Annotated in this window: 55 protein-coding genes (2 of these 55 running past the window's edge); 29 read left to right on the top strand and 26 right to left on the bottom strand. The window is 42.7% G+C overall.

The genetic code is table 11. From position 1 onward, the window contains the following. Positions 1–295, top strand: the 3' end of a protein-coding gene (locus tag IEV61_RS09250; RefSeq protein WP_188415932.1) for a hypothetical protein. The gene continues 1,160 nt to the left of window position 1, outside the view; only the last 295 of its 1,455 coding nucleotides appear in the window; its start codon lies off the left edge, out of view; it ends in the stop codon at positions 293–295. A gap of 4 nt (positions 296–299) precedes the next feature. On the opposite strand, the gene IEV61_RS09245 is transcribed toward IEV61_RS09250, so the two are convergent. Continuing rightward, positions 300–1,520, bottom strand: a complete 1,221-nt coding sequence (locus IEV61_RS09245) for an ABC transporter permease (RefSeq protein ID WP_188415930.1) — start codon at positions 1,518–1,520, stop codon at positions 300–302. A gap of 98 nt (positions 1,521–1,618) precedes the next feature. Here IEV61_RS09245 and IEV61_RS09240 point away from each other — a divergent pair, with 98 nt between their 5' ends. Beyond that, positions 1,619–2,875, top strand: coding sequence for an exo-beta-N-acetylmuramidase NamZ family protein (locus tag IEV61_RS09240; RefSeq protein WP_188415928.1), 1,257 nt, complete (start codon positions 1,619–1,621; stop codon positions 2,873–2,875). A gap of 86 nt (positions 2,876–2,961) precedes the next feature. Then, positions 2,962–3,879: a methionyl-tRNA formyltransferase gene (gene fmt / locus IEV61_RS09235; RefSeq protein WP_188415926.1), complete on the top strand. Its 918-nt coding sequence runs from the start codon at positions 2,962–2,964 to the stop codon at positions 3,877–3,879. Positions 3,880–4,136: 257 nt separating this feature from the next. Here the strand turns inward: fmt and IEV61_RS09230 are convergent, their stop codons facing one another. Together IEV61_RS09230 and IEV61_RS09225 are read right to left on the bottom strand one after the other, a co-directional pair. Further along, positions 4,137–4,589, bottom strand: coding sequence for a GreA/GreB family elongation factor (locus tag IEV61_RS09230; protein ID WP_188415924.1), 453 nt, complete (start codon positions 4,587–4,589; stop codon positions 4,137–4,139). Between the two features lie 61 nt (positions 4,590–4,650). Then, entirely contained in the window at positions 4,651–6,189 is a 1,539-nt protein-coding gene (locus tag IEV61_RS09225) for an alpha-N-arabinofuranosidase (RefSeq protein WP_229747081.1), read from the bottom strand. A 302-nt stretch (positions 6,190–6,491) separates the two neighbouring features. On the opposite strand from IEV61_RS09225, the gene IEV61_RS09220 reads away from it, so the two are divergent. The 11 genes from IEV61_RS09220 (at position 6,492) to IEV61_RS09170 (ending at position 18,837) form a co-directional block, all read left to right on the top strand. Then, positions 6,492–7,229 (top strand): nucleotidyltransferase, encoded by a 738-nt coding sequence (locus IEV61_RS09220; RefSeq protein ID WP_188415922.1) that lies wholly within the window; start codon positions 6,492–6,494, stop codon positions 7,227–7,229. Positions 7,230–7,234: 5 nt separating this feature from the next. Continuing rightward, a complete protein-coding gene (locus IEV61_RS09215) occupies positions 7,235–7,975 on the top strand; it encodes a metallophosphoesterase family protein (protein WP_188415920.1) in 741 nt (246 codons plus the stop codon). A 99-nt stretch (positions 7,976–8,074) separates the two neighbouring features. Next, positions 8,075–8,392 (top strand): YMGG-like glycine zipper-containing protein, encoded by a 318-nt coding sequence (locus IEV61_RS09210; protein ID WP_188415919.1) that lies wholly within the window; start codon positions 8,075–8,077, stop codon positions 8,390–8,392. A 505-nt stretch (positions 8,393–8,897) separates the two neighbouring features. Then, positions 8,898–10,139, top strand: coding sequence for a BamA/TamA family outer membrane protein (locus tag IEV61_RS09205; RefSeq protein ID WP_188415917.1), 1,242 nt, complete (start codon positions 8,898–8,900; stop codon positions 10,137–10,139). A gap of 415 nt (positions 10,140–10,554) precedes the next feature. Further along, positions 10,555–11,640, top strand: coding sequence for an endo-1,4-beta-xylanase (locus IEV61_RS09200; protein WP_188415915.1), 1,086 nt, complete (start codon positions 10,555–10,557; stop codon positions 11,638–11,640). A gap of 83 nt (positions 11,641–11,723) precedes the next feature. Further along, entirely contained in the window at positions 11,724–14,549 is a 2,826-nt protein-coding gene (locus IEV61_RS09195; RefSeq protein WP_188415913.1) for a glycosyl hydrolase 115 family protein, read from the top strand. A gap of 216 nt (positions 14,550–14,765) precedes the next feature. Continuing rightward, the gene (gene fsa / locus IEV61_RS09190; protein ID WP_188415911.1) at positions 14,766–15,443 is read left to right on the top strand and encodes a fructose-6-phosphate aldolase; all 678 of its coding nucleotides are present in this window, start codon (positions 14,766–14,768) and stop codon (positions 15,441–15,443) included. 136 nt (positions 15,444–15,579) lie between these two features. Further along, positions 15,580–16,425: a transketolase gene (locus tag IEV61_RS09185; RefSeq protein WP_188415909.1), complete on the top strand. Its 846-nt coding sequence runs from the start codon at positions 15,580–15,582 to the stop codon at positions 16,423–16,425. A 110-nt stretch (positions 16,426–16,535) separates the two neighbouring features. Next, positions 16,536–17,492: a transketolase family protein gene (locus IEV61_RS09180; protein ID WP_188415907.1), complete on the top strand. Its 957-nt coding sequence runs from the start codon at positions 16,536–16,538 to the stop codon at positions 17,490–17,492. Positions 17,493–17,723: 231 nt separating this feature from the next. Next, positions 17,724–18,131 (top strand): hypothetical protein, encoded by a 408-nt coding sequence (locus IEV61_RS09175; protein WP_188415905.1) that lies wholly within the window; start codon positions 17,724–17,726, stop codon positions 18,129–18,131. Between the two features lie 364 nt (positions 18,132–18,495). Then, positions 18,496–18,837 carry a hypothetical protein gene (locus IEV61_RS09170; RefSeq protein WP_188415903.1) on the top strand — a complete coding sequence of 114 codons (342 nt, stop codon included), beginning with the start codon at positions 18,496–18,498 and terminating at the stop codon, positions 18,835–18,837. Between the two features lie 27 nt (positions 18,838–18,864). On the opposite strand, the gene IEV61_RS09165 is transcribed toward IEV61_RS09170, so the two are convergent. The 3 genes from IEV61_RS09165 to IEV61_RS09155 are packed head-to-tail and all read right to left on the bottom strand — an operon-like array spanning position 18,865 to position 23,062. After that, on the bottom strand, positions 18,865–20,226 hold the full coding sequence (locus IEV61_RS09165; protein WP_188415901.1) for a peptidylprolyl isomerase: 1,362 nt from the start codon (positions 20,224–20,226) through the stop codon (positions 18,865–18,867). Between the two features lie 24 nt (positions 20,227–20,250). Next, positions 20,251–21,450 carry a mannonate dehydratase gene (gene uxuA / locus IEV61_RS09160; RefSeq protein WP_308472322.1) on the bottom strand — a complete coding sequence of 400 codons (1,200 nt, stop codon included), beginning with the start codon at positions 21,448–21,450 and terminating at the stop codon, positions 20,251–20,253. 25 nt (positions 21,451–21,475) lie between these two features. Continuing rightward, on the bottom strand, positions 21,476–23,062 hold the full coding sequence (locus IEV61_RS09155) for a GH39 family glycosyl hydrolase (RefSeq protein ID WP_188415899.1): 1,587 nt from the start codon (positions 23,060–23,062) through the stop codon (positions 21,476–21,478). A gap of 289 nt (positions 23,063–23,351) precedes the next feature. Here IEV61_RS09155 and IEV61_RS09150 point away from each other — a divergent pair, with 289 nt between their 5' ends. From IEV61_RS09150 to IEV61_RS09140, 3 genes are all read left to right on the top strand, one after another. After that, positions 23,352–24,383 carry a LacI family DNA-binding transcriptional regulator gene (locus IEV61_RS09150; RefSeq protein WP_188415897.1) on the top strand — a complete coding sequence of 344 codons (1,032 nt, stop codon included), beginning with the start codon at positions 23,352–23,354 and terminating at the stop codon, positions 24,381–24,383. 3 nt (positions 24,384–24,386) lie between these two features. Beyond that, complete coding sequence (locus IEV61_RS09145) at positions 24,387–26,552, top strand: alpha-glucuronidase family glycosyl hydrolase (RefSeq protein ID WP_188415895.1); 2,166 nt, start codon at positions 24,387–24,389, stop codon at positions 26,550–26,552. 184 nt (positions 26,553–26,736) lie between these two features. Continuing rightward, on the top strand, positions 26,737–27,882 hold the full coding sequence (locus IEV61_RS09140) for an MFS transporter (RefSeq protein WP_188415893.1): 1,146 nt from the start codon (positions 26,737–26,739) through the stop codon (positions 27,880–27,882). A 126-nt stretch (positions 27,883–28,008) separates the two neighbouring features. Here the strand turns inward: IEV61_RS09140 and IEV61_RS09135 are convergent, their stop codons facing one another. Then, on the bottom strand, positions 28,009–28,362 hold the full coding sequence (locus tag IEV61_RS09135; protein WP_188415891.1) for a 4Fe-4S dicluster domain-containing protein: 354 nt from the start codon (positions 28,360–28,362) through the stop codon (positions 28,009–28,011). A 109-nt stretch (positions 28,363–28,471) separates the two neighbouring features. Between IEV61_RS09135 and IEV61_RS09130 the strand changes: the two genes are divergently transcribed. The 9 genes from IEV61_RS09130 (at position 28,472) to IEV61_RS09090 (ending at position 36,517) form a co-directional block, all read left to right on the top strand. After that, on the top strand, positions 28,472–29,494 hold the full coding sequence (locus IEV61_RS09130) for an acyl-CoA reductase (protein WP_188415889.1): 1,023 nt from the start codon (positions 28,472–28,474) through the stop codon (positions 29,492–29,494). A 21-nt stretch (positions 29,495–29,515) separates the two neighbouring features. Further along, complete coding sequence (locus IEV61_RS09125; protein WP_188415887.1) at positions 29,516–29,719, top strand: fructose-6-phosphate aldolase; 204 nt, start codon at positions 29,516–29,518, stop codon at positions 29,717–29,719. A 5-nt stretch (positions 29,720–29,724) separates the two neighbouring features. Beyond that, positions 29,725–30,408, top strand: coding sequence for a cell division ATP-binding protein FtsE (locus IEV61_RS09120; RefSeq protein ID WP_188415885.1), 684 nt, complete (start codon positions 29,725–29,727; stop codon positions 30,406–30,408). Positions 30,409–30,637: 229 nt separating this feature from the next. Next, positions 30,638–31,237, top strand: a complete 600-nt coding sequence (locus IEV61_RS09115) for a nucleotide exchange factor GrpE (protein WP_188416231.1) — start codon at positions 30,638–30,640, stop codon at positions 31,235–31,237. Between the two features lie 105 nt (positions 31,238–31,342). Further along, positions 31,343–32,518 carry a molecular chaperone DnaJ gene (dnaJ, locus tag IEV61_RS09110; protein WP_188415883.1) on the top strand — a complete coding sequence of 392 codons (1,176 nt, stop codon included), beginning with the start codon at positions 31,343–31,345 and terminating at the stop codon, positions 32,516–32,518. An 85-nt stretch (positions 32,519–32,603) separates the two neighbouring features. Beyond that, entirely contained in the window at positions 32,604–33,209 is a 606-nt protein-coding gene (locus IEV61_RS09105; RefSeq protein WP_188415881.1) for a hypothetical protein, read from the top strand. Positions 33,210–33,274: 65 nt separating this feature from the next. Continuing rightward, the gene (locus IEV61_RS09100) at positions 33,275–34,180 is read left to right on the top strand and encodes an ABC transporter ATP-binding protein (RefSeq protein WP_188415879.1); all 906 of its coding nucleotides are present in this window, start codon (positions 33,275–33,277) and stop codon (positions 34,178–34,180) included. A 3-nt stretch (positions 34,181–34,183) separates the two neighbouring features. Beyond that, positions 34,184–35,437, top strand: coding sequence for an ABC transporter permease (locus IEV61_RS09095; protein WP_188415877.1), 1,254 nt, complete (start codon positions 34,184–34,186; stop codon positions 35,435–35,437). A 108-nt stretch (positions 35,438–35,545) separates the two neighbouring features. After that, positions 35,546–36,517 carry a Ppx/GppA phosphatase family protein gene (locus IEV61_RS09090; RefSeq protein ID WP_188415875.1) on the top strand — a complete coding sequence of 324 codons (972 nt, stop codon included), beginning with the start codon at positions 35,546–35,548 and terminating at the stop codon, positions 36,515–36,517. Positions 36,518–36,640: 123 nt separating this feature from the next. Here the strand turns inward: IEV61_RS09090 and IEV61_RS09085 are convergent, their stop codons facing one another. The 7 genes from IEV61_RS09085 to IEV61_RS09055 all read right to left on the bottom strand — a co-directional run bounded on the left by IEV61_RS09085 (position 36,641) and on the right by IEV61_RS09055 (position 42,372). After that, positions 36,641–37,216 (bottom strand): Maf family protein, encoded by a 576-nt coding sequence (locus IEV61_RS09085; RefSeq protein WP_188415873.1) that lies wholly within the window; start codon positions 37,214–37,216, stop codon positions 36,641–36,643. Positions 37,217–37,354: 138 nt separating this feature from the next. Continuing rightward, a complete protein-coding gene (locus IEV61_RS09080) occupies positions 37,355–37,867 on the bottom strand; it encodes a KdsC family phosphatase (RefSeq protein ID WP_188415871.1) in 513 nt (170 codons plus the stop codon). 68 nt (positions 37,868–37,935) lie between these two features. Beyond that, positions 37,936–38,178, bottom strand: a complete 243-nt coding sequence (iscX, locus tag IEV61_RS09075; protein ID WP_188415869.1) for a Fe-S cluster assembly protein IscX — start codon at positions 38,176–38,178, stop codon at positions 37,936–37,938. Between the two features lie 99 nt (positions 38,179–38,277). Continuing rightward, positions 38,278–38,610, bottom strand: coding sequence for a 2Fe-2S iron-sulfur cluster-binding protein (locus IEV61_RS09070; protein ID WP_188415867.1), 333 nt, complete (start codon positions 38,608–38,610; stop codon positions 38,278–38,280). A gap of 19 nt (positions 38,611–38,629) precedes the next feature. Further along, positions 38,630–39,412: a Rossmann-like and DUF2520 domain-containing protein gene (locus IEV61_RS09065; RefSeq protein WP_188415865.1), complete on the bottom strand. Its 783-nt coding sequence runs from the start codon at positions 39,410–39,412 to the stop codon at positions 38,630–38,632. Between the two features lie 73 nt (positions 39,413–39,485). After that, positions 39,486–41,951, bottom strand: a complete 2,466-nt coding sequence (gene ccsA / locus IEV61_RS09060; protein WP_188415862.1) for a cytochrome c biogenesis protein CcsA — start codon at positions 41,949–41,951, stop codon at positions 39,486–39,488. Between the two features lie 4 nt (positions 41,952–41,955). Continuing rightward, on the bottom strand, positions 41,956–42,372 hold the full coding sequence (locus tag IEV61_RS09055; RefSeq protein ID WP_188415854.1) for a cytochrome c maturation protein CcmE domain-containing protein: 417 nt from the start codon (positions 42,370–42,372) through the stop codon (positions 41,956–41,958). Positions 42,373–42,538: 166 nt separating this feature from the next. Between IEV61_RS09055 and IEV61_RS09050 the strand changes: the two genes are divergently transcribed. Further along, positions 42,539–43,498: a ligand-gated ion channel gene (locus tag IEV61_RS09050; RefSeq protein WP_188415847.1), complete on the top strand. Its 960-nt coding sequence runs from the start codon at positions 42,539–42,541 to the stop codon at positions 43,496–43,498. A gap of 62 nt (positions 43,499–43,560) precedes the next feature. Here the strand turns inward: IEV61_RS09050 and IEV61_RS09045 are convergent, their stop codons facing one another. The 12 genes from IEV61_RS09045 to IEV61_RS08990 form a co-directional block, all read right to left on the bottom strand. Beyond that, the gene (locus IEV61_RS09045) at positions 43,561–44,097 is read right to left on the bottom strand and encodes a hypothetical protein (RefSeq protein WP_188415845.1); all 537 of its coding nucleotides are present in this window, start codon (positions 44,095–44,097) and stop codon (positions 43,561–43,563) included. A 64-nt stretch (positions 44,098–44,161) separates the two neighbouring features. Beyond that, positions 44,162–45,595 carry a Glu/Leu/Phe/Val family dehydrogenase gene (locus IEV61_RS09040; protein WP_188415844.1) on the bottom strand — a complete coding sequence of 478 codons (1,434 nt, stop codon included), beginning with the start codon at positions 45,593–45,595 and terminating at the stop codon, positions 44,162–44,164. 87 nt (positions 45,596–45,682) lie between these two features. Beyond that, positions 45,683–45,889: a CcmD family protein gene (locus IEV61_RS09035; protein WP_188415843.1), complete on the bottom strand. Its 207-nt coding sequence runs from the start codon at positions 45,887–45,889 to the stop codon at positions 45,683–45,685. A 4-nt stretch (positions 45,890–45,893) separates the two neighbouring features. Then, entirely contained in the window at positions 45,894–46,595 is a 702-nt protein-coding gene (ccsA, locus tag IEV61_RS09030) for a cytochrome c biogenesis protein CcsA (protein ID WP_262890598.1), read from the bottom strand. A gap of 37 nt (positions 46,596–46,632) precedes the next feature. Next, entirely contained in the window at positions 46,633–47,859 is a 1,227-nt protein-coding gene (locus IEV61_RS09025; RefSeq protein ID WP_188415838.1) for a carboxypeptidase-like regulatory domain-containing protein, read from the bottom strand. A gap of 150 nt (positions 47,860–48,009) precedes the next feature. Further along, the gene (locus IEV61_RS09020; protein ID WP_188415837.1) at positions 48,010–48,693 is read right to left on the bottom strand and encodes a heme exporter protein CcmB; all 684 of its coding nucleotides are present in this window, start codon (positions 48,691–48,693) and stop codon (positions 48,010–48,012) included. Between the two features lie 100 nt (positions 48,694–48,793). Continuing rightward, complete coding sequence (locus IEV61_RS09015; RefSeq protein WP_188415836.1) at positions 48,794–50,749, bottom strand: hybrid sensor histidine kinase/response regulator; 1,956 nt, start codon at positions 50,747–50,749, stop codon at positions 48,794–48,796. A 31-nt stretch (positions 50,750–50,780) separates the two neighbouring features. Beyond that, positions 50,781–51,350: a chemotaxis protein CheB gene (locus IEV61_RS09010; RefSeq protein ID WP_188415835.1), complete on the bottom strand. Its 570-nt coding sequence runs from the start codon at positions 51,348–51,350 to the stop codon at positions 50,781–50,783. Positions 51,351–51,357: 7 nt separating this feature from the next. Next, the gene (locus IEV61_RS09005; RefSeq protein WP_188415834.1) at positions 51,358–52,197 is read right to left on the bottom strand and encodes a CheR family methyltransferase; all 840 of its coding nucleotides are present in this window, start codon (positions 52,195–52,197) and stop codon (positions 51,358–51,360) included. A gap of 3 nt (positions 52,198–52,200) precedes the next feature. Further along, entirely contained in the window at positions 52,201–55,632 is a 3,432-nt protein-coding gene (locus IEV61_RS09000; protein WP_188415833.1) for a response regulator, read from the bottom strand. 136 nt (positions 55,633–55,768) lie between these two features. Further along, positions 55,769–56,179, bottom strand: coding sequence for a hypothetical protein (locus IEV61_RS08995; protein WP_188415832.1), 411 nt, complete (start codon positions 56,177–56,179; stop codon positions 55,769–55,771). A 34-nt stretch (positions 56,180–56,213) separates the two neighbouring features. Then, the gene (locus tag IEV61_RS08990) at positions 56,214–56,684 is read right to left on the bottom strand and encodes an Lrp/AsnC family transcriptional regulator (protein ID WP_188415831.1); all 471 of its coding nucleotides are present in this window, start codon (positions 56,682–56,684) and stop codon (positions 56,214–56,216) included. A 121-nt stretch (positions 56,685–56,805) separates the two neighbouring features. Between IEV61_RS08990 and IEV61_RS08985 the strand changes: the two genes are divergently transcribed. Together IEV61_RS08985 and IEV61_RS08980 are read left to right on the top strand one after the other, a co-directional pair. After that, positions 56,806–57,456, top strand: coding sequence for a metal-dependent transcriptional regulator (locus IEV61_RS08985; RefSeq protein ID WP_188415829.1), 651 nt, complete (start codon positions 56,806–56,808; stop codon positions 57,454–57,456). Further along, positions 57,453–57,671 carry the start of an Nramp family divalent metal transporter gene (locus IEV61_RS08980; protein WP_188415827.1) on the top strand. Its footprint extends 1,665 nt past the window's final position, so the window shows 219 of its 1,884 coding nt (coding positions 1–219); its start codon is at positions 57,453–57,455; the stop codon falls past the right edge of the window. The genes IEV61_RS08985 and IEV61_RS08980 overlap by 4 nt, the downstream gene beginning before the upstream one ends.

Below are 57,671 nucleotides of genomic sequence, written 5' to 3'. Positions count from 1 at the left end.
TTCGGGCACTTTCATTACCGAAACCTACAATTACAGTTACGATAACAGTTTGAATGCCTTGGGAGCCTCTCCCTCTATTCCTGATGCCAGCGTGAGTCGTAGCTTCACCCGCTTTGATTTTGCCCGTACACTTAACCTCTCGTTAGGTATGGGTTATCAAATTACCAAAGGCAACCGGTTAATTATTGAACCGTTCTTAAAATACCCGTTAAGCGGAATGGGCTCGCAAGATATCCGCTTTGGTTCGGGTGGTATAAACCTGCGGTTAAAGTTTCAAACGGCTAAAAAGAAGTAGTTGATTATTTGAAACGGATGGCCCTCACCGGCGAGATCTTGCTTACCAGCATAGACGGCAGCAGCAGTACCAGCAGGCAAATAATGAGCGTACCTAAATTAAGCAGCGCTACATCACTAAACGACAGTTCGATAGGTACAAACTTCATGTAATAAGATGCCTGGTCTAATTTAAAAAAGTGCGTGGTATGCTGAAACCAGCTGAACCCTAAGCCAAACAGGTTGCCCAGTAACAAGCCCATGCCTATCAGGTAAGCAGAATTGTATAAAAAAATTGATTGTATACTCCAGTTGCTTGCACCCAAGGCTTTCAACATACCGATCATGGAGGTGCGTTCCAGGATCATGATGAGCAGGGCCGATATCATATTGATCACCGCTACGATCAACATCAACACCAGCATTACCTGTGTATTTACATCCAATAACTTAAGCCATTCAAATATAGTGGGATATGTTTCATCAACAGTGTATGAACGCAGGTAAGTTGGCAGTACTTTGTTCAACTGGTCGTTAGCAGATTTGAGCTCATCAAAGTCGGTTACCTGCACTTCAAAGCCGCCAGCCTCACGGTAGGTCCAGTCGTTTAAGCGTTGAATGATAGAAAGGTTGCCTATTACAAAGGTTTTATCTACATCCTCTACCCCTACATTAAATATCCCTACGATGCTAAACTTACGGGTGCGCATAGGCTCCTGAATAAAGTACATCAGAAAATCATCGCCCACTTTTAAATTTAAACGCGCCGCGGTGTAGCTCGATATCATGATCTGTTTTTGCGCCGCAACCGAATCTGCAAAGTTTATTACTTTGCCGCTTTCCATGGTGCTTTTAAAAATGCCCCAATCATAGCTTTTATCCACACCTTTTAACACCACGCCCTCAATTTCGCCATTGGCCTTTATTATAGCCGGCTTAGTAGCATAGGGCATCACTTTTTTAATAAGCGGCTGGGCATGTGCTTTTTTTATAAATGCACTATCCACCATAAAAGGTGAGTTTTCGTACGAGAAATTATTGTCGAATTTGGTGATCTGTATATCGCCGGCAAAGCCCCTCACCTTTTCACGTATCTCTTTTTTAAAACCCTTTACAATGGCAATTGACAAGATCATTACGCCAAGGCCCAGCATTATACCTACAATGGCAATACGCACGATTAACTTAGAGAAAGTGCGCTTGCTTTGAAAAGTAAGACGTGAAGCAATAAAGGATGAAAAATTCAAGGCAAACAGTTTTTTTGTACTTTCGCAAATATGCAGATTTCGTGCCGAATGTTTACTACGGGCCGTATCTTGCATTTACATAATTTGAATTTACCCAAATGAAAAACATTGCCTGGTATACAGGGCTATTGCTGTTAAGTTTTACAGCTGCCTGCGGACAACCCCAACCAAAGCTGACCGGCAAAGCTGGTCAAAAACCGGGCGAACGCCAATATGCAGACAGCTCAGAGCCGCGCACTAATGCTACCATAGAAACGGGGGCCGACCAAACCCAACTATATCTTCCATATTTAAAGGGCCGCAAAATTGGTATGGTGGTTAACCCCACCTCGGTAATTAGCAAAAATAAAGTTACCGTGGTTGATAGCCTGCTTAAACGCGGCATCAGCATAAAAAAGATCTATGGTCCTGAGCATGGTTTCAGGGGTAACGCAAGCGATGGTGCCACCATAAACAATGATGTAGACACCCGCACGGGCATACCGGTAGTGTCTTTATATGGCAATAAGTTCAAACCCTCTGTGGCCGACCTGAAAGGTATCGATCTCATGATATTTGATATTCAGGATGTGGGAGCACGTTTCTACACTTACATATCTACCCTGCATTATGTGATGGAGGCCTGTGCCGAAAACAACATAGAGTTAATGATACTGGACCGCCCCAACCCTAACGGCTTTTATGTTGATGGCCCGGTATTGGACACTGCCTTCCGGTCATTCGTAGGTATGCACCCCATCCCGGTGGTACACGGCATGACCATTGCCGAGTATGCACAAATGATCAATGGTGAAGGCTGGTTAAAAAAGCGGGTAAAATGCAAGCTCAAGATCATTAAAGTGTCCAATTATAGCCATAACATGGCTTACACTTTACCGGTCAACCCATCGCCTAATTTAAACTCGGCACAGTCTATTTTACTTTATCCTGGCTTGTGCTTTTTTGAGGGAACAACTTTGAGCCTTGGCCGCGGCACGCAGTTCCCTTTCCAGGTGGTTGGTCACCCCGCACTGAAAGGTAAATACGAGTTTTCGTTTACCCCGGTGAGCATCCCCGGCATGAGCGATAATCCACCGCAAAAAAATACAGAATGCTTTGGTATCGATTTTCGTAAGTATGACACTAATTTATTGAGGAAGAGCAAGCAATTAAATTTAGAGTGGCTGCTTAGCTTTTATCAAAACTTTCCTGATAAATCGAAGTTTTTTAATGCCTACTTCACCAAACTTGCCGGCACCGATCAACTGCGCAAGCAAATTGAAGCAGGCTTGAAAGAAGATGAAATACGCCGAAGCTGGGAACCTGCCCTAAGCAAGTTTAAGCAAACGCGTGAAAAATATTTATTATACAAGTAGGGTTGTGAGTTGAATGTTGTGAGTTATAAGTCAATGTACTTTTGTAGCTCACAACTCACAACTCACAACTCACAACTCGAATCACTATGAAAATCATATTTATGGGTACGCCCGAGTTTGCCGTTGCTTCGTTAGAGGCTTTGTTAGAGGCAGGCTGCGAGGTAGTGGGCGTGGTAACCGCCCCCGATAAGCCGGCCGGCCGTGGACAAAAACTGACCGAATCGGCCGTGAAGCGCTACGCGGTTTCGCAAGATATTAAGGTACTGCAGCCCGAAAAACTGAAGAATACTGAATTTTTGGCCGAACTAAAAGCATTAAATGCCGACTTGCAGGTAGTAGTTGCTTTCCGTATGTTGCCCGAAGTGGTTTGGAACATGCCGCCCAAAGGTACCATTAACCTGCACGCCTCGTTGTTGCCACAATACCGTGGTGCCGCGCCTATTAACTGGGCCATTATTAACGGTGAGAAAGAAAGCGGTGTAACTACATTTTTCTTGAAACAGGAAATTGACACCGGCGATATTTTATTTGTTGAAAAGATAACGATAACCGACGACGTGACCGCAGGCGAATACCACGACCGGCTGATGAATAAAGGCGCGGGCTTACTGGTTAAAACGGTAAAAGCTATTGAAAGCGGCCGTTACACCGAGCAGCCGCAGGAGCAGCTCATTGAAGGGCAGGAACTCAAACATGCCCCCAAAATATTTAAAGACGATTGCCGCATTGACTGGAACCAGCCTACCAACGAGGTGTACAACCTCATCCGCGGACTAAGCCCTTATCCTGCCGCCTTTACCGAACTAAACGGGAAAACCTTCAAGATCTACAAGGTAACTAAGGAAATAACAGCACACCATACCGAGCCGGGCACTTACCTAACCGATAATAAGACCTATCTTAAATTTGCCTGCACCGATGGCTACATCAACGTAACAGATGCCCAGTTAGAAGGTAAGAAACGGATGGGTATTGAAGAGTTTTTGAGAGGTGTGAAGTTGTAAGTAGTTATTTCCATCGTGTCATTTCGAGTGCTAACAAGAAATCTTGTTCGTGATTATAGTTGTACACTTTGCATCTTGAACAGGATCTCTCACTATCGTTCGAGATGACATGAAGTTTTTAACAGAGAGTTGAGAGCTAAAACTTCAATACAATAGTGACACAGACCTGTCATTCTAAGCTTAGCGAAGCATTCGCCGCTTGGTTAAGTCTTCGACAAACTCGGGCTGACAAACGTTACACTGCGCAGTATAATACCTTACCAAATCTCCAGCACTTTATACCCTTTTCCATTCAAACTAAACTCATCCCCTGCCTTGCTGCCTTTCATCTTCAACCCAATGGGCGAACCCGGCGATATGGCGAAGTAGGGGTCGCCGTCTAAAGACAATGCCCCGGCGCTTATCGAAAGATAAAATTTACCATTGTTGGTTATCACCACGCTCCCGGCATCGGCAATGGATTGTTGTCCGCTGGTGCTGATCTGGTTTAACGCCACCATCAGCTTATTGGCTTCGTTAAGCTGGGTAAGGTTGCGGTTAGTTTCCTGTTGAGCCATTTCGCGGCCGGTTTCATATTTATCGCCCGCGCTGCTCTTGGTATCGTCGTTGCTTGATTGTTGCGCTTCGTTAATGGCTTGCTGGGCAGCGTTCATCCGCTCTTGCACATAGGCTATGCACAACTGGTGTAATTGCTTCTTTATTGAACTCATAGATATAATAAAGCCCTGCTTAAACAATGTTAAACAGGGCTTGCGGTAAAATTAGGTTAAATTAATTTAATTCTAACGCTACTATAGATTTTGCAGGGATGGTAACTAACAATTTGTTGCCATCGCGCTTAGCACTGTTGAAAGCTTTTGGTGCAACGGTCATTGGTTTGGCAAAGGTATTAACATCGGCCACATTGCCCGAAGTAAGAACACGGCCTGTTACCGCTTTCCATATAATATCCTTTAACTCGGTGGTCACGGTAATACTGCTTGATGCATCTAAGTTAACCAAAGTAATGTGCACTTTTCCGGCTTTATCTTGCGAGGCAGATACGTTTACTGCTGGTATTTTATTACCATCGTATTCGTAATCAGGTGTATTTAGCTTGAAAGGTAAATACTTAGCATCCTGATGCACCTTGTACATATCAAAAACATAATATGTAGGCGTTAACAGCATCTTCTCTTTATCAGTCAGGATCAAAGCCTGTAATACATTGATACATTGCGCCAGTTCAGCCATTTTTACACGGTCGCAGTGGTTGTTAAATATATTAAGGGTTGTACCGGCCACCAAAGCATCGCGTAAGCTGTTTTGCTGATATAAAAAACCCGGGTTGGTACCTGGTTCAACATCGGTCCAAACGCCCCACTCATCTACCACCAAAGCAACGCGCTTATTAGGATCGTACTTATCCATAATAGCCGAGTGCTTGGTTACCAGTTCTTCCATCACCAAACTATTCTTCAGCGTGTTGAAGTAATCTTTTTCGCCAAAGCCGGTTGCCGGGCCTTTCTTGCTCCAGTTGTTGGTAGGAAGCGTATAATAGTGTAATGATAGTCCCCACATATTGCGCGGACCTACGTTCTTCATCAGCACTTCTGTCCAGTTGTAATCGCCTGCGTTAGAGCCGCTGGCAATACGCTTTAGCTTAGCAGTTGGATAGTTACGGGCGTACGTAGCGTATCGGCGATATTCGCCTGCATAATACTCAGGTGTCATATTACCACCGCAACCCCAGCTTTCATTACCCACACCCCAAAACGAAACATTATAAGGTTTAGGGTGACCGTTAGCAGCACGCTCCTTGGTCAATGGGCTGGCACCGTCAAAGTTCAAATACTCTACCCACTTCGACATTTCCTCTACTGTGCCGCTGCCCACATTGGCTGATACGTAAGGTTCAGTTCCCAACAGGTCGCACAGCTCTAAAAATTCATGGGTACCAAAGCTATTGTCTTCTACCACGCCGCCCCAGTTGGTGTTGATCATTTTAGGGCGTTTGGCACTTGGGCCAACGCCGTCGCGCCAGTGGTACTCGTCGGCAAAGCAACCGCCCGGCCACCGCAGGTTAGGAATCTTGATCTTTTTCAGCGCGTTCACCACATCAAGGCGTATGCGGTTTTGCTTGGGCACGGGTAAAGTTTTATCTACCCAGAAACCACCATAAATACCCCGACCCAAATGTTCGGCAAACTGCCCGTAAATGTGGCGGCTAATGGTATCTTTCGAGTCGTTGCTCAGCGTAATGCTGGCCGTTTTTTGGGCATAGCTATTAAAGCTCATCCCGGCTAAAAGGACTAATAAATATTTTTTCACGGCTACAATTGGTTTAATTGTCAATATCACAATTATACGATATAGACATGATATTGCAATATCTTTTCACAAAATTTAATCGAGTGCAGAAACGAAAAAACTTCTGTCAGCTAGCTTTCCAAAGCGCTGTTCCCGCAATCTATTTAAATGAAGTTTTATGGAGTTTTTTGAAGTTTTAACAAAGAAACATGAATGAATATGTACTTATTAAAGCTACATTCCAAACAGATTTACTGCTTTAAAGTTGTTACTCTTACCATATGAAACAAACAAATTAACAGCCCTGGCATTTAAACCAAACTATGAGAATTAACGAAGATGAGGACGCCATTGCCTTTTATCAGGAGGCTCTTGACCACCTGAAAGACAGTGGAATTGAATTTATGCTGGGCGGTGCCTTTGCCATATTTCATTATAGCGGCATTTACCGCGACACTAAAGATATTGATATATACTGTAAATCAAGCGATTGCCCTAAAATTATGAAATATTTTAGCGACCGCGGCTACGAAACACAGTTTACCGATGCCCGCTGGCTGGCCAAAATATTTAAAGGAGAGTACTTTATAGACCTGATTTTTGACACTGTAAACAACATTTGTAAGGTAGACGATACTTGGTTTGAGCGCGCTGTAGATGCCAGCTTTTTCGACCGTAACCTGAAACTACTGGGACCGGAGGATCTGATCTGGAGTAAGATATATGTGCAAAACCGTGAGCGCTATGATGGTGCCGATATCAATCACCTGCTTATACAATATGGTGCCAATTTAGACTGGAAACATCTTTTATTTAGGTTAGACCAGCACTGGCAACTACTTTTATCACAGGTAGTTATATTTCAATTTGTATATCCGGCAGATTATCAGCAAATCATTCCACGTTGGTTGTATGATGAGTTATTGAGGAGAGCTGCCGAGCAATTTGATTTGCCATCGCCGGAGGTTAAAGTATGCCGCGGCCCCATGATAGACCAAACCCAATACAGCGTTGATATCAAAGATTGGAACTATAAATCGTACACCATTATAACTGTATAAGCGCTATGGAAGAGAAAAAAGTAACCCGTGTAGCAGCGGTAGGCGATATTCATGTTAAAGAAACCGATAAGGGTAAGTGGGTAGAGTATTTCAAAGAAGTTTCGGACCGTGCCGATGTACTGATTATTTGCGGCGACCTTACCGATACCGGCGATGAGGACGAGGCGCAAATATTAGCTAACGAACTGAGAGCTTGCTCTATTCCTGTAATTTGTGTACTTGGAAATCATGATTATGAAAAAGGCAGACACAAACTCATCAGACAAGCTATACAAAGTCACAACGTACATGTGCTTGATGGCGAAGCTATTGTAATTGGCGGTGTAGGTTTTGCGGGTGTTAAAGGATTTGGCGGCGGTTTTGACCGCTACCTGCTTACCATGTTTGGCGAAGATGCCAATAAAGCTTATGTGCAGGAAGCGGTTGATGAGGCATTACACTTGGAACGCGCCCTTAATAAGCTCGACGGCGAACATGAGGTGGACAAAAAGATAGCCATTTTGCATTACTCACCTATAAAAGCAACGGTTATAGGTGAGCCAGAGGAAATATTCCCATTCCTGGGTTCATCCCGCCTGGCAGAGCCGCTTATCCGGAATAATGTGATTGCCGCCTTTCATGGACATGCTCATGCCGGAACACTTGAAGGGCGCATAAATAATAGCAACATAAAAGTGTTTAACGTGGCTAAACCTGTTTTAATTAAGGCTGGTTACGACTTTCCGTTCTATATTTTAGAGGTATAAATTGTCGCGCGTACTTAGAGCTTTGCACATTATATTAAACCTTGGCGCATAATTTGCATCCTATATACCAGCAACACATACTTAGACAGAAACATACTCATGAAAAAGACCACATTGTTATTTGGATTAATATTTACCTTTTTTATAGGTGCAAGTAATATCTCTTACGCACAACAGAAAAAAGGAATGAGCTCACAAGCTAAAGGTGCCATTATTGGCGGTGGTGCTGGTGCATTAGCCGGTACCATAATTGGCCATAACGTTAAAGGAGCCTTAATTGGTGGTGCTATTGGAGCAGGCGGTGGTTACATTATTGGTAACGAAGCCCGCCGTAAAAAGGAGAAAGAAGAAAGAGCTTACTACAAAGCTCATCATACCCGTAAACAGTACTATAGAAAATATGGTACTTACAATTAATAGTTAGTTTAGTTATTCAAAGTGCTATTGTCCAACTGGATATAGCGCTTTTTCTTTTACATTAAACCTGGCCACTGCCGGGTTTATTAGGTTTATAAAATAATAATATGGATCCAATACGAATTATCAAAGCCCAGGCACTTATCAGGCCAAAGTTTGAGTTAAAAATGCCATACCTTTAAAAAGCCGGATGTCAAGGCTGAAATTTTGAACATTAAGGCCGAGATAATTTTCTTTGTGATGCTAATGTCTTAGTGCTCATATGAAACTAGGAATAGGAATTTCTGCCACATGAAAGGCGAAGAATTGAATTAATTGAAGTTTATTATGACATTGCCCACCAATTTTTAAAGGATTAAAACTTAACGACGCAAAAAATGTCATGGTATTGCAACATTGCTTTTTATTTCGTTAATTACGGATGATTTTGCGGAGAGGGATTATGTGTAGAAACCAATTTAAACATTACCGGCAAACCCGCCAGAAAATGTTGTTGCGCTAAAGGATGGTTAAAAGACTTTTACTGATATTAGGATTGACCGTTTACGCTTCAGGCATTGTGCTTGCACAAGACAGCGTCATGGTGTCAAGCTTCAGGCATTCTTCAGATAGTGTTGCGCAAAAAGACCTGATAGATATTTTCAAGTCTGTATTTAAACCCAAAACTAAGTCGGCCACGGTGGTAAGTGCAAATCCATCCAAAGTCTATTTCTCATTTTTGCCAACAGCCTCTACCCTGCCCGATGGTGGCGGCAAAATGTTTCTTACCTCCACAACGGCGGGCTTTTACCTCGGCGATAAGGAAACCACCAATTTATCGAGCGTAACCTTTACGCCATACTTCAATTTAAAAGGCCGGTTCGGATTACCTTTGCGGTCGAGCATTTGGTTTAACAATAACAATTGGTTTCTCTCGGGCGATACCCGTATGATGGTATATCCGCAGGATACCTGGGGTTTGGGTGGCAATCAGCCGGAAGAAAATCGCACCCGTGTAAATTATAAATATGTGCGGTTTTACCAGAGTCTGTTGCGCCGCATAAAACCTTATTTTTTTGCCGGAATTGGCTATGATCTCGATTACCATATGCGTATAAAAGCTGGTAACGATGATGTTGATCTGCAAGATAAATCCGGTTATATATTTGGAACGGATTACGGTCAGAATTCTTTTTCTTCGGGCATGACCTTTAACTTGCTGTACGATACCCGCAACAACTCTATCAATCCTTTACCAGGATGCTACGCTAATTTAGTTTACCGTTATAATTCACCTGTATTGGGCAGTAACCGCGTATGGCAATCTATATATGCCGATATGCGCAAGTACATATCATTAACTCCACACAATACCGTGCGCCAAAACACCCTGGCGCTGTGGACTTACTACTGGACCACCTTAGACCGCGGAACCCCCTACCTAAGCTTACCAAGTATAGGGTGGGATTTTTACAACCGTTCGGGCCGGGGCGTTGAGCAAAACCGTTACCGCGGGCAAAGCCTTTGGTATACCGAAGCGGAATACCGCCGAAGCATTACCCGTAATGGTTTGTTAGGATTCGTATTATTTGCCAACGTTACCACAGTTAACGAGCCCGACACGCGCCAATTCAATTACTTTCACCCCGCTGGCGGCGGCGGTTTACGAGTTAAAATGAATAAAAAATCGAATACGAATATTGCTATTGACTACGGGTTCAGCAAAGGTTACTCTTCTATCAGGTTAAATTTGGGTGAGGCATTTTAGCGTAACTTAAATTCACTTCAGAAGAACCATCTGACACGGTATCGGTAAGTAAATATTACCATTGTAAATGTAGTTTTCACGATCCATGTAGGTCGTAAGCTTCTACTGAGAAAAACGGCCGGTTGTCAGTATTGAAGTTCACAGCGTTTACCCTTAATAATCAAGGTAAGTTATCACTATTGCTTACACTTTCTGTATTTTCACGTATAGAGGTCTTAGAGTTTACAATAGGTATACTGATAGGCAAGTAGTTATTACGACGGTTTTCCAATCAAACTATGCTTATTACGTGCGGAAAGTAACATTAATGTTAGACAGCGGGTTTTAGCTCTTGTGTCCCTAACCTCTACTTGTGCAAATGCAAAATCATGATATATTTGCAATCGATTGCATTAATATCTAACCAATACCAATTATGAAGAAGCATTATGCCTTAACCGGGTTGCTGTGCGTGCTGTGCATTAGTTTAACAATGGCGCAAAAACCGACTTTAAATAAAGGCCTGAAAGATTACTACAAAAAGTATTTCTACATGGGTGTAGCTGTAGCCCCACGGCACCTGAGTGGTCCGCAGGCCGAACTCATACTTGAGCAATACAATAGCCTGACACCCGAAAACGCGATGAAGATGGGTCCTATCCATCCAAGGGAAGATCAATATTTTTGGCGCGACGCAGACTCAATAGTCAACTTTGCACAACATCATGGTTTACGTGTGCGCGGCCATAATTTGTGCTGGCATGAGCAAACGCCTGATTGGCTGTTTAAAGACAGTACTGGAAAACAGGTAACCAAAGAAGTGCTCCTAAAACGTTTGCACGATCACATTTTTACGGTGGTTAAGCGCTACCAGGGTAAAATATATGCGTGGGATGTAGTTAACGAAGCGATAGATGATGATCCTAAAAACTTTTTACGCAACTCTTTATGGTACCAGATATGCGGCGAAGACTTTATCGTCAAAGCATTTGAGTACGCCCACGAGGCAGATCCTAAAGCCATTCTTTTTTACAACGATTATAATACCGAACGCCCTGAAAAAATGGAGCGTGTGTACAAGCTTATGAAAAAACTGGTTGATGCCAAGGTACCTGTTAATGCAGTTGGTTTACAGGCACACTGGTCTTTAGAAGAACCCAGCGCTGCTGAGTTACGCAACACCATTCAAAAATTTGCCTCATTAGGGTTAAAGGTTCAAATTACCGAACTGGATATATCTATTTATCCATGGGAAAAAGAACGCCGCGCCCTGCGCCCCGGCGAAAAAGGTGAATACACTCCCGAACTGGAAAAAAGGCAAATAGCCAAGTATAAAGAAGTATTTGAGGTACTGCGTCAGTTTAAGGGAACAGTTACTGGGGTTACGTTTTGGAACATCTCCGATCAATATACCTGGTTAGACGAATATCCCGTACGCGGTCGTAAAAACTTCCCCTTGTTGTTCGATACCAACTTAAAGCCTAAAAATGCTTATTACGAGGTTATCAACTTTAAAAAGTAACATCATACCTTTCTATGAGAACTATTCATTCAACAATAATCTGTAAGGCTCTGTCAAAAAAGGTTCTGTTTCTCCTGGCAGCAATGTTCATTATCTACAGCAAACCTGCATTTGCTACGCAAGATTATAATTATATCAGCAGTAAAGCAAACGCCGGTTACTTTCCATTGGCTGTGGCAGGTAAAGCTGCGCCGTTGTGGGTAAGCAATACCGATTATGAAGGCGTAATAAGAGCTGCAAAAGACCTTCAAACCGACATAGGTGCTGTTTCGGCCGTTAAGCCTCAAATGCTTAATGGCACCTCCAGTGCTAAAACCATAGTTATTATTGGCACCATAGGTAAAAGCCCGGTTATAGATCAACTGATCAAAACTAAAAAACTTAATGTCGCAGGCATTACAGGTAAGTGGGAAACCTTTGTATTGCAAACTGTAAATAACCCTATGCCGGGTGTAGATAAAGCCCTGGTTATTGCCGGAAGCGATAAGCGCGGTACTATTTATGGCATTTACGACCTCTCTGCACAAATAGGCGTGTCGCCTTGGTACTGGTGGGCCGATGTTCCTGTAAAAAAGCAATCAGCACTGTATGTTGTTCCCGGCCGTTATACGCAAGGCGAACCGGCAGTTAAGTACCGTGGAATATTCATTAATGACGAAGCTCCTGCTTTTTCGGGTTGGACGAAAGAAAAATTTGGCGGCGTTAACAGTAAGATGTACGCCAAAATGTTTGAACTGATCTTGCGGATGAAAGGTAACTACCTTTGGCCGGCCATGTGGGGTAACGCCTTTAATGATGATGATCCGCTTAACCGTTCAACTGCCGATATGTATGGCATTGTGATGGGAACATCGCACCACGAGCCTATGGACCGTGCCCAGCAAGAGTGGAAACGCTACGGCAAAGGCGAGTGGGACTACAATAAGAACAGTGACGAACTACGCAATTTTTGGAAGAAAGGTATTGAGAACATGGGCAATGCCGAAACCATTGTTACCGTTGGTATGCGCGGCGATGGCGATATGGCCATGGAACAAGGCACCAATATTTCTCTGCTCGAAAAAATAGTTAAAGACCAGCGCCAGATCATTGCAGATGTGACTAAAAAGCCTGCCGAACAAACCCCGCAAATGTGGGCACTATATAAAGAGGTACAAGATTATTACGACAAGGGCATGACCGTGCCCGACGATGTTACTTTATTATTATGTGACGATAATTGGGGAAATATTCGCAAACTGCCCAAACTGGGAGAAAAACCACGTAAAGGCGGCTATGGGATCTACTACCATTATGATTATGTTGGTGGCCCGCGTAACTACAAATGGCTAAACACTAACCAAATAAGTAAAACCTGGGAACAAATGCACCTGGCTTATGAACATAATGCCCGACAGGTATGGATAGTTAATGTGGGCGATTTGAAGCCCATGGAATTTCCAATTGAGTTCTTTTTAGATTATGCCTGGAACCCTAACAAATGGCCGGCCAGCCGCTTAACCGAGTATACAAAGCTATGGGCACAAAAGCAGTTTGGCCCCCAATATGCCGATGGTATTGCGCATATTTTAAACACCTACACTAAATACAATGCACGCCGCAAACCGGAATTATTAGATGCCAATACTTACAGTTTAACCAATTACCAGGAATTTGAAAAGGTAGTAACAGATTATAACGCATTGCTTAAACAAGCCGAAGAAATTAATAACACCATCCCGGCAAATCAAAAGGATGCTTACTATCAGCTGGTATTGCACCCGGTACAGGCCTGTGCCAATTTAAATGAGATGTATTACAATGCGGCCTTAAATAAATGGTATGCTAAGCAGGGTCGGGCTGCAACTAATGATAAAGCAGAACGGGTAAAAGCATTGTTTGCCAAAGATGCCGAGATCAGCAAATATTATAACACACAGTTAGCTGGCGGCAAGTGGAACCACATGATGGATCAAACCCACATTGGCTACACCTACTGGCAACAACCACCGGTAGATAAAATTCCCGATGTTCAAGCCATAACTATCCCCTCTGCTGCGGCGATGGGTGTAAGTATTGAAGGCAGTACCGATTGGTGGCCGCAAGCAACAGCCAAAGCGGCTTTGCCTGAGTTCAACACTTTCCAAAAAGATGCGCATTATATAGAGGTGTTTAACCGCGGAAAAGAATCATTTAAATATTCAGTAAATAGTCCGGCCTGGCTAACCATCACCCCTTCTACCGGTAGTATTTCACAGCAGCAGCAGTTAACGGTAAGCGTAAACTGGACCAAGGCACCGGCAGGTAAGCAAACTGTACCTGTGGTGATCACAGGTTCGGACGGAAGCAAGGTTAGTATAGATGTTGTGGTTAATAACAACCCGTTAGATAATAAAGTAAATGGTTTTGTTCAGGCTAACGGATACATTTCTATGGAGGCAGAACATTACACTAAGGCCATTGGCTCTGCGAACGTAAAATGGATCACTGTGCCCAACTATGGTAAAACTCAGTCTGGCGTTACAACTTTTCCTGCAACGGCAGGTATGCAAACACCCGGCGGTAACAGTCCGCATTTACAATACCAGGTAAATACTGTCGACACCGGTTTGGTAGAAGTAAATGCTTACCTCTCTCCCACCATTGATTTTACCGGAAATAAGGGCCTGCAATATGCGGTATCTATTGATGATGAGAAACCACAAGTGTTCTACGTAAACGCCGAAGCTAACCCCGGGCTGTGGAACAGGTCCGTTGCCAACAGCATCAACATCCAATCCTCAAAGCACCAATTAAGCAAAGCCGGTGTGCATACCGTTAAATTTTGGATGATAAGCCCCGGCATCGTCTTACAAAAATTAGTGCTTGACTTTAATAAGAGCGTAAAACCAAGTTATTTAGGTCCGCCGGAGAGTTTTCAGGCCAAGTAGATTAAACTATAAATAATTCAAAAATATGAGCCATGTGAACTATATTATTCACATGGCTTTTCCATTATATATCAAGTGGATAACTACCTTCACAATCGATTGCAAATATATTTAGGTTAGCTCTAAAATTTATTGCATTTTTACGGCATCGAAGAAAATTTGCCAAATCAACCAAATAAGTGTTATATTGACATTTAAATACTATACAAGCACATTATGAAATTTTTCATTGACACCGCAAACCTGTCACAAATCCGCGAAGCCCATGATATGGGTATTTTAGACGGCGTAACCACTAACCCATCGCTCATGGCCAAAGAAGGTATTACCGGCCACGATAACGTAATTGCACATTACAAAGCCATTTGCGAAATTACCGATGGTGATGTTAGCGCCGAAGTTATTGCAACCACTTATGACGAAATGGTTACCGAAGGTTTAGCCCTGGCCAAACTGCATGAGCGTATTGTGGTAAAAGTACCCATGATCAAAGACGGTGTTAAAGCCATTAAATATTTTACCCAGCAAGGTATAAAAACCAACTGTACGCTGGTATTTTCTGCCGGTCAGGCTTTATTAGCAGCCAAAGCAGGTGCTACTTACGTATCTCCGTTCATTGGCCGTTTAGATGATGTATCTACCGATGGTTTACAGTTGATCGAAGATATCCGTTTAATTTACGATAACTATGGCTACGAAACTCAGATCTTGGCAGCATCAGTTCGTCATGCTATGCACATTATTAACTGTGCAAAATTAGGTTCTGATGTAATTACCGGTCCGTTATCGGCCATTACTGCTTTATTAAAGCACCCGTTAACTGATAATGGTTTAGCCCAGTTTCTGGCCGATCATGCCAAAGCTGCTGAGGCAGGTGCCGCGCAGGTGAAATAATTTTGAGAGCGGGGTATTGAAGTGCGGAGAGCGGAGTTAAGGAGGGTGTATCTTGATCCCTTTGTCCCTCGCTCTCCGCACCTTAAAACCCGCTTCTTTCAACTAATAACTCTTAACAAACAACCTAATAATTATAATGACACGAGATATTGCTGAACTTCAGCGTATTGCCTCACAGGTACGCCGTGATGTGGTGCGCATGGTGCATGGCTGCCAAAGCGGCCACCCGGGCGGCTCACTGGGCTGTACCGATTATTTAGTAGCCCTTTACTTTGCTATTATGAAACACGATCCATCCTTCAACATGGATGGAGAGGGCGAAGACCTTTTCTTTTTATCTAACGGACACATTTCGCCGGTATTTTACTCGGTGCTGTCACGTTCGGGTTATTTCGATAAAGCCGAAATGGCCACTTTCCGTAAGTTAAATACGCGCTTACAGGGTCACCCTACCACGCACGAAGGTTTACCGGGTGTGCGTATTGCTTCAGGTTCTTTGGGCCAAGGCTTATCGGTTGCCATTGGTGCCGCTTTAAGTAAAAAATTAAACGGCGACGACCGTTTGGTATTTACCCTGCATGGCGATGGCGAATTACAGGAAGGCCAGATTTGGGAAGCAGCGATGTTTGCTCCGCATAATAAGGTTGACCATTTGATTTCTTGCGTGGATGTGAACGGCCAGCAAATTGACGGACCTACCAAAGTGGTTCTATCTTTAGGTGACCTTAATGCCAAGTTTACCGCCTTTGGTTGGGAAGTTATGGAAATGAAAGGTAACGACATGGCCGCTGTGGTAGAAGGCTTACACAAAGCCATTAGCCTGAGCGGTAAAGGTAAACCGGTAATGATACTGATGCAAACCGAAATGGGTGCTGGTGTTGACTTTATGATGGGCAGCCACAAATGGCATGGCGTTGCCCCTAACGATGCACAGTTAGAGCAGGCTTTAAACCAATTAGAAGAAGCACTGGGAGACTACTAACCCCCTCCAACTCCCCCAACGGGGGAGAGATAAAAGCCATTGATATTAACAATTTACTCACCCTTAAATAGATAAAAGTCCTCTCCTTTGGAGAGGATTTAGGAGAGGTCATGACCAAGTATACATATACAGAAAAAAAAGATACCCGTTCGGGCTTTGGTGCAGGTTTGCTGGAAGCCGGTAAGCGTAACCCAAAGGTAGTGGCCTTGTGTGCCGACCTGGTGGGTTCGTTAAAAATGCAGGATTTCATTAACGAATTTCCTGAACGTTTTGTGCAGGTAGGTATTGCCGAAGCTAATATGATTGGTATTGCTGCAGGTTTAACCATTGGTGGTCATGTGCCGTTCACAGGTACATTTGCCAACTTTTCCACAGGCCGCGTTTACGATCAAATTCGCCAGTCGGTAGCTTACTCAGATAAAAACGTAAAAATTTGTGCATCTCACGCTGGTTTAACCTTAGGCGAAGATGGTGCAACTCACCAAATACTGGAAGATTTGGGCATGATGAAAATGCTGCCCGGAATGACAGTGATCAATCCTTGCGATTACAACCAAACCAAGGCTGCGACTCTGGCTATTGCCGAACACCACGGACCGGTTTACCTGCGTTTTGGAAGGCCTGTAGTGCCTATCTTCACCCCTGCCGATCAGGTTTTTGAAATTGGTAAAGCCTGGATGGTAAGCGAAGGCACCGATGTAACCATCATAGCCACCGGTCACCTGGTATGGGAAGCCATACAAGCAGGCGAACAATTAGAAGCTATGGGTATATCTGCCGAGATCATTAACATCCATACCATTAAACCATTGGATGAAGAAGCAATTCTGAAATCGGTAGCCAAAACGGGTTGCGTGGTTACGGCCGAAGAACATAACCGTTTAGGCGGATTAGGCGATTCTGTTGCACAGGTATTGATCAAGAACAAACCTGCGCCGCAAGAGTACGTGGCTGTAGATGATTCTTTCGGCGAATCGGGTACACCTGAGCAATTGATGGAAAAATACAGACTGAATGCCCCTGCTATTGTTGAGGCAGCTCAAAAAGTTATACAGCGCAGAGGTTAAATAACACATTAACCAATGAGTAAAAAAGCGATCATATTGATCGCTTTTTTTGTTGTATATTATATTTATACAAAAAAATTACAATCGATTGCATTATTAAATTAATTAACATATATTGCCATACCTAATATAACCTATTAATTTCCATTGATTTAAGTTTTTTAGCAAAAATCGCGATTACGAATAGATTGACTCCATCATACAAACAATCAATTTAACTAAAAATCAATTATGAAAACAAAAATCTTAACTATTAGTACTTTGATGCTGATGCTTGTGTGCGTAACATTTGTAAAAGCAGCTTATGCAGGATATTTTTCAAAATACCTTGAATCATATAACCGCAGCAGTAATTTAAATGATAACAATGTGTTTTGGGTTGAGCCTACTAATGGCTACATCAGTTTTTCTGCTACGGTAACCTGTACCAGTAATCCGAGTGATTACAGTTCGGCTGAGGTAGTAATGTGGGGAGACATTTCTGGCTACGATGCACATGTTCATGTACCAGAAAACGGCGCTTATTATCAAACCACTTCTAATACTATTTACCCTTCATCAGCGCAAGGTGGCTGGCTTGAAGCAAGTTTGTATGCAAACGGTTACGGCTCAACAGCCTATTCGCAAGTAAGCTGGTAGTATTTTAATATTGATGGGGTCAATCTTATTAACTGCCAGTATGCAGGCAAATTGGTAACCTGATACTCAAATAAATTCTATAGCTAAAAATTCACAGGAATGCTTAGCTATATGATATACCATAATATATTCTAAAGAACTATTAAATAAATCATTCAAGCAATCGATTGCATTAACAACTATTTAGGAGTAGACTGGTAGCGTGTTTATAACTCATTCGTTCCAATTTACTTATTAGTAAAGTCACAACAAACCTGAAATACCGACTCCACTATATTATTAAATCAATTTTAACTTAAAAATTATTACGAAAACAAAAATTTCACTTATTAGTACTCTATTTTTAGCACTTACATGTATTACTTTGTCGCAAGTTACATTTGCAGGTAATGCTTCGAAGAGGGTTACATCGAGTGGTGTAAACGATAACGTATACGATGGGCTTTCAGCATATGTAGAGCCCGTAAATGGATACATATCCTACTACACTAATTTAAGCTGCAGCAATGATCAGATTAGTTCTGCAGAAATTATATTGTGGGGAGATTTTCCCGGCTATCAGGCAGATGCTTATGTTCCGGATAACGGAAATACTTCTAAATCTACATCAGGTACAGTTTACCCTTCAAGTACGCAAGGTGGTTGGATTGAAGCTACATTTTTTCTTAAAGGTTATGCAAGCGCAGATTTAAACGTAAACTGGTAATAAACATCCATGTGGAGTCGGTCTTTATTACAAATAATTTTTATAATTAATATGATCTTGTAATTTATACTTTTTTTTCAAACTCATAATTACTTGTTCTTTTCTCAACCTTAGCCTTTCATTCCTAATTTGTTGTGTAAACAGAGGTTCAAGCTCTTTTTGCAATTTTAAACGCTGCCCCGATTCACTTTCTTTTATAGCCACTGCATAACCGTTATCTACCGGTATAGGCCTTGATACCTGTCCAATTCTAAGGCTGTACAATGCATTCTTAATTGTATCAGCAATAGCGGTATTAACAGTTATAGTGGTATGCTTATCTGCAAATTTTGCAGTAACAGGTGGTATTGATGGGGTAGTGTTTCTCCTGCTAAATGCAACTAATGCATTAAATGCATCTTTCCTGTTAGTATAATAATATAATGATGCCACTAATTTAACAGGCACAATATATTTTTCCTTTTCCTTATTATATAAGGTTTTGAACTCATTTGGTGTTATAATAGTATCATATTTAAGTTCAGCTTTCTCATAACGGTTACTAATCAATGAATTAGTATAGTTTCTTTTATTCAAAGTAAATTCGGGCTTTTTAGTGATTCCAAGTTTCTCGGCTTCCTGGTAGTCGTAATCATCTATAACCATGCCTTCAAGGTAATAACGTATTGTTTCGGCATTTTCAATTGGATATTTGGCTGGCAACATATTGTAATAATCCATGAATTGTGCAACCGTAACATTTCTTTTATCGCCGTTGAATTGATAGCTTATCAATATATCATTCAACATAGTTTTAAACTCGTCTTTGTTAAAATGGTGTACATCCTTATAATGCTTTAAATCATTAGCAAGCTTATATAAAATAATCCCATTAATCTTTTGCTCAGAGGACTTCATCACTTCCTCATTGTGTTGCATAAGTATCTTCTGCTCTTCTTCTAATTTAATTTTTTGTGCTTTTTGCTTGTCCTGAATTGTGAAATTATCATTACCTAACTTTGAAACCAGTTCCTGATACAACAGGCCTTTAGGCTGTGAGATCATGAGCCTGGTCATACTTTGAGTCCGTTCAACTACAAATTTATCTTTGTCGTACCCCTTAGCATAGGCATCGGCTAACAGGTATTGCTTATCAATAAATTCACTGATCCAGCTTTTGGTAGCAATGCTATCAGGAGTTATGCGGTGTTGTTGCCTATACATAGATTGAAAAATCTTATAATTTTTTTCAAACTCATATCGGGTCACTTCATGATTGCCGATTTTTAAAACTACCTCTTTAAAAACAGGATCTATCTCTACAACATTATTTTGTGTTGAACTTTTACACTCAATAAGACTTACACAGGCCATAATGGCAATCCCAACAAGTAAATTTGAATGTTTCATATTTATGCCTGCAAAGCAACCAAGTTACAATTCCGTTAATGTACGTTTAATTCCCATCTCCAATCCTCTTAGCTCGGCCAAACCTTTCATGCGGCCAATAACCGAATAACCCGGATAGGTGTTATAGTTAAAATCATCCAATATTTTATGGCCATGGTCAGGTCGCATAGGTATAGTAACATTTGCACTGCCGTTTGCATGGCGTTTTTTCTGTTCTAAAATGATGTTTTTCATCACCGCATACATATCAGTACTGCCTGTTAGGTGGTCGGCCTCATAAAAACTACCATCTGCCTCACGCTTTACGTTACGCAAGTGCAGGAAATGAAAATGTTCGCCTAAACGCTCAACAATGCCAGGCAAATCATTGGCAGGGTTAGCCCCCAGCGAACCGGTACAAAACGTTAGTCCGTTACTGGGCGAAGGGCAAGCGTTCACCACATCAACCAGATCTTGCTCGGTGGAAACAACGCGCGGCAGTCCTAGAATGGAAAACGGTGGATCGTCGGGATGCACACACATCTTTATACCCAGCTTCTCTGCATCGGGGATAATGGCTTTTAAAAAATAAGCCATATTTTGTTTTAGCACGGCCGAATCTATATGCTCATATTTTTTCAGATGAACCTTAAATTCATCAATAGTAAATACATCATCGGTACCGGGCAAGCCGGCCATAATGATATTGGTGAGCTGTGTAATTTCTTCGGTGCTCAGGCTATCCAGATATGCCTTTGCCTTTTGCTGCTGATCGGCGCTAAACTCCTGATAGGCTTCTGGGCGTTGCAATATGTACAGATCAAAAGCAGCGAGAGCGGGAGCATCATAACGCAAGGCCGAAGCACCGTTAGGCAAGCGATAATCGAGATTGGTACGTGTCCAGTCGAGCACGGGCATAAAATTATAGCATACCACGCTCAATCCGGCTTGCGATAGATTTTTAAGCGTACGAATGTACTTTTCAATATAGCTATCACGCTTTGGTCCGGCTATGCGAATACTCTCATGGATGTTCACACTTTCCACTACCGACCATTGCAGGCCTGCGGCTTCAATTATAGCTTTGCGCACATGTATCTCCTCCAGGCTCCACTCCTCGCCTGCGGGAATATGATGAAGGGCATTCACAACACCGGTGGCGCCGGTTTGGGAGACAGCGTGAAGTGTTACCGGGTCTGACGGGCCAAACCAGCGGAATGTTTGTTCTAAATCAGGAATCATCATATAAGACGTATTTACTAAAAGTAGACTACTTGATTTTATTGATGCTTAGAAAGTAAACATCATTACTCCGCATAGGTAACATTTTTTCCATTAATCCGGAAGACGTTACTGTAACTACGGTTGATGCTGCCGGGCTACCATTGGTCTTTTGTTTTATTTCGGCCACTTGCTGCCTATTCAATTGCGAAGGCGAGCGCATATTTAAATAAACGGCATAAGCGTCGTTAACACGGTAGCCGGTTTGATAAACATCAATTTTGTACTTTCCGGCTGTTAAGCCTTTAAGTTTTAAGGCAACTGCGGGTTTTGCCTTAGCCGGAATATCGCGTTTATAAAACACCTGGTTGTTTACCGAATCTTTGGGCTGATCTAAGGTGTAATCCCAAAATAAAGCCTGGATATTTCCATTTTTATCGGCACAAATAATAGAACTCGAATCGCTGTTTGCCAATTCTTTACTGCCAAGTTTATTGAGATATTGAAAAGCATAATATGCTGGCTTTTTAATGTCCTGATAATTCATCAATCCAAACCCGCCATGAAAAGGTGTCATACGCGGACCTGCTTCTTCAAAAATATCGGTAAAGGTCCAGTATGATAAAGAGTTGACTACGTTACCCGCCCGCTTGATAGTATTAAGAATATAGGCAGCTTCGTGGTAGCTGTCATGTATAGGATCGCTCGGCGTGTATGACGAACTCCATTCGGTATAGTGCAATTCAAGTTTAGGCATTTTTGATGTAGCAATTTGCTGCCTCGATTTGGCCATATCATCCGGTACTATGTTTTTATTTGCATTTAAAACGGTTCCGGCAGTGCCGGTTGCATCTAAAAATCCTTGTTTTACACCATAATCGTGTGTACTGATGAAATCGATAGGCGTTTTGGTTTCCAAGCAAAAGTTGATGGTTTCGGGTATCCAGGCATTACCGGCAGTGGCTGGTCCGCCAACACGGTATGTTGGCGATACCTCTTTAATGGTTTTAGCAGTTTCCTTATACAGTTTGAAATAGTCGCTTTGATCTCCAGAAAAAAACAGGTTTTTCAAATTTGGCTCGTTCCAAACCTCAAAATACCATTTGGCTACTTCAACTTTACCGTAGCGCTCGCCCCAGTGCTCTACTAAGTGTTTGATAAGGTTATTCCATTTTGCGTAATCTTTTGGCGGGGTAATATTGCCTTTCCACCAAAAAATGGTTTGTTTACCGCTTGCCAGCGCATCGGGCATGAAGCCCAACTCTACAAAAGGCTTTACATCGATACTCAGCAAATAATCGAATAACTCATCAATATACTGCCAGTTATAAATAGAGTTTCCCGCTTTATCTTCTTTATAAACCCCCATATCATCAGACAATAAGCCATGAAATCTCAGGTATCTGAAACCGCAATCGCGCTTAGCCTGGCGCAGCTGCCGTTGCCAGTCGGCCCGTAAGCCCTCATTGGCACGGCCTGCACCTACACAAAAATTATAACTGCGATTGAGTTCGCCCTTAACATTTTTAAGATCGGCAGTAATAATACGATTAGCCTGTGCTTGTATGGTTTGCGACTGCACGTTTAACGTAAAACACAACGCAGTAGCTGCAAGTGTGATTATATTTTTCAACATAAATTAGCTGGTATTTAGGTATCTTTATTGAATGGATTGTTTTATTCGACAGCCCGAAAATTTTTTAAATCTGCGAACAAATTTCCATATTTACAATCGATTGCAAGAGTAATTTATATATTTGTTTTCGCAACCAATTGTTAAACGGTCCTACATCAACACTGTGCATCAACGGCTTTTTTCTGTTCAGCACCACCATGGTATGTTGATATTCAGCATATTACACGCATAACCCAACGTATAATTAAAAAATTATAACTTTAGGCTTGTAAATACTCATACCAACACGATGGATCCGGAAAAAGAAATAACCATATACGATATAGCCAAAAAGTTAAATATCTCAGCAGCAACGGTGAGCCGTGGCTTAATGGATCATCCTTCGGTTAATATTAATACTAAGCAGAAGGTAGTGGAAGCAGCCCAGGAAATGGGTTACCGATCTAATCATTTGGCCAGTAACCTGCGCAAAAAGAAGAGTAACATTATTGGCATTATAGTGGGTAACCTCAATAGTAGCTTTATGTCTAACGTAATAGCTGGTGTCGAAAAGGTGTTGAGCGAAGCCGGTTATAACCTTATTATAAGCCAGTCGCTGGATAGTGTCGCCAAGGAAGTTAATATAGCGCAGGCCATGTACAATAACCGGGTAGATGGTTTAATGGTTTCTTTGGCCTACGAAACAGAGAATGCCGACCATTTTGAAAGCTTTGTTAAACGCGGCATCCCGCTGGTTTATTTTGACAGGGTTTGGCCCCATCCTAAATGCCCGGGTATTGAAATTGACAACGTAAAAGCATCATACCACATAACTGATCACCTGATTAAGCAAGGCTGTAAACGCATAGCCCATATTACAGCCTTCAGGCTCAGTAGCGTAGCTGCCGACAGGTATAAAGGTTACGAGCAAGCTTTGATTGACAACAACCTGCGTGTAGAAGAAGATCTGATACTGCGTACACAGCTTACCTTAAAAGCAGGTATAGAAGCAGCTCATACCATTTTAGCTATGGCCAAACGCCCCGATGGCGTATTTGTAACTAACGATGCCTGCGCGGTAAGTTGCATGCAGGAGTTAAAGCGCCACGGCATACGCATACCCGATGATATAGCTTTTGCCGGTTTTAACAACGATACCGAAGCAAGCATTATTGAGCCAAACCTTACCACCGTGAACTACAAAGGTTACGACATGGGCGAGGTGGCTGCCAAAATATTAATAAACCGGTTAAATAACAGCGAAAACGTTTCGCCTGCTGATAATAAATTGATACAGAAATCCGAACTCGTTATCAGAGATTCGTCTTTAAAGAAAAAATAAAATATGAATAAGCCAACTGCCTGTATTATACTGTTCCTGTCAATGCTTACATCTTCTTTTGTTAAAGCAGAAGACGGGTACCGTTTATGGCTGCGTTATGATAAGGTACAAAATAGCACATTGTATAACAATTACCGGCAATCGGTTAAACAAATGCAATTCAATGGTTCTTCTCCTACCCTTTTAGCCGCCAAAAGAGAACTGACCAATGCCTTACAGCAGATGCTAAATCTGCAACCGGCCTTGGTAAACAGCGTGACATCTAACGGAACACTCATTGTTGGAACGCCTAAAACATCTGCTAACGTAGCCAAATTCAGTAACGATATTGCAGCAGCAGGCGATGAAGGCTATTTTATAAAAAGCGCTAATATCAACGGTAAAAGCTGCCTGATGATAGGCGCCAATACCGATAAAGGAATATTATACGGTGTTTTCAACTTCCTTAAACTTTTACAAACAGGTCAATCTTTGCAATCGGTTGCGATCAATGAAAGCCCGAAGATTAAAATGCGGGTGTTGAACCACTGGGACAATTTGGACCGTACGGTTGAACGAGGTTATGCAGGCTCATCCATTTGGAAATGGCACAAACTGCCCGGATATATTGACCCACGTTATATTGATTACGCACGTGCTAATGCTTCTATTGGTATTAATGGTGCCGTAGTTAACAATGTGAATGCCAGCGCCATATCGCTTACCAAGGATTATTTGATTAAAGCCTCTGCCTTGGCTAATGTATTTCGCACCTATGGTATAAAGATCTATTTAACGGCACGGTTTAGTGCCCCTATTGAAATTGGCGGCCTAAAAACGGCCGACCCGTTAGATGCAGGCGTAAGGCAATGGTGGAAAGATAAAGCCGATGAGATCTATAAATATATCCCAGATTTTGGTGGCTTCATTGTGAAGGCAAACTCCGAAGGTCAGCCGGGACCACAGACTTATAACCGCAACCATGTGGACGGTGCCAATATGCTGGCCGACGCATTAAAACCACATAACGGCATTGTGATGTGGCGTGCTTTCGTATACGATGATAAGGTGCCCGATGACAGAGCGAAACAAGCCTACAACGAATTTAAGCCTTTGGATGGTCAGTTTAGTGACAATGTGATTGTGCAGGTAAAGAATGGCGCCATCGATTTCCAGCCGCGCGAGCCATTTCACCCGCTTTTTGGAGCCATGCGCAAAACGCCGCTAATGATGGAGTTCCAGATTACGCAGGAGTATTTGGGCTTTTCTACGCACTTGGTGTACTTGGCGCCTATGTTTAAAGAAACCTTAGAATCAGATACTTATGCCAAAGGAAAAGGCTCTACGGTTGCTAAAGATATTGAGGGACAGTTAGACAAGCAAACACTTAGCGGTATGGCCGGTGTGGCTAATATAGGCTCGGATGTGAACTGGACCGGTCACCCTTTTGCGCAGGCTAACTGGTATGCTTTTGGGCGCCTGGCCTGGAACCCCGCACAAAGCTCGGAGGCTATTGCGGATGACTGGCTTCGCATGACCTTTACCCAGGATAATAGCTTTATTAAGCCGGTTAAAGCATTGATGCTCAGCTCACGTGAGACCACGGTTGATTACATGACACCACTTGGTTTACACCACATTATGGGTACCGGTGCACACTACGGTCCCGGCCCTTGGGTAGGCAACTTGGCCCGACCTGACTGGAATCCAACTTATTACCACAAAGCCGATTCGGCAGGGGTTGGTTTCGACCGTACTTCTACCGGTAGTAACGCTGTAGCTCAGTACTTTCCACCGGTTCGTGATGAGTTTGAGCACATTGAAACCACACCCGAAAAGTACTTGCTTTGGTTCCATCATGTAAGCTGGAAACATACCATGCCATCGGGCAAAACGCTGTGGCAGGAAATGGTTGATCATTACTACCGCGGCGTAGACTCGGTTCGTAACATGCAGAAAACGTGGAGTTTAATGCAAGGCAAAATAGATGATGCCCGTTACAATGAAGTAAAACAACTACTGGCCATACAAGAACAGGAAGCTGTTTGGTGGCGCAATGCCTGTGTTTTGTACTTCCAAAGCTTTTCTAAAATGCCTATACCGGCAAGCTACGAAAAGCCCGACCACGATTTAAACTACTACCGTAACCAAAAATTATACTTCTTACCGGGCACTAACGGCGTTCAATAAAATGCATATTCTCATCTGAAAATTACATAAAACTTCAAAAAACTTCATTTTTCCTCATATGCATAAAAGTGGTTCCCGGAACGTACAAAAGTACTTCGGGAACCACTTTTAAACCTCTCGAAAATTTAAATCCAATTTTCCTGATTTAACTAATAGGAAATTTTAATTGTTATTTTTGCCGCACATGACAGAGGTTAAGAACAGGTCGCCCCGCGATCTTCGTATTGGGTGTGCCATTTTCTTTTTTATATCCGGTTTTGGTTATTCCTCCTGGGCATCACGCATCCCATCAATACAACAGCAGCTGCATTTGAACGAAGCTCAACTGGGTACGCTCCTGTTTGCACTGCCTATCGGTTTAATGCTAACCATGCCCGTTACCGGCCGTTTGTTAAGTCACTACACCAGCCGCAGTATTATGCTGTTTGGTGCCTTGCTGTTTAACATCGTTCTGTTCTTTTTGGGGCTGGCTACCGTAGCCTGGCAGTTCGCTATTATTCTGTTCGCTTTTGGGTCGGCACGTAATTTGCTCAACCTGTCGGTCAATGCCCAGTCGGTTGGGGTGCAGTCGTTGTATACCAAATCGGTCATCACTACTTTTCATGGTATCTGGAGCCTGGCCGGTTTTGCCGGGGCTGCCGTGGGTTACTTGATGGTGAAGCTGGGCATCGGCCTAATCTATCACCTGGGCAGCATTAGCATTTTACTGTGCGCCGTATCACTATACTTTTATTCGTATACTTTCTATCAAAAGCCTCAACCTACCGAGCGTAAGCCGTTCCTGATTTTGCCCGATAAGCACATGCTTAAATTTGCCATTATCTCATTCGCCTGCATGGCTTGTGAGAATACCATGTACGATTGGAGCGCTATCTATTTTGAAAAAGCGGTACACGCCAGCGCCTCCACGGCAACTGCAGGCTTTGTGGTTTACATGATAGCCATGACAACGGGCCGCTTCGTGGGCGACAAATTGGTACTGCGCACCGGCATCAAAACATTATTGAGATTTAGCGGCTGGTTCATCCTATCAGGATTATTGTTAGCGGTACTTCTACCCTACCCGCTTACCGCTGGGTTAGGTTTTATTTTGGTAGGCTTAGGTGTGTCGTGCGTGGTGCCGCTGGTGTTTAGCATTGCAGGTAAATCGGCTACGTTGAGCAGCGGAGCGGCCATTGCGTCAATTTCTACCATCGGTTACTTCGGCTTTTTACTGGTACCACCATTTGTGGGCTACATTGCTCAGGCTGCGAGCATCAGGTGGTCGTTTGGGGTAATTGCCATGCTTGGCGGATTAATTGTATGGATGGTGAGTAAGATTAAAGAGTAGCCCCTCCCAACCCTCCCCGGGAGGGAGGGCTTTATAGAACAGGCTTATAATACTGTTCTTAAATTTTATCACAAAAAAAAGGCGGCTACCTTTGCAGGGTGCCGCCTCTGTATCTTAATAATGCTACTATCCTTCCATGTGCAGCCATTCTTTTTTGGCTAACAACTCCTCTTTGGTTTCACGAATATTTTCGTCGTCTACACAGCAATCAACCGGGCAAACGGCAGCGCATTGCGGCTCATCATGAAAACCTACACACTCGGTACACTTATCCGGAACGATATAGTAAATATCATCAGAAATGGCAGCCTGTGTTTCTTCAGCGTTCAAAGTGTTGCCATCACCAAAATCAATAATACCACGCAGTTCCGTACCATCCGAAAAACGCCAGGCAGCACCTGCATCATAAATAGCGTTGTTTGGGCATTCGGGCTCACATGCTCCGCAGTTAATACATTCGTCTGTGATTATAATTGCCATATATCTGTATCTCTATTGTCTTATATTCTATTTAACTTTGCCTTCCGGTAAAAGGCTTGCAAATATAACAAAAAAATCGTTTGCGGGTTTCCACTTCCTTACTGTATATATGTCAAATTTAAGTAAATCATATTTAGTCCAAATATTAGCTGAGTTAGGCCGCCAATTGCTTCACCCCGACCAAACGCTCGAGCAAATTATAGCATCGGAAAGCAACTACAATGCATGGTTTACACCAGAGAGCGTACAACAAGCGGTTACCGCCGCAGGCAACTCACTTACTAAAGAGAGCCTTGAGCAATGGCTTAACGCTTACAACTTTACTCCGCACCAACCTAAAAAGGTAGGCCTTATTTTAGCAGGCAACATTCCGTTGGTGGGTTTTCATGATGTATTATGCGTACTGGTAAGCGGCAATATTGCCTTGATCAAAGCATCATCGCAAGATGCACGTTTAATAAAATACGTCCTACAACTTTTAGCAACCATCGAACCTAAAATTGCCGACCAATACCAGTTTATTGAGCGCCTGGAAGGCTTCGACGCGGTAATAGCCACCGGCAGTAACAATACCTCAAGGTACTTTGACTATTATTTTGGCAAGGTGCCCAACATCATCCGCAAAAACCGCAACAGCATAGCCCTGCTTACAGGCAACGAAACTACCGAACAGCTGCACCTGCTGGGTAAAGATGTATTTGATTACTATGGCCTTGGCTGCCGCAATGTATCTAAAGTGTTAGTGCCTAAAGACTACAACTTCATCCCGTTTTTTGAGGCCATAGAAAGTTATCACCCTATTGGCAACCATCACAAATATCATAACAACTACGATTACAACAAAGCCATTTACCTGGTAAACCGCGATAAGCACCTCGATAACGGCTTTTTGTTGGTTAAAGAAGATGAGCGCCTAACCTCGCCTTTGGCCGTATTATTTTACGAAGAGTACGATGATTTAGCGGCTGCACAAGCCTGGCTCGAACAGCATAGCCAAAACATTCAGTGTGTGGTGAGCGTTGCAAACGTGCATATAAACAACCAGGTGGTTGATTTTGGGCAGAGCCAGCAGCCTGCCCTGTGGGACTATGCCGACGGAATTGATACGCTTCAATTCTTGTCTAATCTTTAATTTTACTTATTTTTGAAGGGCATGTATGTTATCAAAGTTAAAGGCGTTGCCAAAATACCCGATTACGTGCAATTGCGCGATGAGCAGTTTACCCTGCTGGCCTACTTCAGGGTAGACAGGCCCGATAAATCGCTGGATAAGGTGGGCCTGGCCCACAAGAGCGAATACATTATGAGCCTTATCAAAGACCTCCCCTTCGGACAAATTTTAAAACTTGAACTGTAATACCCATGATAGGTAACTCCATTATAAAACTGCAAGGCGTTGATATTTTTCAGCAAAAACACCTGGTACTGTCTGATGTAAATTTGCACATCGATAAAGGCGATTTTGTTTGGCTTATAGGCCAAACAGGTTCAGGCAAAAGCAGTTTATTGAAAGTTATTTATGGTGACCTGAGCATTAACACCGGCCAGGGCCATGCCGGCGGATACGATCTCAACAAGCTGGCTAATAAAGATATTCCATATTTACGCCGCAAGCTGGGCATCGTTTTCCAGGATTTTCAATTGTTGACCGACCGTACCATTGAGCAAAATCTGCTTTTTGTTATGAAAGCTACCGGCTGGAAAGACAAGAAGCTTATTGCCGAACGCATACGCGATGTATTAGAAAAAGTGGGTTTACGCTCCAAGATAAAGAAAATGCCGCACGAGCTATCGGGCGGTGAGCAGCAACGCGTGGTTATTGCCCGTGCCCTGCTTAACGACCCTGAAATTATCCTGGCCGATGAGCCTACCGGTAACCTTGACCCCGATACTTCCGAAGAAATCGTGATGTTGCTGAAACAGATCAGCCTTTCGGGCACGGCCGTTTTAGTGGCCACGCACGATTATCATATCATCCGTACGTTCCCATCGCGCATCATCAAATGCGAATCGGGCAAGGTGTTAGAAGATGTGCAGATAGGATAGTATTTTTAGTTCATGGTTTATTGATGTTAGTTCATAGCAGCGTTAGTTCTCAGCTATGAACCATGAACTAAAAACCATGAACTAACTGACAACTGACAACTTTTTCAGAGCAACTGACAACTCACTCAAGACAATTCTACCTATTTATTTAACCTCATACTGACAGCCTGACCGCTTTGCGGCCATGGCAAGGTACTTGATTTGCAGTATTATCATGAACTTTAAAGACATGTTTAACAAGAATAAAAAGCAGGAAACACCTACAACAGAAGATATAAAAGACGTGAATACGGAAAATACTACACCCGAAGAGCAGGCCGAAAATCCTTTGGCAGATGAATTAAATGTAAGCGCCGAAGAGGTTGAAGTTAACCTTCCATCGGCCGAGGAAAAGCTGAAAGAAGATTTAGCTTTGGCTAACGACAAATACTTACGCCTTTATGCCGAGTTTGATAATTACAAACGCCGCACTACCAAAGAGCGTGTAGATTTACTGCAAACTGCTGGTAAAGAGGTTATCGTATCGATGTTGACCGTGCTGGACGATTTTGAACGTGCCGCTAAAGCCATGGAAAACTCTACCGACATTAACGCTGTAAAAGAAGGTGTAGCTTTGGTACAATCTAAGTTGAAAAACATTTTAGGCCAAAAAGGCCTCAAAGAAATGGAAACTAAAGGTACCCCGTTTGATGCCGACATTCACGAGGCTATTACCAGCATACCCGCACCAAGCGATAACCTGAAAGGCAAAGTGGTTGACGAACTGGAAAAAGGCTACTACCTGAATGATAAGGTGGTGCGCTTTGCCAAAGTAGTTGTTGGAAATTAAGATTAGTTATTAAGTTGATTAAGTTATTAAGTTGTTAGGTTAAGATCAGGCTGAACAAAGCACTATCAATAACTCAATAACCTAATAACTAATAACCATAAAAAAATGGCAAAAAGAGATTATTACGATATATTAGGTGTAGCACGCGGGGCCAGCGAAGATGAAATTAAGAAGGCTTACCGCAAGATGGCTATTAAATATCACCCGGATAAAAACCCGGGCGATGCAGCAGCCGAAGAGAGTTTTAAAGAAGCAGCCGAAGCTTACGAAGTATTAAGCAAGGCCGATAAACGTCAGCGTTATGACCAATTTGGTCATGCGGCCAATGCTTCATCGCCTAATGGTGGTGGCGGTTATGGTGGCCAGGGTATGAATATGGACGACATATTCAGCCAGTTTGGTGATATTTTTGGCGGTGGCGGCGGTAGTCCGTTCGAAGGTTTCTTTGGCGGTGGCGGCGGTGGCCGTCAGCAAGGTGGCCGCAGGGTTGCCCGCGGCAGCAACCTGCGCATTAAGGTTCGCTTAACGTTAGAAGAAATTGCCAACGGCGTTGAAAAGAAAATTAAGGTAAACAAGCAGGTACTTTGCAATACCTGCGATGGTACAGGCGCTAAAGATAAATCATCGTTCAGCACCTGTAAAACCTGCGGTGGCTCGGGTGCAGTGCGCCGGGTGACCAATACCATTTTAGGCCAGATGCAAACTACCAGCACCTGCCCTACCTGTAACGGCGAGGGCAGTACCATTACTGCCAAATGTAATGTTTGCCATGGCGATGGTATAGTGCGTGGCGAAGAAACCATCAGCATTAACATACCAGCCGGGGTAAGCGAAGGCATGCAGCTAAGCATGGGCGGCAAAGGTAACGCAGCCCCACGTGGTGGTGTTCCGGGAGATCTGATCATTTTGATCGAAGAAATCCCTCATGAAACACTGAAACGCGATGGCAACAACGTAATTTACGATATGCACATTAACTTTGTAGATGCCGCTTTAGGTACCAGCGTTGAAGTGCCTACCATTGATGGCAAAGCCAAGATCAAGATTGAGCCTGGCACCCAGGGTGGTAAAATACTACGACTGAAAGGCAAAGGTGTACCCGAGGTAAACTCTTACCACCGCGGCGACCAGTTGGTACACATTAACATATGGACGCCAAAAGCCCTGAGCCGCGAAGAACGCGACATGCTGGAGAAACTGCAAAACTCACCCAACTTTAAACCAAGCCCGGGTAAGAACGAAAAAAGTTTCTTTGAACGTATGAAAGAATACTTTGAATAAGTATAAATTAGATTATAGAATGAAAAGCCTTAATTAAAAATTAAGGCTTTTTTTATGCGTATTAATTTATGTAAACTTGTTTGATATGAACAACCGAAATACCTTAACCACCTTAGTGCTCATCTTGAGTTGCATTCGCGTTTTATCTTTTCTTATTTCTTATATTGGGCTAAAGGTGCTTGGAAACAATTCCATCAATGAATTTCTTAACGCTGTTTATTACACCGGCGCTGTTATGAATATTGCCATCACGCTGTTTTTTGCCCACGCCTTGAGTTTAATTAAGGAAAACATTTGGCGTTCGATGGCCTTTATTTTTTCAGCATTCATGATTGCTGTATTTTTAATGGCCGGTTTTTCCAGGGTATCCGATCCAAACATATTTAAAGCCTTGGGGGCAGTTAATCTATTAATGTTGATCTTTTTTATAGTCCAGTCATTCCTCATCAAAAATCAATATTTCAAAAATGCATTCAGAATTTACAGCATAACTATCCTTTTGATGGTTATTTTAAATTCTGCTATTCCGTATATTCTTTACAAAATGGCACTGCCCATGTCATCAATTCGTTCCATTGCATTAGTGAATATTATACCTGCCATAGTTGAATGTTACCTTGTTTACCTGTTCCAACAATACTTTAATTCGCCTTCGCAGTATTTAGATAATGATTTAAGCGGCGATCTGTAACATTTCGTTAAAAGCGTTCTCTAAAAATAAATTTCATCATCTAAAGCAACCTTATCTGTTTACATATGCTTAGTATACGCAATATTGTGAAACAATACGCCGGCCATACGGCGTTAAGCGATGTGAGTTTGGAAGTTAGCGGCGGGCAAATATTCGGTCTTTTAGGGCCAAATGGTGCCGGTAAAACTTCACTCATCCGTATCATTAATCAAATTACAGCACCCGATTCGGGCGAGATCTATTTCGACGGACAAAAGCTCAACCAATCGCACATTGAGCGTATTGGCTATATGCCCGAAGAGCGCGGTTTGTACAAAAAGATGGCTATTGGCGAGCAAATTGTTTACCTGGCCCGCCTTAAGGGACTAAGCCATGCCGAGGCCACCAAGCGCATTAAATACTGGTTCGAAAAACTACAGATACAGGATTGGTGGGATAAAAAGGTAGAAGAACTATCTAAAGGTATGCAGCAAAAAGCACAGTTTGTGGCCACCGTTTTGCACGAACCCGATCTGATCATTTTGGATGAACCTTTCAGCGGATTTGACCCGGTTAACGCCGAAGTTATCAAGGATGAGATCCTGGAACTGAACCGCAAAGGTGCCACCATTTTGTTTTCTACCCACCGTATGGAATCTGTGGAGGAACTGTGTAACTCCATTGCCCTCATTCATAAATCGCACAAGATACTGGATGGCCGGGTGAAAGATATTCGTAACTCTTATCGCAGCAATACCTTCATGATAGCGTATACCGGCAACAAGCTACAGCTGAACGGCACAGAACCCTTCACCGAGATCAGCGACGCCGTTACCGAAGAAGGCCACAGCATTCGTCTTCAATTGAAAAACGGTTCATCGGTGAACGAGGTGTTGCAGTACTTGCTGCCGCAGGTAAGCATTACCCACCTGCAGGAGGTAATACCCAGTGTGAACGAAATTTTTATTCAAAACGTTAACAAAATAGGCTAAACCATGAACAAAGTTTTACTCATTATACAAAGAGAATACCTGTCGAGGGTGCGCAAAAAGGCTTTTTTGGTTACTGTTTTCCTGGTACCGGTTCTATTGCTGGCCATGTATGCCGTAATGTACCTCATCTATAAAAACAGCAGCGAGTTAAATACCGTTCGCACGGTTAAGGTGATAGACGAAAGCGGTGTTTTTGCGGGCAAGTTGAAAGACGGTAAAAGCATCAAATTTGAAAAAGTAAATGCACCATTGGCATCAGCCAAAAAAGACCTCAAAAAGCACGAAGACGATATCGTATTGTTTATTCCGAAAACTTATGGCCAGCCCAAGGCAGTACAGGTGCTCTCTGAAAAGAAGCCCAACATGTCGGTTTCTAACGCCATAGAACGCCAGCTGAATGATATTGCCACCAATAATAACATGGTAGCCCAGGGCATTAATGCGGAACAATTGAGTAACATCCGCAGTGATATTTCTATCAGTGCTAAAGAACTGACCGATAGCGGTGATGAAAAGGAATCGAACATTGGTGCGCTTTACGTTATTGGTGTAGCCTGCGCTATTATGATCTACCTGTCGCTGTTTATTTATGGTGCGCAGGTAATGCGCGGTGTTATTGAGGAAAAAACCAATCGTATTATCGAGGTCATTGTATCGTCTGTTAAACCGTTTCAGTTGATGCTGGGCAAAATTATTGGCGTAGCATTGGTAAGCTTGACGCAGTTCATTCTGTGGATTCTGCTTTCGTTAGCGGTGAGCTTTATTGCCAACAAGTACTTTGCGGCACCACAAAGCCCGATGCTGGGCTTTTTAGAAGGGTTAAAGAACGTACCTTTCGGCTTTATCATCAGCTGCTTTCTGTTCTACTTCCTGACGGGTTTCCTGCTTTACAGTGCCTTGTTTGCAGCGGTAGGCTCGGCGGTGGATAGCGAATCAGAAACACAGCAGTTTATGTTCCCTATTACCATGCCTTTGCTGTTCACTTATTTGATTTCGGTAAGTTTCCTGGCGCAGAATCCTGATAGCAGCCTGGCATTTTGGCTATCTGTGGTGCCATTTACGGCACCGGTAGCCATGATGGTACGCTTACCCTTCGATCCGCCAACGTGGCAACTTATATTGTCTATGTGTATGATGGTGATTGGGTTTTTATTTACTACCTGGGTAGCATCGCGTATTTACCGTGTGGGTATATTAATGTACGGCAAAAAAGCCAGCTACAGCGAACTGGTGAAGTGGTTCTTCTATAAAGAGTAACAGTCCCCACTTCCCCTTAAAAGGGGAACCTGAAATTGCATATAAAATTTAAGCCCTCCCGCAAAGAGGGCTTAAAACATTTTAAGAGCTTTGGTGTCATTAACCGATATGTCTTTAAAGAATAATCATACTTCCCTTTCAGAGGATACGGGCGCTCGCGTTGCGGTTATGGACCTTGGTACAAATACCTTCCACTTACTTATTGCCGAACCCGACGCCGAAAACTTTTTTAAAGAATTACAGCACGAATACGTAGGTGTCAAATTGGGCGAAGGCGGCATTAACGAAGGCACCATTAAACCTGATGCCTACCAACGAGGCTTGGATACTTTGATATCGTTCCAGGGCATTATTGAGCAGCACAAGGTTAGCAAGGTAAAAGCTATAGCCACCTCAGCACTGCGCAGTGCATCTAACGGGCAACAGTTTATAGATGAGGTTAAACAATATACCGGCATCCATATAGAAACCATCAGCGGAGATACCGAAGCAGGATACATTTACCAGGGTGTTAGAGCATCGGGCTGTCTGGGCACAGAAACCAGCCTGATTATGGATATCGGCGGCGGCAGTGTAGAATTTATACTGACCAATAACCATGAAATATTTTACAAGCAAAGCTTCGAAATTGGCGCAGCCAGGCTAATGGCTAAATTTCACCAAACCGATCCTATCGCACCTCACGAAGTTACATCGCTTAACAAATACCTCGACAAGCAACTGGACCCGCTTTATTCAGCCTTAACCAATCACAGCATTAGCAACTTAATAGGCTCCTCGGGTGCGTTTGAAACTTTTGCCGAACTTATTGAACTGGGAAAAAACAAGACTTTCGATTTAAAGGAAAATAAGACTTATTACTTTAAGGAAGAAGAGTTGCTTAAGCATACCAATCAAATTATACATGCCAATCATGACGAACGGGCAGCTACAAAGGGAATTATTCCTGTCAGGGTGGATATGATCGTGGTGGCTTCGCTCCTGACGCAGTACGTTATGCAGAAATTGGAGGTAAGCAACGTTGTAATGTCGGCGTACTCGCTTAAAGAGGGCGTACTGGCGGAGTTATTTTGCATTTAATCCTGACTTGCCGTTCAGGAGTAATAACGAGAGAACCTGTTTACCTATGATTCTCGACACTTTGCATTTTGAACAAGATCTCTCACTTACGTTCGAGATGACGGTATTTATTAAATATTAGAGTTACTTGCTTAAACGCAGCAACTGCTGGTAAACCTTTTCGGTTGGCAAGCCTACCACATTAGTATACGAGCCCTCTATGCGCTTGATGGCGGTGATGCCTACCCATTCCTGGATGCCGTAAGCTCCGGCTTTATCGTAGGGTTTATATTGCGTTACGTAATTGGTAATTTCCTCATCGTTCAATGTACGGAAAAACACTTCAGATACATCATGAAAAAGATTGTACTCGCCTTTGTAAACAATACAAACGCCGGTAATTACCTTATGTACCCTGCCCGACAGGCGCTTTAACATCGCTATAGCGTGTGCTTCGTCATCCGGCTTACCCAAGATCAAACCGTCTATACAAACAATGGTATCGGCGGTGAGTACGGCTTCGTCGGTCACGGTACCGTCGTAGGCTTTCGCTTTCTTTTCGGCAATGTAAACGGCTACTTCTTCAGGACTTAAATGGTCGGGGTAAGACTCGTCTACTTCCTTCAGTACTATCCTGAAATCTATATCCATTTGCCGCAACAGCTCCTGCCGGCGCGGTGATTTAGAAGCAAGAATGATTTTGGGAAGATTTGGGTTCATGGTTTATTGTTTGTAGTTCATGGAATTAATACATCACATAGCTAACAGGAGACATGAACTATGAACTAACAACTATGAACTAACACCTACATAGCTGCAGTTCCCATGAACTCTGAACCATCAACTATTAGCGAGAGCCTACCAGCTGTAAGCTTCGGCACCCATCCATTTGCCTTGAATTTTGAGCGCTTTTTCAATTACATCGCGGGCACAGCCTTTGCCGCCACCCAGTGGTGATATATATTCGCAAAGTTCTTTAATTTCTTCGGCAGCATCGGCGGGGCAAACCGGCATACCTACCTGGCGCATTACTTCCAGGTCGGGTATATCATCGCCCATGTACATCACATTCATAGGGCTAATACCACGCTCATTAAGGTAAACCTTAAAGGTTTCAGTTTTAACACCCGATCCTAAAAATACATCTTTAATGCCGAGGCTGTTTAAACGGTGCATGGCAATTTTAGAACGACTGCCCGATATGGCGCACACGTTATACCCGCATTTAACAGCCAGCTGCAGGGCATACCCGTCTTTAATGTTGAACGCGCGGGTTTGTTCCCCGGCATCGTTCACATAAACCGATCCGTCTGTTAGCACACCATCCACGTCAAAAATGAACGTGGTGATGTCTTTAAATTTTGTAAGCAAAGTTTTTTGTAATTATTTAATCAAATCAAACAATTTTAAGGAATTAATTCAATTAATCCTACTAAAAATTATTGATTATCACGCCATTCGTATACCCAGGCCGATTGGATCTGCTCCAGGTGACCTTCGTTAACTTCCTCGCGCTTACCGGAAAAATGCGGGATAGTTAAAACCCAGTCGGTCAGATCGGTAAAACGGATGCGGTATATTTTCGATTCATTAAAATCATCACCAAACTTTTCATAAAGTCCCATAGCAATGTCTTCGTAATCGTTCCAGTGTATCGGTAGCGCAAATTTATCGTCGTTCATGTTGTTGTTAGTTGTCTGTGTTCGGTTTTCTTTTGTCTGCTATTTCACTTTCAGTGTCTGCTGATTCCGGCAACTGAAAACCGGCAACAGACAACTGAATTAGTGTCCCATAAACTGCGACTGGTCGGGTATAATAACCTCAATGTCGCCATCGATGATCACACACTGGCAGCCCAGGCGCGAGGTAATACGCGGATTGATAGCGCGGTCAATAAAATCTTCTTCCTTGTCTGATATTTCCTGGATGTTATCCATGCCTTTGGTTACGTATACATGGCAGGTACTGCAACCGCAAACACCACCGCAATTGTGCTGCAGATCAATACCGTTTTCGAGGCATACATCCAGTACCGATTCGCCTTCGGCAATCGCTAATTCAACCGGCGCATGGTCCGCTTCTTCGAAGGTTATTTTAACTTTAAAAATGTCCATTTTGGCAAAAGTAACAAAATTACTCAACGCTATGTTTACCATCATCCATTTTGATGATAGCCTGACTTAACAGGGTGTAAATATTTTGCATTAACTCGTTGTTATGTAGCAACTGCAAATGGGCCTCCATTGTTTTATGATCGTGCCTTATGGCAGGCCCGGTTTGCATACCGGAGGGCAATTGTTGCTCTACCTTATGTGCAGTTTCTATAATGAGCGGCCTCAATAAGTTAAAATCGAGCCCGTGACCGGCTAACAACTGCTGTGAGGCATGATACAGGTAGTTTGGAAAGTTGCAGGCAAACACAGCAGCTAAATGCAATATTTTACGTTGGTCAGAATTTACGTACTGCACATTATTACTGATGGTTTGAGCCAGTTGCCGTAACATTATCGACAGATCTTCGTAAGCACCTTCAATACACATGGGCACCTGCCTAAAATCTACCTCGCGGGTTTTGCTAAAGGTTTGCAGCGGATAAAACACGCCTGCGTGTTCCGTATATTTTAATAAAACCTTTAAGGCTGTGGCACCCGAGGTATGCGCAATGGGCTTTTGATGCACTGCCAATGCAGCAGCAACTTCGTCAATGGCATCATCTTTTACGCTGATAATGAATAAGTCGGTATCAGCGTGAATATCCTTTAAATTAATAATGGGCTCGGCTTTAATATGGTAAGCCAGCAAGGCAGCGTTATGAGCATTGGGGCTGTATACCTGCACAATGTGGTGACCAGCATTTTTAAGGGCAGCACCTAAGTGAGTGGCCACATTGCCCGAGCCTATGAGGGTTATACGCATATTGTCTTTGTTGGTAAAAACAAACAGCCTGCATATGTTTCTATATGCAGGCTGTTTAATTATGTGATTATTATTATACCACTTTCAATTCCTTCGATCTCCTGAATATCGACATTACAAAACCTATCACCATAATGATAGTACCTGCCCAAAAGAAGTTGATGTAAGGGAAGTTGATAGCACGCATTACAATGTAAGCCTTAGAGCGCTCGGGCTGCTGATATAGGGTGATCTCAAATTTATTTTCCTGCGGAATGATCTTGGAGAAACGCAGCTTTAAACCTGCATCATCTACCTTACGCGGAAAATCAAAACTGTTACCGCCCTTGATCATGAATACCGGTTCGGCAGTGTACTTAATATCGTGTGATACAATTTCGAGCACTGCACCAACGGCCACATCGTTACCTGTTAACGGTATATTTTGAAGCTTTGGTTGTTTGTTCAAACTACGCAGAATCACATATCCTTCGCGGTAACGAATGGTATCGCCCACGGCAACCTGGTAAGGCACAGGCGGTTCATAGTTCTTATCATCGTTAGCTTCGTGCTCGTGGCTGTCGCCTGTTGTACCTGCTGTCATGTTCTCCTCTTCCTTGATAGGCGCAGCGGTAATGTGCGTATACAGATCGTGCAACAGGTAATGCTTGGTATCGGGCGATGAAACCAGTCCGAATTTGGCATTAGCCTGCGAGTTTGGCTTTAAAATAAAGTGCTCGGTAACCTTGCCTGCAGCATCGTACCTTTTATAATCTACCTTAAAGTAATGGTTAGGCGCTACTAACGAGTCGCCAATGTAGGTTACTTTATAATCGCCCATTTGTACAGGCTGATTCTTGTAAAGCATGATGTTTTCACGGGCATCACCAGCTTTCTCAAAACCTTTAACCTGTATAACACCTGTTTCGTTTTGTGATACCACTTTACTGGTACCGGCGGCAATTAAGGCGCCCACTAATAGCAATGCGAACCCTATGTGAGCCACAGCCGATCCGGCGAGTTTGATCTTACCTTTTAATGCTTCTGATAGTATTTTAGAATTAGCGAGCACGCCGTAAACCGCACCAAACATGGCCAGCATAAATACAAACTTAAGTTTGTACAAGCCGGTAATGTAAATAATAAGGCCAGTAACCAGGGCAGAAACCACCATATAAACCAGCGTGGTAATAAAGAAACGGGTAGTATCGGTTTTTTTGTATTTCAGAAACTGGGTGAAACCCATAAACAGCGTTACCACGAATGCAAAGCCGGCCTGAAAAATATTATATAAAGTAATGGGATTGGTAGGTGGCGCTATATGCGTTTTAAACATCGCATTCCAAACGGGTATAGAGGTTACTACCACTAACTGTAAGCAAGACAAACCTAAGAAAGCCGAACCTACGAACATCCAAAACTCGCGCGAATAAGTTTCTTCTTCTTTTTTATTGATAGGCAGTTCTTTCCAACGCCAAATGAGCAAGCCCACCATAATGGCAAAAAACACCAGCACATCAATAACCAAATGCCAAAACATGCCCAAATCGGTAAAGGCGTGTACCGAGGTTTCGCCCAAAATACCGCTACGGGTCATGAACGATGCATAAAGCACCAAAACGAAGCTTAACAGGGTTAGTAACGTAGCCGTAAAGTAAGAATGACCTGAGTTTTTATAAACGATCATGACGTGCACGGCAGCAATCAAAACTAACCATGGAATCACAGAAGCATTTTCCACCGGGTCCCAGTTCCAGAAACCGCCAAAGTTTAACGATTCATAGGCCCAGAACGAGCCCATGATAATACCTGTACCCAAGATCATTACGGCGAACAAAGCATACGGAATAGCCGCAGCTATCCACTCTTTATACCTGCGCTGCCATAAACCGGCCACCGCATAAGCAAAAGGAATAATCATCGAAGCAAAACCAAGGAATAACGTTGGCGGGTGAATAACCATCCAGTAGTTTTGAAGCAACGGGTTTAAGCCATTACCATCCTTGATAAACTCAAGATAGCCAGGCTGACTAAATATAGGAGCTTCTATAGCGTTACGCAACAAAATGAAAGGCGAACTACCCACGCGGGCGCCAAACACTTCTACGCCGATCAGCATCGAACTTAACAACACCTGTGAAAGGCTTACTACCGTCATCACCGGTTTTTCCCACGACTTAGCTTTCCAAATCAGGATGTTACCTAAAACGGCTTGCCAAAAAGTCCATAGCCAAAAGCTACCCTCCTGCCCTTCCCAATAACTGGAAATGATGTAGTATACCGGCAACGTGCGCGATGAATGCGCCCAGGCATAATGGTATTCAAAGAGGTGGTTATAAATAATGTAGAAAAGGCAGGAGCCAATAGCCACTACCGAAATTGTATTTACATAAAAACTTAAGCGCCCTAAGCGAAACCAGGATTGGTCTAACTTATCGGCTTGGGTAGTAGCGAAGTAATAGCTAATGGTTGAAAGTAAGGCCGTACCAAAGGAAAGTATAATAAAAAACTGTCCAAGGTGCCCCGGCATGAGGTGCTCCCCTTTAAAAACTGTATCCATTCAATTAAATATTGGCTTGCTTGGTTGTAGCAGTAGCCTCGGTGGTTTCTATCTTATCCTGCGTGTATTTTGACGGGCATTTCATCAGTATTTTTGAAGCATGAAATTCCTTGCCGCGCATTTGTCCGGTTAATACAATTTGCTCCGAACGCTCAAAATCCTGTGGTTTAGTACCTGTAAAAACCACTTTGCACTCTTCGCCTTTATTATCGAGCATGTAAAAAGAAAAGTAATTGGCATCTTTGGTAGGCTCGTAATATAATTGCTTGCCTTTGTTTAAATGACCAACAATGTGCAGCTCGTCCTGCGTTTTTTCGGCATCATGGAAAGAGCCATAAGTACTTGTGTTTGAGTAAGTGCTGATAATTACGGCTATAGCTATAGCAATAACAACAATACCTAATATTGAACTTTTTTTCATGAAGATATTACCTGCTGTAAATCAATTTACAAAAATACAAAACGTAAAGCTAATACGGTTTATTACAAGCGATATATCTTATTTAGAATTATTCTTGATTAAAAAGCAACACATTTCAAAAATCATTACTAACTTAATGCGGTTATTAGTTAAGTCATTTACTGCTTTGAAACATCCTCTCCTACGTTACATTATTTTGCTCCTGCTCGCGGTAATATCGTTACAAGCCAAGGCCAAAGGCCCCGATACCGTACGCACCGGCGTTTACATTACCAGTATTCATGATATTAATTTTAAGGACAAAGAGTATACCGTTGATCTTTGGCTATGGCTCAAGTACAAAAATAAAGACTTTGATTTTGTAAAGAACCTGGAAGTACCCCAGGCTAAAACGGTAGAAAAATCTTTTTCTACCATTGATAGTGCCAATGGTAAGATTTACCTGTTGATGAAGCTGCAATGTGTCATGAAAGAGACTTGGGCCATTAACAACTTCCCGTTTGATAAGCAACGATTGCGGTTTTCTATCGAGAATTCGCAGTTTGACTCGGATGCCATGGTATTCGTGGCCGATACCCTTGGCCAGCACTTCGACCCAAGGTTTACGCTGCGCGGATGGAATATTGACAGCCTCAATATCAGCACCGGCATTAAGAAATATGAAACGGCCTTCGGCGATGAAAGCGTAGCCAAACCGCATACCGAATACAGCAATTACAAAGTACGGATGGTGATAGGCCGCGATGCCATGGGCTTGTTCTGGAAGGTTTTTCTGGGTATGTATGTAGCCTTCCTCATTGCCTACATGTGCTTCTATATCCATGTAGACAGTATTGATTCGAGGTTTGGTTTGAGCGTGGGTGCCCTGTTTGCCGTAATAGGTAATAAATATATCATAGACTCTGCCCTGCCCGAATCAACCACCTTTACACTGGTAGATATGCTGCATGGCTTAACGCTGCTGTTTATCCTGACCGTTATTATATCTACCTCTTACACCCTGATGCTGATTAAACGCAACCAGGTAGAAAAGGCCATGAAAATAGACTTCATTTGTGCACAAGTGTTGCTATGCAGTTATGTATTATTGAACGCTTTCTTTATCTGGTCGGCTAATCAGGCGTAAATGCTACGCAAAGAGTTCAAAGCGTGAACTCTTTTTAACGCTTCGTGAACACCTTTTTTTGATTACTTTGAAACTAATTGATAGGTGGTAATAACTTTATAACCCAAGCAACCGGTTTTAATGTTTAACAAAACATAATTACTTGCCACTACAAAGGCCGGTGCACGCGCCGACAATTTTTTATCAAAACCATCGTATTTAATGATCACATAAGGGCCAGCATTTCGTCCGGTGGAAATAGACTTTTTAATGATAGGCACTTTTACAATTTCCGATTTCACATCACCAAGATTAGTATTTAGCGCAAAAAAAATACTGCTGGAGGCGGCGGCCAATAGAGTGATCGACCCTAAATTTAATCTCAGCCCTTTGGGTAAAAGCAACGAAAATATAGTACCACATAATGCACCGGCAATTATCGCTTTAGGCAGGCTTATCAAAGTTTTAGCATAAGCGTTATCGGTGTATACGACTAAGCAAAGAAGCGCTAAAACAAACGCACCACCTAAAAGCACCCTTTTCTTTTGCAGCTTCTTGATCCGCCTTTCGGCGCTTTTGCTTCTTGAAGCGATTTGGGCTATACGATCTTGCTGATTCAAACTAAAAAAAATAGCGGTATACTATTAGTTACCGCTATTTATGATATTTGTTTGAAGTTATTACTTACGGCCAGATACCTAAGTTTTGGTAACTCACGGCAATCTTATTAATAGCACCCACAAAGGCAGCAGTACGCAAGGTATCAATGCCTGGGTTGTTCTTGTAAGTTTCACGAATTTCGTGGTAAGAACGGATCATGGTATCTTCTAAGCCTGAGTTAACCAATTCTAATTCTGAAGCTCCTTTAATGATGGTAGAGCGTTGCAACGGCGATAGAGCTACTCCGGTAATACCTTCAACCATATTTACTAAATTGAGGTTAGAGTTTTCTTCAAAACGACGGTTCATACGGCCGAATGATACGTGCGAAAGGTTTTTCAACCACTCGAAGTAAGATACGGTTACACCACCGGCATTAGCATACATATCAGGGATGATGATACCACCGTTAGCATAAAATACAGCTTCAGCTTCAGGAGTAGTTGGTCCGTTAGCACCTTCGGCAATAATTTTAGCCTGAAGACGGCCTACGTTCTCAATAGTGATTTGATTCTCTAACGCAGCAGGAACTAATATATCGCATGGCTGCTCTAAACCTTCGCCCGAGGTAGTAAATTCTTTAGTGGCACCGGCATAACCTAAGATAGAACCTGTTGCTTTACGGTGTTGGAAAACAGCGTCGAAATCTAATCCGTCTTCGTTGTAAATAGCACCTTCAAATTCGCACAAACCAACAATGGTTGCACCAAATTCGGTCAGGAATTTTGCAGAATAGTAACCTACGTTACCCAAGCCCTGCACAATTACTTTTTTACCATTAAGGCCGGCGGTTAAGCCAATTTTTTGCATATCCTCGCCTACGTTAACACACTCGCGCACGGCAATAGCCACACCACGACCAGTAGCCTCGCGGCGACCTGCAATACCGTGCAAGGCAATGGGTTTACCGGTAACGCAGCCTAAGGCATCGCCCTGGCCGGGGTTCATGGTAGCATAGGTATCGGCAATCCAGCTCATTTCGCGCTCGCCCGATCCGTAATCCGGTGCCGGAACGTCGATGCTTGGGCCGATGAAGTTCTTTTTAATTAACTCTACCGTGTAACGGCGGGTAATATTTTCTAACTCCTGTACGGTATAGTTTTTAGGATTGATCTTAATACCACCCTTAGCACCACCGAAAGGTACGTTTACGATAGCACACTTGTAGGTCATTAAAGCAGCTAAGGCCATTACCTCATCTTCGTTCACCATTTCGCTGTAACGGATACCGCCTTTGGTAGGCGACTGGTGATGCGAGTGTTCTACACGCCAGGCATCAATAACCTCGAAACCGTTACCTTTACGTATAGGAAAACGGAAACGGTATACACTATTGCATGATTTAATTTGATCTAATAAACCGGCATCGTGCTTGGTAAATTGAGCTGCGTGATCAAAGTATGTACACACATCGTTAAAGAAGTGTGTTTCCTGATCTGCTATGATTATGTTATCCATAATTTATTGATTGAGTAAATAATTGGTACAGTAATTTGCTTATAAGCGTTTAAGTTGATGATACAATAGTATTAAACGAAAAAAGTTCTAATCGTTGTGTTTTTCAAGTTTGGTTAAGCGTCTGTCTATTGTAAATAAATAGATGGCAAGCCCTATAAACACAATGGCAATGGTGCCCACCACCACATATATTTTACCCGAACTACGCATGGTATCGGCCATTTCTACATCCTGTGCAAAGGCAGATACGTATCCTGTTAAAAATATAACCAGGCAAACCAGTTTCTTGATCATGGTATTAGAGGGAATTTTGTTTGTTTTCAATTAAACGGATTCTGTAGCGTAAGGTTGCAATCCATAAGGCAATTATCATCCAGCCAATAAACGCGGGGTACAATACGGCACGCATTTCATTAGTCATGTCGTATTTACCAAAAGCCGGGTTACCACCGTTACCGGGGTGTAACGAATCTGTTAACCGCGGCAGGATAAACAGCAACACGATCATTATAGGAAAAGCAAATATGTTGTAGATAGCCGAAATACGGGCACGCTTTTGCTCTTCATCAATGGCATTACGCAGTACGAGGTAAGCACAGTATAGCAGGAAGGCAATGGCAGCACTGTTTTGCTTAGGATCGTTGCTCCAGTATTCGCCCCATGCATAACGGGCCCAAAGCATACCGCTAACTAAACCTAATACATAAAATATAATGCCGGTATTAACACATTCAATGGCGATTAGGTCATGCTCTTCCTTACCACTGGCCAGATACCTGATGCTATAAAATACGGATACACCGAAAACCAGGAACATAGCCATCCACATAGGAACATGGAAGTATACGTTGCGGATAGTTTCATGCAGAATAGGAAGCGCCGGTACAGTAAACAGAAAGCCGGCAATAATGGTATAAACTACCAATAATACCCCTAAAATTTTCCACCAGGCCTGATATATAAACTTCATATGTATTTGAACGCGGCAAAGGTATAACAAATTACTTTTAAATACTATGCTTACATAGCTTTTGTAGCTACGGGCGCATAGCCGATTGCCTTAAATATGGCGGCGTATAATCAGCCGATGGAACGTAATCTACGGGTAACAGTTCGGCTATTTTGTTTTTAGACCAAGTGCCCTCGTACAACGTACTCTGTGCCGAAACTACTGCCCCGTTAGCGTCGAACAACACGTAAGGCTTATATAAGGTGATGATGCTGGTTTCCCAATTTTCCATATCAAGCGGGCGGTAAACATCTTTAAAGTCTTGAAGTTCGCGTTTTTTGGTGTAGGTAACATACAGATATTCGGGGAAGGCAAGTGCATACAGGCCGGGCCGGTCTGTTTTTTGTACTACCTGCTCAGGCCTAAGTGGCAAGCGGTACAACGTTTCGTCGTACTTAGACATGTTGTATTTGTCCAGCCAGTAATTCATCGAGTCACGGTTAACGCTTTGAAACTTGTCAAGCTTACGTTGAATCAACTCTTCATCGGGCCGGTGAAGATTAGGCTTTCGGGCCAGTATGCGCATTACAAAACCATCTTGGTCAAACTTACCGTTAGCCAGCGAGCGGTAAAAATGCAGGTTCGATCCGTAATAGATGTCCTGCCGACGCTCTTCCCATTTCTTCTTCTGGCTTGCGCTGCCCGGCATTTCCTCGTACAATATCCTTCCCTGCCAAGAAATAATATTGTTTAGTTTATCACTCTTAAAAGATTTAAGCAGGAAACGAATACGGTAGCCCAGCGCCTTATTTTCGATGTTCACAAAATCGTAAGAGTAGGCTTCGAGTGTTTTTTTAGACTTGCGGTAAATAAGTGTCAGTTCGTGCGGGTTGGTTATTTTGCATTGCCTGGCATAGGCCGATGTGCCGAAGAACTCAGTTAAAAACATGGCATAATTACGTTTCCAGTCGGCATTGGTCATCACCACTACATCGCGTAGCTGCATAACCTGCGTTTTAAGCGTTGCATTGATGGTAATAACTTGGCTGCCCACTAAGACCTGCTGGTTATAATCTTCAAATCCCACGGCGGTCATCACCAAATCGTACTGACCGGCTTTGACCCCGCGTAGCGTAAAGGTGCCATCTTCGGCCGTAACAGTACCATAAGTGGCGTTGCTTAAAAATACGCTGACTTTTGGTACGGGTAATTTAGAGTCGGCATTAATTACTTTACCGGTTATGGTACCAGTGGTTTGAGCACTTGCAACGCCGGCAAAAAAGAAGGTTAAAAGAAAAACCAGGTATATACGCATGCCAAAATACAGCCTTATTTAACGTGACTAATTATGCTGTGTAAATGTAATATAATTGCGTAATTATTGATGTAAAATAGCAATTACCAGCTATCTATTTAACACTTCTTAGCATAAGGCAGCAAACACGTTACTTGCTTAAATAAGGTTTTAATCGCGCCAAAGGAAAGGGAAAAGTATAAGCGATATAGCAATAACAATTACATTGATGGCGCCGAGCACCGCAAAATTACCATAGGTAAGGCTGCGTTCTACCCCATCCATAGCGCTCTTGCTTATTTTTACCAGCAACATAATTACAGGGATGATAACAGGAAAGCTTAAAATAGCCATTAATGTACCGTTGTTTCCGGCTTTGGCGGCAATGGCCGAAACCATGGTAAATACCGTAGAAAAGGTAATACTACCGGCCAATACCACCAAAAAGTACCACCAGCCATCGCCCACGGTATTATTGAAGAAAAGCATGTACACCACTAAGGCCAACACGCTCAGTAAGCTCATGAGCAAAGTGTTGTATATAGTTTTAGATAAAATGATGGCTTGCGGACTGGCTATGGTATAATAGTAGAGTAGCCGGCTGCGGTTTTCCTGCAAAAAGCTTTTGGCAATAGCGTTAACAGAAGCAAATAGGATAATGATCCAAAACAGCACGTTCCACACTACAGCATAACCCTGGCTCTTTTCAAAGCCCGGTGTGAGGTTAAATGCAATGTAACAGACAAATACAGTTGAAACGATATAGAGCAATACGCCATTAAATGCATATTTTGATCTCCACTCCAGCAATATTTCTTTCTTGAGCAGATAACCTGTTTGGCGCAAAAGTTCCATCAGCGCAAATATAGCGTAATTTTAAATAGTGCCTTTGGCAGAATGCCGGGGGAATGATAGTCTTGGGTTGTGAAAATTTAGTATATGAAGTACGGTTTTGTTAGCCCAATAACTTAGTCTTTACCGCTTCGGCATCCAAAAGCTTTTTCATTTTTTCATGAAGCTGATAGGGCTGAAAAGGTTTGGCCAATACATCATTCATCCCGGCCGAAAGGGCCTGCTGCTGCTCATGATCAAACGTGGCCGCCGATAGCGAAATAATGGGTATACTTCTTTTGGGCTCGGTAAAGTTTACGCGGATGTTTTTAGCAGCCTGGTAACCATTCATTTCGGGCATGTGGGTATCCATCAAAATGAGGTCGAAATCTTTCGCTATCAGTTTATCTATCACCTTTTGTCCGTTGTCAACAATCTCTACGTTCACGTTCCAGTCTTTAAGCATCTTAGAAAGCATGAACTGGTTTACAAGGTTATCTTCGGCAACCAATACGTTCACCTCATTAAAAGGCTCCAGCGCGCGCAGCGAACTACTGTCGTTATCGCGCACTGTTTTGGGCTTATCAGTTACTGTGTACCAGTTAGTGAAATTAAATACACTTCCACTGCCCACCTGGCTGCTAACGGTTAGTTCACCGCCTTTTAGTTCAATGAGTTTTTTAACAATGGTTAGTCCTAAACCGGTGCCACCGTATTTCACAATGGTATCTTGCTCGGCCTGCTCAAAAGAGTCAAATATCTTGGTAAGCCTGTCAGATGGAATGCCTATGCCACTATCAATTACACTGAACTTGAGTTTAACGTTATCGTTAAGTTTTTGTACTGCAGAGAGCTGCAACTTTACATAGCCACGATCTGTAAACTTAATGGCATTGCTCAGCAAGTTCATCAATATCTGATTCAAACGCAGGGCATCAAACATTATAGTTTCAGGTACATCGGGCGCTATTTCGAGCATCAGCTCAACATTCTTTTCATCGGCCTTATATTTAAGCAGGTCAATAACAGACTTTACAACGCCTTTAAGATCATTGGGCTTGCGAATGATACTAAACTTGCCTGCCTCTATTTTAGAAATATCAAGTACATCGTTAATAACCCCTAATAACGATTGTGATGAAACCTCCAACAAGTCGATCACGTTTTTCTGCTGATCATCGAGCGTACTTTTGCGTAGCATGCTGGTGAGGCCAATAATGCCGTTAACAGGTGTGCGCAGCTCGTGGCTCATATTAGCCAAGAAGTTTTCTTTAATTTTTCTGGAATGCTCTGCTGCTTCTTTTGATTTGATAAGCTCCTGCTGATAGCTTTTTTGAGGCGATACATCACTAATGTTCAGGAACAAAGTTTTGTTACTGTAAGTGGTACGGCACTCTGCCCAAATGGTGCGCTTATCGAAGGTTTCAAACTGGTATTCCGACACTGCATAACTTAAATTGTTGTTCACAATTTCAGATAACTTTTTGCGGAATAGGGGTTGGCTGTCATCAGCAGCCAAATCAATGATACTGCGTTGCAGCAACTCAATGGGCTGGTAACCAAATATTTTAAATACGGCAGGATTAATTGATTGTATACGAAAGGTTTGCGCATCTACCGTTGTAATAACATCGGCCGAGTTTTTTACCATGATAGCATAGTTCTGCAACTCTTCGTTCTTTGCCCTGATTTCTTTTTGTGTTTGTGCTAACTGAATGAAAGCATCAACCTTGGCCGAAGTTATATAAGGATCGAGCGGTTTATAAAGATAATCTACCGCTCCGGTGCCAAAGCCTTTTACGGCATATTTGGCTTCTTTAGATATGGCGGTAACAAAAATAACAAGTATGTCTTTGGTACGCGGATTTGCTTTAAGCATTTCTACCAATTCAAAGCCATCTATATCAGGCATCTGCACGTCAACCAAAGCTACACTGATGGTGTTTTCCCAGGCAATGCGTAAAGCTTCATTTGGCGATGTGGTTGATAAGATGTTAATATCGTCGCGTTTAAGCAGTGCTTCCAGCGCAACTATATTTTCCTCCCTATCATCTACAACTAATATATTAATAACACTCATATTTTACTCTATAAAGTTATGAAACAGAAAGCTAAATCTGCAATAACTGAAATATTTCTTCCGTATTTAATATGTAATCGGCTGCCTTTAAATTTATGGCGGCAGCAGGCATATCTGCCATTTCAGCTTCAGCCGGATTTTGAACTATGGTTAGCGAACCTTGCTTGCGCAGTTTAAGCAATCCGTTGGCTCCATCCTGGTTTGCGCCCGAGAGCAATATGGCCGTACAATTATTTTTAAATACTTCGGCTGCACTTTCAAAAGTTACATCAATTGATGGCTTTGAATACCACACCGCTTCTGATACATCCAGGCTAAACTGGCCTTCGTTTTCAATAAGCGTATGATAGTTGGCGGGTGCAATATATATGGTGTTATTGTCAATGCTATCCTTATCCCCCACTTCGCGCAGGTACATACGGCTATGATCGGCAAACAGTTTTTCTATCTCGCTTAAAAAGTTCTTTTTCCGGTGAATGATAATGATCACCGTTTTATTAAGGCTGGGCGTAAAATATTTTACGGCACGAAAAAGCAATTTGAAAGACCCGGCCGAGCCTCCAAGCAGCAGAACTTTTGATTCCTGCCATCGCTTGATCATATCATCGTTAAGTGCCAATTTTTTGGTAGATGTTTTCTTTTGCGTTGATGGTTTTAAACCTTTTCTTGAACGAATCTGACCTGATGGCTTCTTTGCTCCCCAAGCACAAAAACCCTAACGGACACAAACTGCGGTAAAAAAGGTCTAATATTTTTTCTTGCAGGTGCGACTCGAAGTAGATAAATACATTGCGGCAGCTAATGAGCTGAAACTCATTAAACACATTATCGGATATGAGATTATGTACCGAGAACAGGGTATTTTGCCTTAACTCCGTATGTATGGTTGCCGCATCATACAAAATGGTAAAGTGATCGGTTATGGTACCGGGTAAGCTAGAATACTGATAATTTTCGGCGTATGATTTAATCTTGCGCAAGCTGAATATGCCGCGCTTGGCTTCTTTTAATACTTCGGTGTTAATATCGGTACCGTAAATAAATGATTTTGACTGCAAACCGCTCTCCTTTAAAAGGATGGCTAACGAGTAAACCTCTTCTCCTGTTGAACAACCTGCACTCCATATTTTAACGTGCTGGTAAGTAGACAAATAAGGTAATACCTGGCTGTTAAGTGCCTTGTAAAACAAAGGGTCGCGAAACATCTCGGTAACGTTTACAGTAACTTCCTCTAAAAAATGCTGAAAAAATGCATTATCATTAATGAGCATGTGCTTAAGGTCATAAAACTCCAGCCGTTTAAGCTGCATGATACGCGTAAGCCTTCTTTTTAAAGACGCTTTAGAATAACCCGAAAAATCAAACCCATGAATTCGTTTAACCAGGTTAATCAAATCGGTAATCTCCGCAGATGTAAGGCCTCTTTCTTCGGTACTATCTCCAGTCATATTTTACCCCTCTAACCACAACTGCATCAGCGATATAAGCCTATCCATATCAATTGGCTTAGTGATGTAATCATTTGCACCTGCTGCCAGGCATTTTTCGCGGTCTTCTTTCATAGCTTTTGCAGTTAACGCTATTACGGGCAACTTGTTCCATTTGTTTTGCTTGCGTATGTGCCTGGTGGCTTCATAACCATCCATCTTAGGCATCATAATATCCATCAATACAATGTCTATATCCGGTGTGGATTCCAGCTTTTCGAGGGCTTCATCACCATCGTTGGCAATTTCTACCAAAAGGTCGTATTGCTGCAATGCGCTGCTCAAGGCAAAAATATTACGCATATCGTCATCTACCACAAGCACTTTCTTGCCTTTGAGCAAGTCTTTACCTTTAGGCGCGGTAAATGGCTTGGCAGCCGCAGGTACGCTGCTTACCTTATGCAAAAAGAGGTTAACCTCGTCAATAAGCCTATCGGCCGATTTGTTGGTTTTCATAACCATGGCATTGGCATACTGCATGAGCCGGTTAACCGAAGTTTTATCCAGCTCCATAGCGGTATTAACGATAACCGGCAATTCGGCAAAGCGTTCTATGGCTTTTATACGGTCTAACAAATCGAGTCCCGAAATATCGGGCAGGTTCAGGTCAAGGATCACACACTGGTAATCGTTATTCTGAAGCATGGTGAATGCCTGCTCGCCGGTAAATGCCTGGTCAACCGTAATGCCTTGTTTTTGCATCAGGTCTTTTAAAGCCTGGCTTTGCGCCTCATGATCCTCAACCAATAATATTTGCTTGAACTGTACGCCGCTCTGGCTCATCATATCGTTGAAAAGCTTATCCAGCGTCTCGGTGTTAATGGGCTTCTTCATGAAGCTGATGGCGCCTTCTTTACGTACCTTGTTGGCAGCGGCTTCGCCTGCCGACATTAAGTGCACAGGGATGTGTTGCGTAGCTTCGTCGGCTTTTATTTCTCTCAATATTTGCCAGCCGTCTTTACCCGGCAACATAATGTCAAGAATTACCGCATCGGGCATTTGCTCTTTTACAATTTGTGCAGCATGGGTGCCTTCATGTACCATTACCGATTTATAACCGTGCTCTTTGGCGTAATCCTGCAAAATATCGGCAAAGTTCTTGTCGTCTTCTACAATAACCACCAAGGGCTCCGTACGGCCGGGTGCCAATGGCTGTGCTTTAGCAGGCTGCAGGAAATTACCCAAAGGCTTGAAGTTTTCTACTGTCGGCAATACCGGCTCATCATCAGGTTGCGGTGCTACGTGTTTGGCTTGGAAAGGTATGGTAAGCGTAAACTCGCTACCTTCGCCTACCTGGCTGGCGAGGCTTATAGAACCACCTAACAAGTTGGCCAACTCGCGACTGATAGATAAACCCAAACCAGTACCACCATATTTACGACTGGTTGAACCATCGGCCTGTTGGAAAGCTTCAAAAATAACCCGCTGTTTTTCTGGCGCTATACCTATACCACTATCTTTAACAGTGAAGCTAATGGTATCAGGTTCAATTCCCGGCTTAGCATCAATAGAAATGCTGCCATTCTCTTTAGTAAATTTAAAAGCGTTAGACAGCAGGTTTTTAATTACCTGCTCTACCCTATGTTTATCGGTGAATATAACGTTAGGAACGTTAACTGCAGTTTGGGTAAAGTTGATCTTCTTGTTACGTGCTACTTCGGTAAAGAGCATGTTCATGTCCTGTAATATCTCGCTTACCTTCGCATCATCGTTCTGCATATCCATCTTACCCGATTCTATTTTAGACAGGTCGAGGATGTCGTTTATAAGCGTTAACAAGTCGTTACCGGCATTAAATATCACACTGGCATATTTGATCTGATCTTCGCTCAGGTTGTCGGTCTTATTATCTTTTAAGATGCGGGCGAGTACCAGTATACTATTTAATGGTGTGCGCAACTCATGGCTCATATTAGCCAAAAACTCAGACTTATATTTACCTGTAGTTTCCAGCTCGTTTACCTTCACATTAATAGCTGCACGCGCTTCTTCAATGGCTTGGTTCTTTTCTTCAAGCAAACTGGCTTTTTCTTCCAGTTCGGCATTGATGGTGCGCAGTTCTTCCTGCTGTACGCGCAGCTCTTCTTCAGAAGCCTGCAGCATTTCGGTTTTGTTGAGTAACTCTTCGTTGGTTACCCGCATTTCTTCCTGTTGTGCTTCCAGTTCTTCGGCTTGCTGCTGCGTTTCTTCGAACAGGTCGTGCATAATGGTGCGCGCCTGGGCGGTATTTACGGCAATACCAATACTATCGGCCGCTGTTAAAATGTATTCTCTGTTACGGTCTGATAATTGATCCTGGTAAGCAAGTTCTATTACACCTTTTAATTGCTTATCATAGAAAAACGGCACAATAAGTATCTCGGCCAGTTCCTGGCTAATAATGGAAGTTTCGAGGTGCAGCTTATCGCTCAAATGCCCTTTTATAGTGGCCGCCTGCTGGTCTTTTGCAACCTGGCCAAGCCAGCTTTCTGATAGCTTGATCTTATGTTTTAGAGCATCAACATTATGGAAAGCGTGGTAAGCGTTTAATTCTAATTCTGATTCCTTTTCATTATACAAATACAGGGTGCCGGTAATAGCACCTGTGTAACGGCAAAGCTTTGTAAGCACGTTGGCCGTTAATTCCTTTTCGCTTTGCTGGCCCTGCATTCTTTCGCTCAACTTACTCATGCCGGTGAGCAACCAGTTCTTATTCTCATTTTCGGCCAGTACCTCGCCCAGTTCAAAATTAGCGGCCTTTACCTCGGCTTCAATTTTCTTTTGTTGTTCGAAGGTTTTTTGGATGTAAATGAATAATACTATAATAATAATGAGGAAAATTGAAGAACCAACCGTTATGGTAAAGATAGTTTGGCTGGCAGCCTCTGCCGACTTCATCTTACCATCATTGAGCGATTTATTCTCAACCAGGTTTATCTTTTCAATGGTAGCCCTTATGCTATCCATGATCTGTTTACCGTTAATGAGCATATTGTGCGCCACCATAAACTCAAGGCCCAGTTCTTCGCGCTTGTCTACGTTGGTTTTCATTAACGCGAGCTGACGATTACTTAAACCAATTAGGGCTGTTACATTGTTTTGCTGATCAGGGTCGGCCTGTATCAGTGCTTCCAGTTTAGTGGTATTCTGGTTAATCTGGGGTAAAGCCTCATTGTACGGATCAAGAAATTTAGGTTTGGCTGTTGCTACATAACCACGCATACCGGTTTCGGCATCAACAAGTGCTTGCAATACGTTGCGGGAGGTAGTGATTATGGCCTGGCTGTGTTCAACGTCTAACTGGTTGTTTTGCAATTGGGTAATACTGCGGTACGAGAAAATACCAACAATAAAAACCAATAAAATAGAGATAGCAAACCCGGTTAAAACCTGTGTACGAAAGTTTAACTTTAACATGTTTAAGGCAAAGAATGATGTAGTGCGCGCTTACAACGCTGTTACGCTGCAAACGAATCAAAGCTAATAATAAAATTTATGAAACAAAACCCATACCCCTGCATACTCTTAACAAGTGTATATAAGTGCAGTGTACCTAAATGACTACCCTATCGGCAACGGGTTTAGGCGTTGTAAACACACTGAGCACCGGCCCCAGGAATAGCAGGTACCAGCCCCATTTAAATTTGATAAGTTTAGCTAAAGAACCCGCCAGGCCTTTAAACGGGATAAAACTAAAAGTGGTATTTACCTTCATTATAGCGGCTATGTAAACCAGCACAACCAGGGCCAGGCTTAACCAGGCGGCTATGCGCGCAACCTGGTATTGTTTAAGCACGATACCGGCTATACCTACTACCGATATTAACAACACCACCATGCCGTACGGTTTATTCAGATCGTACAGGTCCCAGTTCATCAAACCGAACGGGCGCAGCAAAGGGCACCATGTGGCGGCCAATAGTAGTACAAAACCAACAAAAGAAATAAAGGCTTTAGGTCGCATTGCGTATGAATAGTATCAGGATTTTGATTGAAAATTAGTACTCCAACGGCACCGTAGGTTCTTTTTTACTGGTAGACATGATCATCATGGTCTGAAAAGTTTTAACCACGGGGATGCGGCTTATCTTATCCATAATGAGTTGCTCATACAATTTAATATCGCGCACGTAAACCTTCAGCAAAAAATCACATTGACCGGTAACGTGGTGGCACTCCGTAATTTCTTTGATCTTTTGTATTTCCTTCAGGAAAATATCAATCGTGTTACTTTTATGAAAATCGAGCGAAACCTGTATAAACGTTTTGATACCCAGGCCAAGCTTTTCCTCGTCCACCAGTGCATGGTAACTTTTAATATATTCTGCATTTTCAAGTTTACGCACGCGCTCCAAGGTAGGTGCAGGCGATAGTCCTATTTCGTTTGAAAGTTGCAGGTTGGTAATACGTCCGTTCTCTTGAAGTATTTTAAGTATTTGTAAGTCTATCTTATCTAATTCGGCACCCATGTTTACAAAGATATATCAGGATTTCACAAAATAAAATTTTTTATGCAATATGATAAACAAAAGTTAATTCTTTAAGTTTAAAAATTTAGGCTAATCTAAATTTTATATTAGATTTGTATAAATGCACTCATTTACAGAAGAAAACTACCTTAAAGCCATCTATCATTTGCTCGTGCGCAGGCAAAGTGCTACAACAAATGATATTGCGGCATCCTTGGGTACCAAAGCGGCCTCAGTAACCGATATGCTAAAGAAACTGAGCGATAAAAAACTCATTCACTACGCACGTTATCAGGGTGTTACTTTAACTACTAATGGTGAAAGTATTGCCTTGGGTATTGTACGCAAGCATCGCTTATGGGAATGTTTCCTGGTAGAAAAATTAAATTTTAAGTGGGATGAAGTGCATGATATGGCAGAAGAACTGGAGCATATTTCTTCAGCCAAATTGATAGACCGGCTCGATGAGTTTATGGGCTGCCCGGCTTACGATCCTCACGGCGACCCCATACCAAATAATAAAGGGCAAATCATCAATCAGCAGTTACAACCGGCGTTGCAGCTATCAAAGCATCAAAGCGGCATAATTGCCGGTGTGGCCGACCACTCTCCTGCTTTTTTGCAGTACCTCGAAAAAACACAATTAATAATAGGCGAAACCATTACCGTAACCGATTTAAGCGATTATGATATTTCGGTTTCGTTAAAGACGACAAATAAAGAAATGAACATCAGCCGCGAAGTGGCTAAAAATATATTGATTGCAATATGAGTACTAACAGCGAATCTTTAGGCAGTGTACACGGCTCGGTAGAAACAGAGAATAAGACAGGCTGGCGTAAAGTAATGGCCTTTATTGGTCCTGCTTACCTAATTAGTGTGGGATATATGGATCCCGGCAACTGGGCTACGGATTTACAGGCGGGCAGTCAGTTTGGGTACAGATTGATTTGGGTGCTGCTCATGTCGAACCTCATTGCTTTACTA

Source organism: Mucilaginibacter galii (assembly GCF_014635825.1).
GTDB lineage: Bacteria > Bacteroidota > Bacteroidia > Sphingobacteriales > Sphingobacteriaceae > Mucilaginibacter > Mucilaginibacter galii.
Note: the sequence above shows the minus strand (reverse complement) of the source record. Positions and strands in the feature narration are given on the sequence as shown.

Bases quoted from the DNA above. Each gene is read 5' to 3' on its own strand.
- IEV61_RS08995 (WP_188415832.1), bottom strand. From the start codon at position 56,179: ATGCGACCTAAAGCCTTTATTTCTTTTGTTGGTTTTGTACTACTATTG.
- fmt (WP_188415926.1), top strand. From the start codon at position 2,962: ATGAAAATCATATTTATGGGTACGCCCGAGTTTGCCGTTGCTTCGTTA.
- fsa (WP_188415911.1), top strand. From the start codon at position 14,766: ATGAAATTTTTCATTGACACCGCAAACCTGTCACAAATCCGCGAAGCC.
- ccsA (WP_188415862.1), bottom strand. From the start codon at position 41,951: ATGGATACAGTTTTTAAAGGGGAGCACCTCATGCCGGGGCACCTTGGA.
- IEV61_RS09035 (WP_188415843.1), bottom strand. From the start codon at position 45,889: ATGATCAAGAAACTGGTTTGCCTGGTTATATTTTTAACAGGATACGTA.
- IEV61_RS09150 (WP_188415897.1), top strand. From the start codon at position 23,352: ATGGATCCGGAAAAAGAAATAACCATATACGATATAGCCAAAAAGTTA.
- IEV61_RS09215 (WP_188415920.1), top strand. From the start codon at position 7,235: ATGGAAGAGAAAAAAGTAACCCGTGTAGCAGCGGTAGGCGATATTCAT.
- IEV61_RS09095 (WP_188415877.1), top strand. From the start codon at position 34,184: ATGAACAAAGTTTTACTCATTATACAAAGAGAATACCTGTCGAGGGTG.
- IEV61_RS09125 (WP_188415887.1), top strand. From the start codon at position 29,516: ATGTATGTTATCAAAGTTAAAGGCGTTGCCAAAATACCCGATTACGTG.
- uxuA (WP_308472322.1), bottom strand. From the start codon at position 21,450: ATGATGATTCCTGATTTAGAACAAACATTCCGCTGGTTTGGCCCGTCA.
- IEV61_RS09040 (WP_188415844.1), bottom strand. From the start codon at position 45,595: ATGGATAACATAATCATAGCAGATCAGGAAACACACTTCTTTAACGAT.
- IEV61_RS09015 (WP_188415836.1), bottom strand. From the start codon at position 50,749: ATGAGTGTTATTAATATATTAGTTGTAGATGATAGGGAGGAAAATATA.
- IEV61_RS08990 (WP_188415831.1), bottom strand. From the start codon at position 56,684: ATGGGTGCCGAATTAGATAAGATAGACTTACAAATACTTAAAATACTT.
- IEV61_RS09055 (WP_188415854.1), bottom strand. From the start codon at position 42,372: ATGAAAAAAAGTTCAATATTAGGTATTGTTGTTATTGCTATAGCTATA.
- IEV61_RS09100 (WP_188415879.1), top strand. From the start codon at position 33,275: ATGCTTAGTATACGCAATATTGTGAAACAATACGCCGGCCATACGGCG.
- IEV61_RS09115 (WP_188416231.1), top strand. From the start codon at position 30,638: ATGTTTAACAAGAATAAAAAGCAGGAAACACCTACAACAGAAGATATA.
- IEV61_RS09210 (WP_188415919.1), top strand. From the start codon at position 8,075: ATGAAAAAGACCACATTGTTATTTGGATTAATATTTACCTTTTTTATA.
- IEV61_RS09010 (WP_188415835.1), bottom strand. From the start codon at position 51,350: ATGATCAAGCGATGGCAGGAATCAAAAGTTCTGCTGCTTGGAGGCTCG.
- IEV61_RS09140 (WP_188415893.1), top strand. From the start codon at position 26,737: ATGACAGAGGTTAAGAACAGGTCGCCCCGCGATCTTCGTATTGGGTGT.
- IEV61_RS09000 (WP_188415833.1), bottom strand. From the start codon at position 55,632: ATGTTAAAGTTAAACTTTCGTACACAGGTTTTAACCGGGTTTGCTATC.
- IEV61_RS09065 (WP_188415865.1), bottom strand. From the start codon at position 39,412: ATGCGTATAACCCTCATAGGCTCGGGCAATGTGGCCACTCACTTAGGT.
- IEV61_RS09205 (WP_188415917.1), top strand. From the start codon at position 8,898: ATGGTTAAAAGACTTTTACTGATATTAGGATTGACCGTTTACGCTTCA.
- IEV61_RS09195 (WP_188415913.1), top strand. From the start codon at position 11,724: ATGTTCATTATCTACAGCAAACCTGCATTTGCTACGCAAGATTATAAT.
- IEV61_RS09240 (WP_188415928.1), top strand. From the start codon at position 1,619: ATGAAAAACATTGCCTGGTATACAGGGCTATTGCTGTTAAGTTTTACA.
- dnaJ (WP_188415883.1), top strand. From the start codon at position 31,343: ATGGCAAAAAGAGATTATTACGATATATTAGGTGTAGCACGCGGGGCC.
- IEV61_RS09175 (WP_188415905.1), top strand. From the start codon at position 17,724: ATGAAAACAAAAATCTTAACTATTAGTACTTTGATGCTGATGCTTGTG.
- IEV61_RS09200 (WP_188415915.1), top strand. From the start codon at position 10,555: ATGAAGAAGCATTATGCCTTAACCGGGTTGCTGTGCGTGCTGTGCATT.
- iscX (WP_188415869.1), bottom strand. From the start codon at position 38,178: ATGAACGACGATAAATTTGCGCTACCGATACACTGGAACGATTACGAA.
- IEV61_RS09135 (WP_188415891.1), bottom strand. From the start codon at position 28,362: ATGGCAATTATAATCACAGACGAATGTATTAACTGCGGAGCATGTGAG.
- IEV61_RS09155 (WP_188415899.1), bottom strand. From the start codon at position 23,062: ATGTTGAAAAATATAATCACACTTGCAGCTACTGCGTTGTGTTTTACG.
- IEV61_RS09090 (WP_188415875.1), top strand. From the start codon at position 35,546: ATGTCTTTAAAGAATAATCATACTTCCCTTTCAGAGGATACGGGCGCT.
- IEV61_RS09230 (WP_188415924.1), bottom strand. From the start codon at position 4,589: ATGAGTTCAATAAAGAAGCAATTACACCAGTTGTGCATAGCCTATGTG.
- IEV61_RS09005 (WP_188415834.1), bottom strand. From the start codon at position 52,197: ATGACTGGAGATAGTACCGAAGAAAGAGGCCTTACATCTGCGGAGATT.
- IEV61_RS09070 (WP_188415867.1), bottom strand. From the start codon at position 38,610: ATGGACATTTTTAAAGTTAAAATAACCTTCGAAGAAGCGGACCATGCG.
- IEV61_RS09145 (WP_188415895.1), top strand. From the start codon at position 24,387: ATGAATAAGCCAACTGCCTGTATTATACTGTTCCTGTCAATGCTTACA.
- IEV61_RS09105 (WP_188415881.1), top strand. From the start codon at position 32,604: ATGAACAACCGAAATACCTTAACCACCTTAGTGCTCATCTTGAGTTGC.
- IEV61_RS09025 (WP_188415838.1), bottom strand. From the start codon at position 47,859: ATGCGTATATACCTGGTTTTTCTTTTAACCTTCTTTTTTGCCGGCGTT.
- IEV61_RS09185 (WP_188415909.1), top strand. From the start codon at position 15,580: ATGACACGAGATATTGCTGAACTTCAGCGTATTGCCTCACAGGTACGC.
- IEV61_RS09020 (WP_188415837.1), bottom strand. From the start codon at position 48,693: ATGGAACTTTTGCGCCAAACAGGTTATCTGCTCAAGAAAGAAATATTG.
- IEV61_RS09180 (WP_188415907.1), top strand. From the start codon at position 16,536: ATGACCAAGTATACATATACAGAAAAAAAAGATACCCGTTCGGGCTTT.
- IEV61_RS09220 (WP_188415922.1), top strand. From the start codon at position 6,492: ATGAGAATTAACGAAGATGAGGACGCCATTGCCTTTTATCAGGAGGCT.
- IEV61_RS09120 (WP_188415885.1), top strand. From the start codon at position 29,725: ATGATAGGTAACTCCATTATAAAACTGCAAGGCGTTGATATTTTTCAG.
- IEV61_RS09130 (WP_188415889.1), top strand. From the start codon at position 28,472: ATGTCAAATTTAAGTAAATCATATTTAGTCCAAATATTAGCTGAGTTA.
- IEV61_RS08985 (WP_188415829.1), top strand. From the start codon at position 56,806: ATGCACTCATTTACAGAAGAAAACTACCTTAAAGCCATCTATCATTTG.
- IEV61_RS09165 (WP_188415901.1), bottom strand. From the start codon at position 20,226: ATGAAACATTCAAATTTACTTGTTGGGATTGCCATTATGGCCTGTGTA.
- IEV61_RS09085 (WP_188415873.1), bottom strand. From the start codon at position 37,216: ATGAACCCAAATCTTCCCAAAATCATTCTTGCTTCTAAATCACCGCGC.